The sequence below is a fragment of the Sphingomonas phyllosphaerae genome, from assembly GCA_036946405.1.
Classification (GTDB): domain Bacteria; phylum Pseudomonadota; class Alphaproteobacteria; order Sphingomonadales; family Sphingomonadaceae; genus Sphingomonas; species Sphingomonas phyllosphaerae_D.
Genome location: JAQIJC010000001.1, coordinates 517,047 through 560,000, shown reverse-complemented (window position 1 = coordinate 560,000; position 42,954 = coordinate 517,047). Strand labels below are relative to the sequence as shown.

Sequence of the window (42,954 nt, the reverse complement as noted above, 5' to 3'; positions counted from 1 at the left end):
TGCGGTGAGGTGTGAGCAACCTTTGACCCGCAGATTTCCGAATGGGGAAACCCACCTATCCTGATTATCTGACTTTGGTCAGGTAATTGGGAACATGGTATCTCGTTACTGAATACATAGGTTTCGAGAAGCGAACCCGGGGAACTGAAACATCTCAGTACCTGGAGGAAAAGACATCAACCGAGATTCCGTTAGTAGTGGCGAGCGAACGCGGACCAGGCCAGTGCCATTCATTCAAGTAGCAGAACGATCTGGAAAGTTCGGCCGTAGCGGGTGACAGCCCCGTATGCGAAACTGATGTGAATGGACTCGAGTAGGGCGGGACACGTGTAATCCTGTCTGAACATGGGGGGACCACCCTCCAAGCCTAAATACTCGTATGCGACCGATAGCGAACTAGTACCGTGAGGGAAAGGTGAAAAGCACCCCGATGAGGGGAGTGAAACAGTACCTGAAACGGATTGCCTACAAGCAGTTGGAGGGTCCTTGAGGCCTGACAGCGTACCTCTTGCATAATGGGTCTGTGACTTAATGTTTCAAGCGAGCTTAAGCCGATAGGTGTAGGCGCAGCGAAAGCGAGTCTGAATAGGGCGACATAGTTTGAAGTATTAGACCCGAAACCCGGCGATCTATGCATGACCAGGATGAAGGTGTGGTAACACACACTGGAGGTCCGAACCGATTAACGTTGAAAAGTTACCGGATGAGTTGTGCTTAGGGGTGAAAGGCCAATCAAGCCGGGAAATAGCTGGTTCTCCGCGAAAACTATTGAGGTAGTGCCTCGGATGGACACCTCAGGGGGTAGAGCACTGGATGGATGCGGGGGTCGCGAGATCTACCAACTCTAACCAAACTCCGAATACCTGAGAGTGATATCCGGGAGACAGACGGCGGGTGCTAAGGTCCGTCGTCAAAAGGGAAACAGCCCTGACCTACAGCTAAGGTCCCCAAGTCACGTCTAAGTGGGAAAGCATGTGGGAATCCCAAAACAACCAGGAGGTTGGCTTAGAAGCAGCCATCCTTTAAAGAAAGCGTAACAGCTCACTGGTCTAGCTAAGGGTTCCTGCGGCGAAGATGTAACGGGGCTCAAGACGTGCACCGAAGCTTAGGGTGTGTCGCAAGACACGCGGTAGCGGAGCGTTCCGTAAGCCTGCGAAGCGATCTGGTAATGGGTCGTGGAGGTATCGGAAGTGCGAATGCAGACATGAGTAGCGATAAAGAGGGTGAGATGCCCTCTCGCCGAAAGACCAAGGGTTCCTGCGCAAGGCTAATCCGCGCAGGGTGAGCCGGCCCCTAAGACGAGCCCGAAGGGGGTAGTCGATGGGAATGCGGTTAATATTCCGCAGCCTGGTGGTGTGTGACGGATGGTGTGTGTTGTCTGACCTTAACGGATTGGTCAGGCTTCGAAACTGTCCCGGGAAATAGCCCCACCGTATAGACCGTACCCGAAACCGACACAGGTGGTCTGGTAGAGTATACCAAGGCGCTTGAGAGAAGTGTCCTGAAGGAACTCGGCAAATTGCCTCCGTACCTTCGGAAGAAGGAGGCCCCATGTCAGCGCAAGCTCTCATGGGGGGCACAGGCCAGGGGGTAGCGACTGTTTAGCAAAAACACAGGGCTCTGCTAAGTCGGCTTCAAGACGACGTATAGGGCCTGACGCCTGCCCGGTGCCTGAAGGTTAAGTGGAGGGGCGCAAGCTCTGAAATGAAGCCCAGGTAAACGGCGGCCGTAACTATAACGGTCCTAAGGTAGCGAAATTCCTTGTCGGGTAAGTTCCGACCTGCACGAATGGCGTAACGACTTCCCCACTGTCTCCAGGACATGCTCAGCGAAATTGAATTCTCCGTGAAGATGCGGAGTACCCGCGGTTAGACGGAAAGACCCCGTGCACCTTTACTGCAGCTTCAGAGTGGCAGTGGACAAGAACTGTGTAGCATAGGTGGGAGGCTTTGAAGCATTGGCGCCAGCCGGTGTGGAGCCATAGGTGAAATACCACCCTGTTGTTGTCTATTGTCTAACCTCGATCCATGAAACTGGATCAGGGACCCTCTGTGGCGGGTAGTTTGACTGGGGCGGTCGCCTCCTAAAGAGTAACGGAGGCGCGCGAAGGTGGGCTCAGGCCGGTTGGAAACCGGCTGTTAGAGTGCAATGGCATAAGCCCGCCTGACTGCGAGACTGACAAGTCGAGCAGAGACGAAAGTCGGTCATAGTGATCCGGTGGTCCCTCGTGGAAGGGCCATCGCTCAACGGATAAAAGGTACGCCGGGGATAACAGGCTGATAACCCCCAAGAGCTCATATCGACGGGGTTGTTTGGCACCTCGATGTCGGCTCATCACATCCTGGGGCTGGAGCAGGTCCCAAGGGTTTGGCTGTTCGCCAATTAAAGTGGTACGTGAGCTGGGTTCAGAACGTCGCGAGACAGTTTGGTCCCTATCTGCCGTGGGCGTCGAAATTTGAGAGGAGTTGACCCTAGTACGAGAGGACCGGGTTGAACGTACCTCTGGTGTACCTGTCGTCGTGCCAACGGCGCAGCAGGGTAGCTATGTACGGACGGGATAACCGCTGAAAGCATCTAAGCGGGAAGCCTCCCTCGAGATAAGATTTCTCAGGACGGTCGAAGACCACGACCTTGATAGATCGGATGTGGAAGCGCGGTAACGCGTGAAGCTAACCGATACTAATCGTCCTATTCGCGCTTGAGAGCACACACCCCCAACAACAGCGTTGGAACAGGTGATCGACCCTCAACCAGATAACAGTGCATCGATTTGAACCCGTCTCCCCCGCCTTACCCGGCCGGGGAAGACACATGTGCAGGCTCCATTGCCTGGTGGCCATAGCGTCGGTGAACCACCCGATCCCATCCCGAACTCGGACGTGAAACCCCTCTGCGCCAATGGTACTATCGCTCAAGCGATGGAAGAGTAGGTCGCCGCCAGGCATTGCAGCTTCGCACATCCCATGAACCCATTCACTCACTCACCTCGGCGCGGGGTGGAGCAGCCCGGTAGCTCGTCAGGCTCATAACCTGAAGGTCACAGGTTCAAATCCTGTCCCCGCAACCATCTATACCACGACAGCCCCGTCTCCCATGAGACGGGGCTGTCGTGCGTTGCGGCACCGGCGCACCGCAACAACATTGCCGTAAGCTGAGCTGACTACCGTTTTTGGATCACTCGGCTGGCGGTCATCCAGCATCTGCCAGCAGCGATGGGCCATGTGCCGCCGACCAATTCACCAACGATATCGGGGTCTTGATGCCGATGGCGCTATGCGGTCGCATCTCGTTGTTCTCTGCGCCAAGCCTCGCATTCTCGGACCGCATCGTCGAAGCTCATGAACCAGTGCTGGTCCAGGCACTCCGCCCGGAACTTGCCGTTGAAGGACTCGGGCGAGATGAATTCGCTGCCCCGGTCGACAAGGATCGACGCCGGATAGCCCAGCAATCCTATGCACGAGTCCGACCAGCCCGGCCTTTCTGGTTAGGCCGGGTAGATCCCTCTCCAGCCTGTCGACATAGCGCGGCCCGCCGTCTTCGGGCAAAACGTTGTCTCTGAACACTGAAGTATCTGAGCTGCATGTCGTTGCGTACCACGTTCAAAAGAAGGCGGATCGATGTCGTCGGAACACGCGGCCGCCCATGCCGATGCCGCTGCCTGTTCGCGAGGACCATCCCGGAAGGCTCGCCCCCGGACCAGCCGATCTCGGGACGAGCAGCAGCTTGACTCGGGCTTCAGGGTCATTGTGCGGGCGCGAAGAAAAGCCGGACCGTTTCACCCGCCGCCAATGGTGAACGCTCATCCGGGAAGGCTGAGTGGCCGCGCCCGGGTCGCTCGGCTCCACTGGGAGACGTCCGCGGTCAGCAATTCGGCGGTTCGCCGGATCAACCGTCGCAAGGCATCGAAGTCCGGCACCTCATCCTGCGCGATCCGGCGTAGCGCGGTCAGCTGCGTCGCCAACGCGGCATTGCGTTCGGCGGCACCGGCGAAATCGCCTTGCATACGGATGCCGTAAACCGCCGCACCGATCGCAGGCAGCGAGGCGCTGACGACGGTTACGCCAAGCGGTAGCGCATGTTCGACGCCGGGCTCATGCAGGAGGAAGGTCCAGACCAGTTCGATGCCGAGCACGCACGCGCATACCAGTGCGGTCATCGCGAACAGCAAGCCACCAAACCGGTGCAGGCGATGCTCCAGCAAGTGCATCCGCCCGGCCTCGCGTTCGACATAGCCGATCTGGTCGTCAAGCAGCGCGACGAGGCTCGCATGCGCCTCGACGAGGTAACGCGCGTCGATCCTGCCCGACGGCAAAGCGATCCGGCGCGCGATGTCGCGCCGCAGTCGCCCGGCACCGACGCCTTCATCGGCACGGACGCCGCGCAGGAAGAGATCGCCGAGCGGCGCGGACACCGCGAGGCAGCGCAGCTCTTCTGCCAGCGTACGCTCCTCGAGCCAGCGCCCGTGCCAGCCGGCGCGCGAACCCCAATGCGTGATGATGAGAATCAGCGCGATCGAGGCGAATTCACCCGCCGCAAGCAACGGCTTGATCGCGGTCGGGACGACGAGTCCGAGCAGCGCGAGCGTTACCGAAAAGGCAGCGAGCGCAAAGCTGCTCACGAAGGCGCTACGGAACAGCTGGGCGGCGAGACTCGCCTTGCAGTCGGCGGTGTCGAAGCGTGGCCAGAGCTGCTGATCGATGCGGGTCTGCAACGTTTCGGTCGGATCGGCGGTGATGACGCGGGGCTGCGGGCAAGGGCGGCGCAGATCGGCGAAGCGGATACGCCGCACGCCGGTGACGGCCAGCAAAAGCGGGTAGGCGACCGCCAGCAGCGGCGGCGCGTCTCTGCTCGCTCGCTGGGGCGGAGCGTCGACCGGGGGCGACGAGAGCTGCGCCATCAGGCGTGGCAGGTCGGCGAGCGTCCCGCGCGCGACGGTATCCACGGCCTCCAAGCCCGATTCATGATCATTGAGGCCGCTCCACAGCAGCGATGGTGGGTGCGTGCCGTCCGGGCGGAGGACGATCACCGGAATCGCCTGCGCGACCGCCTCCGCGACGATTTGCGCGGCACCTCCGCGACCACGTGGCGGGCCGCCGTCCCAAATGGCGATCAGCAGGTCGCTTTGTGTCAACATCACGCGACCGGCGCGCTCGTAAGCAGCGGCCTCGGCACCGGGCTCGTCGCGTTTTCCCGGCAATTCGAGGATGTTGAAAGACAGGTTTAGCCGGTGACGGAATTCCGCCGCTGCGGTTTCGTCGAAGTCCATCGCATAGTCGTCGCGCGCGAACGGCAGGATCGTGTCGAGCTGCCATCCTGTCGCCAGCGCAGCGTCGGCGGCGAGCATGTCGGCGCCCTCGGCAAGGCTGCCAACGAGGCGGAAGCTATTGTTCGGCGACGACTTTTCCAGCGCGCGCATCAGCTGTTCGAGCTGTTGGCGCAGCGTTGCGGGGTCGACGTCGACGAGGCGATCGGGCCGGTGACCGGTGATCCCGACCGCGATGGGTGCTATATCGGAGGACATGCCGGCCAAGTCGCTGATATGGCCTGCTTTCAAATCATGATCCGCCGTCCGCGGCGCTGCCGTAGCGCACCGCCGACCACGCCGAAGCCCAGGATCATGGTCATCCATGTCGCCGGTTCGGGAACACCGGATGAGCCGTCGGTGTCGATCAGGCTCGGAATATAGTTGCCGACATAAGTGATCGGGGCATTGGCCGCCGGCGTTTCGATGGTCCGATCGGCGCCCGAGGGCACGAATGCGAAGGGAATGACGCTCGCCTCATAGTCGCGCGTGATCACGGCATGGACACCGCCATCGACCGTCGGGTCGTTGGCGAACAGCGCCCGGTCGGCGAGCCGTGCGCTCGCGTCCGTCCCGCCACCGATGTTGCGTGGATCGCCGAAGACGACCTGCGCCGCATTGCAGTTCAGGATATCGGAGCATTTATTGAAAGACTTCACCGAGTAGCTCGCGGTGTAGTCGACATAGAAGGTGTCGCCGGTGGAAATTGAACCGAGTTCGACGCTAAGCGGCGTCGCGCTCCAATCATAATATTGACCAGCCCCGCCATTGTCGCCGGTGATCGTGTTGGCAAACGGATTGTCGCCATTGTCATCGAAAACGCGCAGCCCGAAGATATCAGAATAGCCGTTGGCGGCGTAAAGCGTGTTCGTCTCACCGCTTTCCTCACCCCGAACGAAGTCGGTGCGGCTGACCGAGAAGTTGAACGATGCCGCGGTATCTTCGTAACTGCCGATGCCGACCAGCGCGAGGTGCCCGGGGGTGATGAGCGAGTCGAAGCGAAGCCCTTCAAGATTGCCGGCGTCGGTGACCTCGATTTCGAACCGGATCGTCGTGCTCGACGTGATCAGGCACTGGCCGACGCAATAATCGTTGTGCAGGAAATAGAAGCTGTCCGTGGTCGCCCTGCCGGTGTAATCCACGCCGAGCTGCGACGACGGGAAGGGGCGCTGGTCCGATTGCAGGATGGTGCCCTGCGTCCCGCCGGTGGTCGATGGCGGTCGTTCGGCGCCGAACGTGTAGGAATATTGATTGAGAACGCTTACGCTCTGAATGGAGATGCCGGGAAAGAGTTCGGCAGCACAGGCCGGCGTCGACGACGATGCGGCGAGCAGGGCAGCGGCTGCGACGGACATGCAGCGAGTCGCGACGGTAAACATGAAAAACCCCCCAGTTTTCCAATCTTTACCCATAATTTTGGTTAATGGGAAGCGTCGCCGGCCAATGGGGCGCGGGTCAGATGCATGTCGGCCGGGTGGTCGTATCGCTTCTCGCTTCGGCATGAATCCGCTTGCGAAGCGCCTGCGCTGAACGACACGCCGCGACGGCCTCCGGCGCCCGGCCGGCAGCGCGAAGGATGCGCGCCCGCAACTCGAGAAGCTCAGCCTGATCTGGATCGTCGGGGCCGTATTCGCGGTCGTAGATCGCCTTGATCCTGACCGTCCGGGCAAGAGCGTCACGGAATTTGCCTGCGGCGGCTTCGGCGTCGGCGGCAAAGAACTCGGTGTCGGCGACGTCCACGCTGTTCGCGCCATAGACTGCGGCATAGAGCGCCCGGGCCTTCTCGAAGCTAGCCGCCGCCTCGTCCAACTTGCCGGCGCGCGCCAGGATGCGCCCCCTGAGCAACAATGCCCGCCCGATGGTCGGATTGCGCGGCTCAAGGACTCGATTGTAGATCGCCAGCGCCTCATCGACCTGTCGTTGCGCGGCATCGAGTTTGCCCCCTTCGAGGGCAGCGAGCGCCTGATTGCGGATCGCATCGGCGGTAAGCACGTGATTGAGACCGAAGCGACCGACATAGGCGCGCGTCGCCCGAGCATAGATCTGCTGCGCCTCCGCCAGCCGACCAAGCCGAAGCAACGATTCCGCCTGGTTCAGTTGCGCGCGTCCGACGTCGGCGCGGTGATCGCCTTCCAGCGCGGCGTAGCGTCGTGCGGCCTCGGCATATAGATCCGCAGCCCGGTCGTAGCGGGCCGCGAGGATCGCCGCGCGCCCCTGACGTTCGGCCACTTCGGCGTCGATGCCGGGCGCATCCGGCGACCGCGCATCGTAGCTCGCCAGCGCGGCGGCGATGGCGCGCTCGCTTGCCGCAAGGTCACTCTGCTTCTGCTTGACCCGCGCCATCATCAACCATGTGCGCGCACGCTCCTCGCCGCGCGGCGGCAGCCGGGCCAGTGCCAGTTTCAGATCGCGCTCCGCCTCTGCCACGACGCCGAGGTTGACGTAGATCTCCCCCGTCGCCCGCAGCAAGCGCGCGCTGACGCCGGGTTCGTCGGCCAGTTCGCTGGCCGCGCGGTGACTGGCGCGATCCAGGATGGTCAGCGCGGTGATCGTGCGAGGGTTTTCGGTCGCCGGGTTGGCGATCTGGAAGGTGCCGATCAGGAAATCGAGGCTCTTGTCGGCGAGTTCGCGCTGGCGAACCGCGACGCGCCGCTGGCCCTCGGCGTAGATGGCGAGGCCGACGGTCACCGCCGCCACGACCAGCGATGCGGCGGTGATCCACATCAGCCGACGCTGTCGGCGCGCGGCGTCGCGGCGGACCAGAGCGTCGAGCGGCACGCCCGCGACGCCGGCGATCAGCTTGAGCGCCGCAAGCCGCCGGCCATCCTTGCCCGGCCGAATATCGGCGGCGATCGGCTCGGCGGGGATGGTCGACAGGTTCTGGTCGGCGCCGAGCTGGAAGCGCAAGGCGGGCGGGAAGCATTCGCGTTCGTCGCCCGCATAGGGTTCGCCCGACACGATCAGCGCGAGCGTGCGATGTTCGCCGTGGAGCCGCTTGAAGCTGAGGATCTCTTCGTTGACCCAGCGCGATTGCGCAGCCCGGGGGCTGCACAGCACGATCTGGAAGCGCGAGGCGGCAAGCGCGGCGCGCAACTCCGTGCCGAGATCGCCGCTCGCCGCCAGTTCGTCCCGGTCGCGAAACGACGGCAGAAGCTTCCTTTGCACCGGTCCGACGCTGCTCGGCGTGCCGACCAGCGCACGCGGCATCCGAAACGTTTCGAGACGACGATGCAGCCAGCGCGCGGCCGCTCCGTCAGCGTGGCTGTAGCTGATGAAGGCGGCGTATCGTTCAGTCATCAGGCCGCACCGCGGGGCGGAGCCCTGACGAGCCATCGCGACTCGTCACCTGCTGATCCCCCCGGTCATCAGTGGCGCGCCAAGAGTGGCACAATGGAAAAAGACGTCAATATCTGCGGGATAGCAGGCGCGCGCATTGGTGGCGTGTCGCGGATGGATGGCATCGCGCCGTCGTCGGCGGCCGCGATGCCTCGAAATTCCGGCGCGATGAAATACGCGCCTCGCCGTCAGCGATAGTGCGCCATCGTCACCTTCAGGACCTGCGGCCGGTCGATCAGGTTGAGGCCATAGTCGGTCTGGTCGCCGTTCCATACCCGGGACGTCACCCAGCGGCCCTTGTCGAAGGCGCCTTCCTCGACCCGCAGCATCATCGCGCCGGGGGCCTTGTCTGCTGCCTCGATCTGGACGCGGACATGGTCGCCGACGATCAGGAACTCGTCGGGAGAGAGTTGTGCCACGGCGACCCCGCCCACCGGCTCGTTCGCCCATGGCGCGGGATCGGCCTTGAGCCACGTCCAGTCGCGCATCCCGAACTGCCATTCGCCCCATGACGCCTTGATCGTCCATGCGCCCATGCGCGTCGACTGCGCGGTGCCGTCGTCGGGCTTGGCGACGCCCCAGGTCGGGCGTTCGTAGGCGATCCGCGCCCAGTCGCGCATGATCGTGCCGAACATCCCATAGGCGAGCGCCAGCGGAGCGAGCGTCTGGTCGCTCAGATCGCGCGCGCCGAGCGGAAAATTGAAATAGCCGCTGTCATCCATGCCGAACGGCGCGTAACCGATCGCGCCCCGCCCCAGCGCAGCATAGACATAGCGGTGGAAGTCGCGCGCATTGCCGACCTCGGGCACCATCAAGGCGTTGTCGGGGCGCGCATATTTGTCCAGATACGCGGTCGCATTGGCGCTTTTGCGATCATAGATGTCGGGCGCGGCGAAATCGACGTGCGGGGCGGCGGCCTTCCAGATGTCGAGCACGTCCTGTTGCGGGCCTCCGCTCGCGACGCCGTCCGGGTCGGGAACGTTCGACGGACCGGCGAGCGCGGCGTTGACGTACATCGGCAGCGGCTTGATCGCCTTGCCCGCTGCGGCGATCGCGTCGACATAGGCGGCGACGTACCAGGTGTTGAAGGCGCGATCGGCCTGCGCGCCGAAGACCTGCGTCCATGTCCCGTTGCGGCCGATCCGCCGGGCAAGCGGCGCGGGAATCGGTTTGGCGAACAAGGCGTTCGCTGCCGGGGCGTAATCGCGCGGGTTGCGATAGCTACCGGTCTCGTTCTCCGGCTGGACCATGATGACGGTGTGCTGAGGATCACGGTCGCGCAGATATTCCATGACTTTGACGAACGCGGCGCGGTCCGCGGCCAGCGTCGCCGCGCCATGCGCGCTCAGCACACCGTGATCGCTACCATCGCGCTTCTTCATTCGCGGGAAGCGGCGGTTGTCGAGCTTGACCCAATCGGGCGTGTAGCTGGGGGAGGTGTTCTTCCACGTCCCGAACCACAGCAGCACGACGCGCTTGTCATGGGCACGCGCCTGATCGAGCAATTGCTGGAGGAAGGACAGGTCGAAGCGGCCTTCCTGCGGCTCGACCTGTTGCCAGGCGATCGGCACCTCCACGGTGTTGGCGTGGATGCGATCAAGTACCGGCCATGTCGTCTTCAACGTCTCCGCGTAATTGCTGGAATTGTTGACCTGCCCGCCGAGGATCGTGAACGGCGCGCCATCGACGATCAGGGCGTGGCGGCCGTTGCGGCTCTCCAGCCGCGGGAGCTGCGCCGTGGCGCTGGTCGCGGTCGCGAGCAGCAGCCCTGCGGTGATGATGGTCCGTCCGATCATGTCCTCTCCCCGTCACCTCGGTCGAGGCTGACTTGTGCGGCGGATCATCCTGCCGCAAAGGAATGGTAGCGCTACGAACGCTGAGCGCAACGGGGAGTGGGTGATGATCGAGCAGGCGGATCGGGTCGGGGTGACGCGCGCATGGCGGGCCGCGCTGTTGGGGGCCGCGACGCTCGCGGCGATCCCGGCGATGGCTGTGCCGCTCGCCACCGTCGATCGCAACGGCGCGCTGGTCGCGGTCGAGCCTTACGCGCCGAACATCGTGCGCGTGACGATCGCGCTGGATCGCGCGCTGGCCGATGCGCCACCGGGCGATGGCCCGAATGCCAGCGCCGACGCCGCAGGCTGGCAGCACCGCAGCGACGTGAGCGGCGACGTGTTCGCCTCCGCCGCGATGACCGTCACCGTCAAGGCGCAGCCGTGGCCGGGCGCACCGTCGCAAATGCAGCGCTATTTTGCGCCGTCGTTGCCGCCGGTGTCGATCGGTTTTGCCGATGGCGGCGGGCGGGCGTTGACCGAGATGAAGGGGTGGGAGCGGGCGCCGCATACCGTGACCGGCGAGCAGACGTTCAAGGTCGGGGCGAGCTTCTCGGTGCAGCCGGACGAGCATTTCTATGGGCTCGGGCAGAATCAGGAAGGTATTCTGGACCTTAAGGGGCGCACGATCGACTGCCGCCACAATTATGATGCGCCGGCGGGCGAGACGGTGTGCGTACCGTTCATGGTGACGAACAAGGGGTACGGGATCGTCTGGGACAATCCCTCGGCGCTTACGGTCTCGGCTGGCCTCAATAATGGCACCCACTTTCAGTCGAACGTGGGCGAAAGAGTCTCGTTTTTCGTCATCTCGGGCGCAACGACAGACGAATTGTACGCCGGTTATGCAAAACTGACCGGCACGACCCCACTGCCCCCCAAGGCGGCGTTCGGGTTGATCCAGTCCAAGGCGCGCTACGAGACGCAGAAGGAGCTGCTCGACATCGCCGACGGCTATCGGCGGCGCGGTTATCCGCTCGACGTGATGGTGCTCGACTGGTTCTACTGGACGCGGATGGGGCAGCTGGACATCGACCGGACCTTCTTCCCCGACCCCAAGGGGATGAACGACGCGCTGAAGGCCAAGGGGATGCGGTCGATCATCAGCGTCTGGCCGCGGTTCGAGAAGGAGTCGCGCTATTACGACATGCTCGCCGCCAAGGGGTGGCTGCTCCACCACAAGGACGGGACGCCGGTCGACGGGCTGGCGGTGCGCTCCGACCGGGCGGGCGCGCTGATCGACTCGACCAACCCGGAGGCGCGGGCGTGGTTCTGGGAGAAGCTACGCGACAATATCGGGTCGCAGGGCTTCGACTGGTTCTGGCTCGACGAGACCGAGCCCGATCTCGTGCCCGATGGCTATCATTATTCGATCGGCACCGGCGACCGCTTCCACAATCTGTTTCCGCTGGTCCACACCGGCGGCGTGGCGCAGGGGATCGCGCGCGACCGGCCGAATTTTCGCAACCTGATCCTGTCGCGGGCGGCCTATCTGGGGGTGCAGCGGACCGGGGCGCTGTTCTGGTCGTCGGACGTGCAGTCGACGTGGGAAGTGCTCAAGCGGCAGGTGCCGGCCGGGCTTGGCTTCACCGCAAGCGGCATGGCCTATTGGAGCAGCGATACCGGCGGGTGGCAGTGGCCGAACGGGCCGGTCGCGCAACGCCCGGTGCTGCTGGACCCGGCCGGGGCGACCGCGATGGGCGCGGGCTATCCCGATTATCCCGAGCTGTTCGCGCGCTGGTTCGCGTACAACAGCTTCACGCCGACGCTGCGTATCCACGGGCAACGTCCGGCGACCGCGATCTGGGAATATGGCGCGGCGGCCGAGCCGGTGCTCGCGAAGTTCCTGAAGCTGCGCTACGCCTTGATGCCGTATCTCTATTCGCTCGGCTACGGCACCTACAAGACCGGCGCGCCGTTCATGCGCGCGCTGTTCATGGACTTTCCCAACGACCCGAACGTGGCGACGATCGGCGATCAATACATGTTCGGGCCGGCCTTCCTCGTCGCCCCCGTGACCGATCAGGGGATCACCGAGCGCAAGGTGTACCTGCCGGCGGGGGCGGACTGGTACGATTACTGGACGAATCGTCGCTATCCGGGCGGGCAGACGATCACCGCCTCCGCGCCGATCGACCAGATCCCGCTGTTCGTGCGCGCCGGATCGATCGTGCCGTTCGGCGCGGCGGTGCCGAGTACCGCGACCAATCAACCGCTGGAGCAGATCCGCGTCTATCCGGGCCGCAGCACCAGCTTCACGCTGTATGACGATGATGGCACGACCAACGATTACCGCACCAAGGGCGGGCGCAGCGCGACGCTGACGTGGGACGATGCCGCGGGGCGGCTGAGTGCGTCGGGCCGGCTGCCGAGCGGGCAAGATGCGGCGCGGTTGGTGCAGGTGGTGAAGTAGGGCGCGCCCGGGGGCTTGCGTCACTTCGCTGGAGAGGAAGAAGCGTCGCCTTGGATCAAGTCCGGGGCGACGGAAAAGAAGATACGTCATTGCTTCGCTGCGCTCGCAATGACGAAGAGCTTAGCGGCGTTGCGCCGCTTCGCTGTCGATCGACCATTCCCACACGCCGGCGCCTGGTGTCGCGACGGTAAGCCGCAGATAGCGTGTGGTGATGGGGTGGCGCAGCGTTACCGGGGAACCCTGATGTTCGCCCAGTGTGAGCAACGGCGTCCACGTTTTTCCGTCGCGCGAGGCGTCGAGGGCGTAGAGGTAGCGGCGGGTCGCAAACTCCGGGCGGAGGCGGCTGCCCGCGACCTGACGGACCGCGCCCAGATCGGCCACGATCGTACCCGCGGCGCTCGCGGGCGCGCGCCAGAGCGTCGCGTAATTGTCGTCGGCGGCCTTGGCAGCCTCGCGATTGCCGACCGGCGTCCACGTCAGGCCGCGATCGCGCGCGGCGACGAAGCCAGCGACCGCGCTGCCGTGCGTCGGACGGACACGCGTCATGGTGCCGTCGGCGGCGATCGTCAGCGGATCGACCGCTACCTGCCGCAGCACCGCGTCGCCCGCTTGCGGCCATGGCAGTGCTTGCCGGTGATAGAGGATATAGCTCCGCCCCTGCGAGCGGAACACGGCATGATGGCCGGGGCTGACGATATCGCGCGCGGCGTCGGTCTGGAGCAGCGGGCTGTTCGGTGCCTCGTGGAACGGGCCGAATGGCGTGGCGCCGATCGCATAGCGGACCTTGTACGTGTCCTTGGTGGTGTTGCCGTCGCTGTAGGTGAGCAGATAGCGGCCGTTCGCCTTTACCATGAACGGGCCCTCGAAGTAATTCTCGGGGTTCACGTCGCGTGGAGCGCCATCGAACGTGACCATGTCGGGCTTGAGCTTCACCACGAAGCAATGGCCGTTGGTCCAGTTGAGCCCCGATCCCCAATAGAGATAGGCCTGACCGTCGTCGTCGACGAATGCCTCCGCGTCGATCATGTGATAGGCCGGTGCGAAATCGCGGGCGATCAGCGGTTTGCCGCCATTGGCGTCGCGCCACGGGCCGGCGGGGGAGGCGGCGCTGCCGACCCACACCTCGCTGCCGACCGACACGTACATGAACCAGCGGCCGTTCTTCGCACGGACGACCGACGGTGCCCAGACCTTCGAATCGCCCGAGGTCGGGCTGGTCGCCGCCGCCTTGGTCGGCCAGTTCGGGGTCGAGAAGCGCCAGTCGCGGCCGTTCTCCGACGTCCACAGCCCGAGCCGATCGTCGCCCCATGGGTCGATCGTCGCGAAGATATACCAGTGATTGCCGTCGCGGACGATCGAGGGATCGGCGAAATAGCCGGGGAGCAGCGGGTTGCCCGCGCCCGGCGCGTCCCAGCGGGTGGGTTCGTCGGCGGCAAGCATCAGCGGGGCGGCGAGTAGCAGCAGCGCGGGTGCCCAGCGGTGCAGGCGGGCGGTCAGGCGGGGCATGGCAGGTCCTTCGCGCCATCGCGGCGGAGAATGAGGGTGACGATCGCGCGCGCAGGAGCGAGCGTTCCGGCGACGCAGGCGGCGCGGTGCGTCGCATCGGTGACGACCATCTGCGTCGTCCAGCCGGCAGGCACCGACAATCGGCGGGGTGTGACGCCCGGATTGACGTGGACCAGCGTCAGCCGCCGTCCGTCCGGCGACAGCGCACCAATCGTGTCGAGGTCGTCGACGGGCACCAGCCGGTCACCCGGGCGTATGTAGCGGCTGAATTGCGCCATCGCCCAATATTTCTGCGTGACGTGGATGGCGTGTGCGGCATTGGCGGGCGCGCGCAGATCGGCCTTGACCAGCCCCCAATTGCTCCCCTTCGCGCCGTCGACGGTGCTGAGCGTCTCGACCGCTTGCCAGAAGACCCAGGCGGCGGGCTCCAGCCGTTTGATGTCGAGCACGATATGCTCGGCCATCGCCAGCGGCGAGGCCATGCCCGCGAAATCCTCGGGGTCCTTGTCGAGTGGTGCGTCATTCTCGCTCATCCACAGCCGGATGCCGGCGGCGCGCGCGGCATCGCGCACGCCGGTCTGGTGGATGTTGCCGTAGCTGTGGACGTTGAGCTGCCCGATCCGGGCGCGGGTCGCGGCGGGATAGGCGGCCCAGTCGGCGAGGAAGAGCACCGAATTGGTCTCGTCGGGGGCGGCGACGACGGTCTTCAGCCCCTGCGCCCTAAGCGCGGCGTCGGTCGCGTCGATCATCGCGGCCTGCCGCGCCGGGCTCCAATGCGCGCCCTCCTGCTTGTTGGCGGCGAACCAGTAATCGGTGTTGGGCTCGTTGACCGGCGACAGCGTGCGGAAGGTGATGCGGTGGCGCTTCTGCAATTCGGCGACGCTGCGCGCGAGATAGGTCGCGAAGTGCTGCTCGAAGCCGGGGCGCAGATTGTCTTCGGTCGCCTTCTCGGCGCCCGACACGCGGCCGGAGACGGTCATGAACCATGGCGGCGAATTGGAGAAGGCCTCGAAGATCGGGGCCTTCACGCGGTCGCGGATCGCGTCGAGCCACCAGCGCTGGCGCTGATCCTGCGACCAGTCCCACATCGCCGGATCGTCGGCGCGCCACCAGTCGCGGCCCTGCGTGCCTTCCGGTTGTCGCCAGAAACCCGGCACGGCGCCACCGGGGCGCAGATAGGGTTTGGTGCCAGCGGCGTTGCCGCCGCCGATATTGTAGCGCGCGATCGTCCAGCCGAGCCCGTCCTTGCCGTAGAAGAGGTCGGCGAGCCGTTCGCGCTCGGCATCGGGCCAACCGCCGGTGACGTCGGCGAACCAGGCGAGCGCGGTGCCCCAGCCTTCGAAGGTGGTCGAGGGGCGGTCGACCGCCGGGCGCAGCGTGACGGTGACCGGCCGTTCCTGCGCGACGGCGGGAACAGCGAGGGCGGCGAGCGACGAGGCTGCCAGAAACAATCGACGAGGAACCGCTCTTCTCCCGCTTTTTGTATGACAATAAGCGTGAGGGCGGCGTGGTCAAGGAAGACCGGTCACCTAGCTCGTTTCGTCATCCCGGACTTGATCCGGGATCCCGCTCTCTACCTCGGTCGCAAGGAAGAAGCGGGGCCCCGGATCAAGTCCGGGGTGACGGTGGAACGGGAGCAAGTCGCTCAACACTAAAATCGGTACTCATAATCCTCGCCGGGGCCGCCCTCGTCCTCGCGCGGCGGCCCGCGATCTTCGGGGTAGCGCTCCACCGGCACACGCTGGCGCGGCTCGGGCGGTTGCGGCAATTCGATCCCCAACTCGCGCAGCCGGTTCATCGCATCCTCGATCGATGGTTGCGCGCCATCGATCACGCGGCCGAACTGGTCGATCGCGTCGCCCATATTGTCGAGCGGCGCGCCCATCTCGTCGGCCTCGGGTGCGACGACGACCGGAATGTGCAGCGCCGACATCATGAACTGCCGCCAGATCTGCGCGGGAATCCCGCCGCCATGCAGGCCGGGGTTGGGCGAGCTGTCGTCCTTGCCGACCCAGACGCCGACCACGAGGTTGCCCGCGAAGCCGATGAACCAGCCGTCGCGGCCGCCCTGGCTGGTGCCGGTCTTACCGAAGGCGTCGACGGGCAGGTTGGCGTCGCGCCCGGTACCGCGGATCGACGAGCCGAGCAGCGAGCGCATCTCGTCGCGTACCTTGCCGGGCATCTCGCTGTCGCGGCCGGCGATCTTTTCATACCAGCTCGCGTTGCGGTTGCCCTCGACGCCGCGCGGCGTCACCGGATAGCGGCCGTTGGCGATCGCGGCATAGGCGCCGGTCAGCTCCAGCAGCGACACCTCGGCGGTGCCGAGCCCGATCGTCGCCTCGTTGGGGATCGGCGTGGTGATGCCGAGATCGCGCGCGGTCTTGATGACGTTGCGGACGCCGACTTCCTGCGTCAACCGCGCGGCGACGACGTTCGAGGAACGCGCGAAGGCGCGGCGCAGCGTGATCGGGCCTAGGTAGCGGCCGTCGTCGTTGCGCGGCTTCCACCCGGCGATCTCGACCGGCGAATCGTCGCGGACGTCGTCGGGGGTCAGCCCGGCGCGCAAGGCGGCGAGGTAGACGAACAGCTTGAAGGTCGAGCCCGGCTGGCGTTTCGCCTGCACCGCACGGTTGAAGGCGCTGGTCTTGTAGTCCTTGCCGCCGACCATCGCGACGACCTCGCCATCGGGGCGCATCGCGACCACCGCCGCCTGCAGCCCGCGCAGGCTTGCCTGCCGGACGACGCGCTCGGCGGTCGATTGCAGCCCGCGGTCCAGCGTGGTCTTCACGGTCGCCTCGGTGCCCGCATCCCCCGCGACCTCGCGCGCGGTGGGGAGCACCCAGTCCGCGAAATAGGTGCCGGTCGGCAAGGTGTCGGCGCGCGCGGCGAGCACGCGCTGCGGCTGGACGGTCGCGGCCTCGCCTTTGGTCAGGAAGCCGGCGTCGACCATCGCGCCGACCACCACCGCCTGCCGCGCGCGCGCGCCCTTCAGGTTCCCGGTGGGGGCGAGCCGCGACGGCGCCTTGACCAGCCCGGCGAGCATCGCCGCCTGTCCGATGTTGAGCTTCTGCGGGGTGCGGCCGAAGTAATGTTTCGACGCGGCGGTGATGCCGTAGACGTTGTCGCCGAAATAGACGTTCGACAGATAGCGCGAGAGGATCTCGTCCTTGCTGAGCCATGCCTCCAGCCAGAAGGCGATCATGACCTCGCGGATCTTGCGTGCGGCGGTGCGGTCCGAGTCGAGGAAGGCGTTCTTGGCCAGCTGCTGCGTGATCGTCGAGCCGCCCTGTCGCACCCCGCCCGAGCCGACGTTCGCCCAGGCGGCGCGCGCGATGCCGCGCGGGTCGATCCCCCAGTGCGAGTAGAAGCGCCGATCCTCGATCGCGAGGAACGCCTCGCGGACATGCGCGGGCAAGGTGCTGGCGTCGACCGGCGTGCCGATGATCGCGCCGCGCCGCGCGATCGGCGTGCCGTCGGCGGCGGTCAGCGTGATCGACGGTGGCGTCGGCGGCTTGAGCGAGCGCGACAGCGGCGCGGTGACGGCAAGCCAGATGACCGCGAGCACGAACAGCACGATCGACGCGGCGAGCCCGCGGACGATCCACTTGCCCCATGCGATCCGGCGACGCGGCGGCGACGGGTCGCCGCCGTCGTCGAAACGCGGCGCGTCGTGGCGCGCGGAATCGCCGTGCCACGCACCGAACGACGGCAATTCATCGGGCGCGCTGCCCGGATTGTCGCCGCGTGCGTGGTTGTAGCGGACGCGGCCGGTGTCGTAGGGGTCGGGGCGCATGGCTGTTGGTGTCTTACGCTGATATAACAGTTGTCGCAAGCCTCGCCCGCGTAAACCAAGGATAGCCAAATGCAGGATGATGCGAAAGGCGCGCGCGCGCCGCTGGTGGTGGGGATTGGCGGGACGATCGGCGGGGTGTCTTCGACCGAGCGCGCGCTGAAGATCGCGCTGGGCGAGGCGGCGGCGCAGGGCTTTCGCACGCAGATGTTCGGCGGCGCGGACATGGCGCGGCTGCCGCTGTACGATCCGCGCGCGACCTCGCGGACGCCGGAGGAGCAGGCGTTCGTCGAGGCGGTGCGACAGGCGTCGGCGGTGATCATCTCCAGCCCCGGCTATCACGGCAGCATTTCGGGCGTGGTGAAGAACGCGCTGGATCTGCTGGAGGAGACCGCGCGCGACTCGCGGCCGTATCTGGCCGACATGCCGGTCGGGCTGATCGCGACCGCTTATGGCTGGCAGGCGACCGGCTCGACGATCGCGGCGTTGCGCTCGATCGTCCATGCGCTGCGCGGCTGGCCGACCCCGTTCGCGGCGGCGATCAACACGCAGGTGACGCGCTTCGACGACGAGGGCGGGGCGAGCGATCCGGCGGTGGTGGAGCAATTGCGACTGATCGGGCGGCAGGTCGCGCGCTTCGCGCCGCTGTCCGAGGGCGGCGCGGCGGCATGAGGGCCGCGATCCGCCCCCGGCGGAGCGCGCTGTTCCTGCCTGCCTCGAACGCGCGCGCGATCGAGAAGGCGCGGACCCTGCCGTGTGACGTGGTGATCCTCGACCTGGAGGATGCGGTCGCGCCGGCGCAGAAGTGCGTGGCGCGCGATGCGGCGAAGGCGGCGATCGATGAGGGCGGGTTCGGGGCGCGCGAGCTGGTGGTGCGGGTGAACGCGCCGGACACGCCGTGGGGCGCGGACGATCTGGCGGCGTTGCGCGGGGCGGCGGTGGACGCGGTGCTGCTGCCCAAGCTGGACGACCCGGCGACCCTGACGGACGTGCGCGCCGCGCTGGGCGACGGGCCGGCGCTCTGGGCGATGATCGAGACATGTGAGGGCGTGCTGCGGCTGCCCGCGATTGTCGATGCTGCGGCGGAACACGGGCTGATGGCGCTGGTCGCGGGGACGAACGACCTGGCGCGCGAGCTGCGGTGTCGGGTCGGTGCCGACCGCGCGCCCTTGCTGCCGGCGCTCGCGCAGATCCTGCTGGCGGCGCGGTCGCGGGGGTTGGTGGCGCTCGACGGCGTCATCAATACGCTCGATGATCAGGCAGCGATCTCCGCGGAATGTGCGCAGGGACGGGCTTACGGCTTCGAGGGGAAGACGTTGATCCATCCGGCGCAGATCGCGGCGGCGAATGAAGCGTTCGGGCCATCGGACGAAGAGGTGGCGGCGGCGCGGATGCTGGCGGCGGCCTTCGACGGGCGCGAGGACGAGGGCGCGATCCGCGTCGCGGGGCGGATGGTCGAGCGGCTGCATCTGGAGGAAGCGCGGCGGACTCTGGCGCTGGCCGAGGCCGTGGCGGCGCGATAACGAGGTCCGGTATCCCGGTGAGGGCGAGACTTCTGAGAAGCTGCGCCCGTCATGCCGGACTTGTTCCGGCATCCAAGGTTACGCAAGCGCATAAGCTCTTGATTCGGTGGAGCGGTGGACCCCGGAACAAGTCCGGGGTGACGAATGGTTGGGGGCTAGTGGCGGACTTTCGCAAAGGTCTTGCGACGGCGGGAATTTGGAGTGTGATCCATCCACGCCGAAGCGTTACCCCGGCGAAGGCCGGGGTCCCGTCGAGGGACGCTGATGATGCGCGTCACGCTTCATTTCATCGGCCTTCCCGACTGGGCCCCGGCCTTCGCCGGGGTACAAGACGGGGACGTTTTGTACAGGTCTCCCCCACGCGCCAGTGACGTGTGGGCGGGCTATTTCCGGCAGTAGCCCTCGCCGGACTTGACGATTAGGCAATCCTTCTTGCCCGCCAGCCACTTGAGCCCGGTCGCGTCGCCGTCGCCGGGCACCGCGGTTTCTGCGACGCCGTTGCGCATGAAGCGCAACCCTTCAGCGGTGACCGAGCCCTCGAACGTGCCGCGATGGTCGAGGTCCCATTGCATGTCGAGCGTCACGCCGCCCGCCTCGCGCCGGGCGACGTCGAGGAACATGCCCTCCACCCCGACCCAGCGGCCAAGATAGCGTTCCTCCAGCGCGGCGATGGCGGCGGGCTCGACCGCATTGTCGCGCATCTGCCCGCCACCGGGTTCGTCCCGCGGGGCTGCGACGGGGCCGACGCGCTCGGACGGAGTCGCGCTCGGCGCGGGATCGGGGGCCGGCTGCGCACAGGCGACGAACGCGAGCGGAACGGCGAGGAGGATCAGGCGCTTCGTCATCATGCGTCAACCCGCGGCGGGCGTGCCGCGTTCCGGGTAGCTTTGACGCGCGCGGATCGCTAGAGCGCGGCCATCCTTTCAGTGAGGGAGTCGATCCTTGCGTATCGCCATCGCCTGCGACCATGCTGCCGTCCCGCTCAAGGACGAGTTGCGCGACTGGATGATCGGCGAGGGACATGAGGTAATCGATCTCGGCACGCACGGCGACGCCAGCGTCGATTACCCCGATTACGGCCGCAAGCTGGCCGATGCGCTCGCCGCCGGCGAAGCGGAGCGCGGGGTCGCGCTGTGCGGATCGGGTATCGGGATCATGATCGCCGCCAACCGCAACCCGGCGGTGCGTTGCGCGCTCGTCAACGAACCGCTGTCCGCCGAGCTGGCACGCAGCCACAACGACGCCAACGCGATCGCGATGGGCGCCCGGCTGATCGGCACCGAGATGGCGCGCGCCTGCGTACGTGCCTTTCTTTCCACGGATTTCCTCGGCGGGCGCCATGCCGCGCGCGTCGACATGCTCAAGGAGCCCGCATGAGCACCAACCCGACCTCGCTTTCCGACATCCAGCCGGATGGTTTCTTCACCCGCGGCCTTGCCGATGCCGATGCGGCGGTGTTCGCCGGCGTCGCGCACGAGCTGACCCGCGAGCAGACGCAGATCGAGCTGATCGCGTCGGAGAATATCGTCAGCCGCGCCGTGTTGGAGGCGCAGGGGTCGGTATTCACGAACAAGTACGCCGAGGGCTATCCCGGCAAGCGTTACTATCAGGGCTGCCACCCGTCCGACGAGGTCGAGCAGCTGGCGATCGATCGCGCCAAGCAGCTGTTCAACTGCGGGTTCGTCAACGTCCAGCCGCATTCGGGCGCGCAGGCGAACGGTGCGGTGATGCTGGCGCTGGTCAAGCCCGGCGACACGATCCTTGGGCTCAGCCTCGACGCGGGCGGGCACCTGACGCACGGCGCGCGCGCGGCGATGAGCGGCAAGTGGTTCAACGCCGTGCAATATGGCGTGACCGCGGATACGCATCTGATCGATTATGACGCGGTCGAACGCCAGGCGGTCGAGACGCAGCCGAAGCTGATCATCGCGGGCGGCTCGGCGTATCCGCGTCACATCGACTTCGCGCGCTTCCGCGCGATCGCCGACAAGGTCGGTGCGTTCTTCATGGTCGACATGGCGCATTTCGCCGGACTGGTCGCGGGCGGTGTTCACCCGACGCCGTTCGGTCATGCGCATGTCGTGACCACCACCACGCACAAGACGCTGCGCGGCCCGCGCGGCGGCATGGTGCTGACCGATGACGAAGCGATCGCGAAGAAGATCAACTCGGCGGTGTTCCCGGGGCTGCAGGGCGGGCCACTGATGCACGTCGTCGCCGCCAAGGCGGTTGCGTTCGGCGAGGCGCTGCGGCCCGAATTCAAGAGCTATGCCGCCGCGGTGGTTGAGAATGCCAAGGTGCTGGCGGCGACGCTGAAGGAGCGCGGTGCAGATCTCGTATCGGGCGGGACCGACACGCATCTCGCGCTGGTCGATCTCACCCCGCTCGGCATCACCGGCCGCGACGCAGACGAGGCGCTGGAGCGCGCCGGGATCACCTGCAACAAGAACGGCATCCCGAACGATCCGCTGCCGCCGGTCAAGACCAGCGGCATCCGCGTCGGCTCGCCCGCGGGCACGACCCGCGGCTTCGGCACCGCCGAGTTCCGCGAGATCGGTAATATGGTCGCCGACGTGCTCGACGGCCTGCGCGAGAACGGCGAGGCCGGCGACGCGACGGTCGAGGCGAACGTGCGGGAACGTGTTCGCGCGTTGTGCGCTCGGTTCCCGATCTACAGCTAAGGAGAACGATCGGTGGCCGATTTCGACAGCAAGGTAAACGAAGTGCGCGGCACGGTGAAGAACACGCCGGGTCTGGGCAAGAGCATGGCGAAGTGGAGCGCGCTGGGTGCGGTCGTCGCGATTCCGCTGCCGGTGGTCGGGCCGATCTTCGGCGCGATCGCGGGCGCGGCCTGGGCCTATCACAAGGGCACCAAGAACAAGTGACCCGCTGAATGCGCTGCCCTTTTTGCGGACATGACGCCAGCCAGGTGAAGGACAGCCGCCCCACGGACGATGGGGCGGCGATCCGGCGGCGGCGGCAATGCGAGGGCTGCGCGGCGCGCTTCACCACCTTCGAGCGCATCCAGTTGCGCGATCTGACAGTGGTGAAGAGCGAGTCGCGGCGGGAGCCGTTCGATCGCGAGAAACTGCTGCGCTCGATCTCGATCGCCGCGCGCAAGCGGCCGGTCGAGCCGGTGCGGCTGGAGAAGCTGGTCAGCGGCATCCAGCGGCAGCTGGAGACGAGCGGCGAGGCTGAAGTGTCGGCCAAACGGATCGGCGAGATGGTGATGGACGGGCTCAAGGGGCTCGATTCGGTCGCCTATATTCGGTTTGCCAGCGTGTATCGCGACTTCAGCGAGGCGCGCGACTTCGAGGAATTCGCGGGCAGCGTGGAGGAAGCCGGGCGGGGGTGAGGCGGGCTGCCGCTCCCACGCCGTTCGGTTCGAGCAGCATCGAGCTTGCCGAGATGCGCCCGTCGAGAACATAGCGTTCCGATGAGCTTCTACGTCTATATCCTGCGCTGCGCCGACGGCAGCTATTATACCGGGCACACCGACGACCTCGAGCACCGGGTCGCCGAGCATCAATCAGGGACGATCCCGGGTTACACGCATGATCGTCGCCCGGTGGAATTGATGTGGGCGCAGGATTTTCCGAGTCGGATCGAGGCGCTGGAGCGCGAGCGGCAGGTAAAGGACTGGTCGCGCGCGAAGAAAGAGGCGCTGTTTGCCGGTGACTGGCGCGCGATCGGCGAGGCGTCGCGTTCTCGACGGCGCGTCTCGGCTGCGCTCGACGCTGGCTCGAACCGAACGGATGGGGGTGAGGGAGTGTGGGTGGCTGATGCTGCTTCAGCCTCGCCCCCAGACGAACGGAGTGAGGGGGGGCAGCAGGGTGCCGGCGTCCGGGTGACGGTGCCTGCCGCTCCTCAGGACGAACGGGCCGGAGGAGAAAAGCTTCCCGCCCCACCCCCCGTCATCGTCCTCGTCCGCCCGCAATTGGGCGAGAATATCGGCAAGGCGGCGCGGGCGATGCTCAATTTCGGTCTGGTCGAGCTGCGGCTGGTCGCGCCGCGCGATGGCTGGCCGAACCCGCAGGCCGGGCCGGCGGCATCGGGGGCGGATATCGTGCTCGAACGCGCGGTGGTGTTCGAAACGGTCGCCGACGCCGTCGCCGATTGCGCGCATGTCTATGCGACGACCGTGCGCAAGCGCGGCGTGACCAAGCCGGTCGTTACCCCGGCCGAGGCGGCGCAGACGATCCACGCCGCGCCGGGGCGGTCGGCGATCCTGTTCGGGCCGGAGCGGTCGGGGCTGGAAACCGACGATGTCGCGGTGGCGCGGACGATCGTCACCGTGCCGATCAATCCCGAATTCGGCAGCCTCAATCTGGCGCAGGCGGTGATCCTCGTCGCCTATGAATGGTCGAAGGGGCAGGCGCTGGCGAGCCCACCGGCGGTCGACACCGAGCCGCCCGCGCCGCAGGTCGAACTGGACGGCATGATCGCGCAGCTCGATGCCTTGCTCGACGACGGTGGCTATTTCTTCCCGCCCGATCGCACCCCCACGACCCGGCGGATGCTGCGGACGTTGCTGACCAAACCGGGCTGGTCGAGCCAGGAGGTGCGCACGGTGCGCGGCATCCTGTCGTCGCTGGTCCCGAAGCGGCCACGCGGCGGCTGAGGTCAGTCGATGCGCGGCGAGGGCGGGCGGCCGTCCGAATAGGACCGTACCGGATCGCGCAACGACAGCCCGGCGGCGACCGCCCGCTGGATGATGAGGCGGATCGACCCGTGCTTGGCGCTGTTGGTATCGCTCGGCCGATCGCACTGGCGAAGATAGTCGGGCGAGACGAGCAATCCGCCGGTGGTGCGACGGTACGGGCCGCGTTCGACGATCAGCGGGGCGACGCGACGGCGGACCGTGGTGTCGGGCGTCGACAGCGCGCGCGCGATCTGCGCGACGCGCACGGCATGACGCGGCAGCAGGACCGCCGGGCCGCCGAAGCCGCCGAGCGCGCGATCGGCCTTGAGCGCCTGATAATTGCTGTGCAGCACGACCGAGAAGATCGCGAGATCGAGCGACTCGGTGCAGAGCGCCCGGTTGACCTCGGCAAGCGCCAGATACAGATCGATCGCCGCGCACACACCGTCGGTCAGCGGCAATCGCGTCGCGGTCGATGCGGGCACCGTCGCGACGGAGAACAAGCCATGCGGCACGCCATCGGCGATCAGGCGGACGAAACAGTCGTGCGCATAGCGTAGCTGCTGCCAATTGTCGTGGCGTGCCCAGAACGCCTGCGAGAGCGTGACGCCGCTGCGCGTCCGTTCGCAGATCCGCGCTTCCAGCAGGGCGCAGATGTGCCGTCGCACGGTTTCGAACGGTCGTCCCAGCGACATGGCGGCGGAATGGACCGAGATGGTGCCGCTGTATTCGGGTTGCGAAAGGCTGGTGCGCAACAACAGGCAGAATACCATGAAGCGGTCTATGTTACCGTCGAAGTAACGAAGTCCGCGCATGCTCATGCTACTGTGGAATTCGGCGAGTAGCGCAGCAAGTATCGGTATGTGACTGAATTGTTGCATTGATGGCCGAACATTCGTTGGATAAACAACGTGTTGCAGTGCGGCCGTGTAATTCGGCACGGTACCCATCCCCTCTCGGGCGCACTGGCGGCGCACCCATGCAGACCTGTCGACGATAGCGTTCCTTGCTCGGCAAGCTATCGCTTCCACCAGAGGCTTTTACAAGCGGGGAGAGGCAGTGCAAACAAAAGAAGATGTGCTTCGTCGCAAGTTCTTCTTACTCGCCGATGCTTCAACCAACCTCTTGGTTCCATCGTCGAAATCGGCGGTATGTCATCGCATACCGCCACGCGGCCAGGAAAGATCAAACTAGCCTTTCGATGATCTACAAAGCTAACTATCAGAAAAATAGTGGAAAGTATACGACAGATTGATTCACGTGCGTTGGTTAACCACCGGCGGCCGGTCGGGGCCGCCGGTGATCCGCGCGCTTATTCCGCCGGATGCGGCGCGGTCGTCAGCGCGAGGGGGCGCCCGGCGAGCGCGGCGTCGAGCGCCGGCTGGTCGAGCTTGCCCTCCCAGCGTGCGACCACGATCGCGGCGACCGCATTGCCGACGAAGTTGGTCAGGCTGCGGCATTCGCTCATGAAGCGATCGACGCCGAGGATCAGCGCCATCCCCGCGACCGGCACGGTGGGGACGATCGACAGCGTGGCGGCCAGCGTGATGAAGCCGGCCCCGGTGACGCCTGCCGCGCCCTTCGACGAGAGCATCGCGACGCCGAGCAGCAGCAGTTGCTGGCCGATCGTCAGGTCGACGTTGCACGCCTGCGCGATGAACAGCGCCGCGAGCGTCATGTAGATGTTGGTGCCGTCGAGATTGAACGAATAGCCGGTCGGGACAACCAGCCCGACCACACCGCGGTCGCAGCCGGCGGCCTCGAGTTTGGTGAGCAGGCCGGGCAGCGCCGGCTCCGACGAGGACGTGCCGAGCACCAGCAGCAACTCGGCCTTCAGGTAGCCGATCAGCCGCAGGATCGAGAAACCGTGCAGCCGCGCGACGATGCCGAGGATGCCGAACACGAACAGCGCCGAGGTCAGATAGAAGGTCGCGACCAGTCCGCCGAGGTTGACGAGGCTGCCGACGCCGTACTTGCCGACGGTGAACGCGATCGCGCCGAACGCTCCGAGCGGTGCGACGCGCATCAGGATCGCGACGACGCGGAACACGACGATGTTGAGCCGCTCGATCATGTCGAGGATCGGTGCGGCGGGCTTGCCGACCAGGCTGATCGCGACGCCGAACAGGATCGCGACCAGCAACACCTGCAGGATGTTGCCCTGCGTCAGGGCGGAGATCAGCGTGTCGGGGATGACGTTGAGCAAGAAGCCGGTGAGTGTCGTATCGTGCGCCTTGGCGGCATAATCGGCGACCGCGCCGGTATCGAGCGTGGCGGGATTGATGTTCATCCCCGCGCCCGGCTGCACGACGTTGGCGACGACCAATCCGACGATCAGCGCAAGTGTGGAGAAGAAGAGGAAGTATCCGAATGCCTTGCCGGCGACGCGTCCGACCGCGCGCAGCTCGCTCAGCCCGGCGATCCCGCTGACCAGCGTCAGGAAGATGACCGGGGCGATCACCATCTTGACCAGCTTGATGAACCCGTCGCCGAGCGGCTTCAGCGCCGCCCCGAGGTCCGGATAGAAATGCCCGACGATCGCGCCGACCACGATCGCGATCAGCACCTGAACGTAAAGATGGTGGTGAAGGCGGCGCGGACCTTCGGCTTCGGGCGGAATGATGGTGCTGTGCATAACCTCTCCTCGCGTCCGCATCGAAGGACGTCTTGGCAGAGAGGCTATCGCGGATCGCTGCCGCGGCGAAGTGTTCGGCGCGTGTCGGTTATCTATCTGTAATAACGCCATTATTTTCAAGGAGGCCGGGGGCGTTGCCCGGAAGCGTGCGGATACCCGCCCGTCACCGTGCCCGTGCGTGCCGATATTCGCACGTCATGGTCGGCCGGCGCGCTCCCACGCCGCGATGTCGGCCACGCCTTGCGCCACGGTGATGCGCGGGCAGTAACCGGTCGCGCGCATCCGATCGATCGCGTAGCGCACCGGCGTGCGAAACCGGGCGACCTCGTCGGCCGACGGCGTCCGCGCGACGAAGCGGTCGAGCAGGTCGAGCGACAAACCGGCGCGACCGGCGGCCGCTCCGATCACCCGGGCGAGCTTGCGCGCCGTGAGCGTCGCCGGACCGGGCAGCGATCCGGTGCCCGGCGCCGCCTGTATCGCGTCGCGCAACGCCTCGATATAGTCGTGCCACGTCGGAATATCGGTGCCGTTGACGTTGAAGGTCCCCGCGACCGGGGTCGCGATCGTGACCAGATGGGCGATGAAGCCGGCAAGGTCGTCGACATGGATGAGGTTGGCGTCGCCGCGTCCCGCTGCGCCGAGCACCGGCCAGCCATCGTGGAGCCGGTCGAGATAGGCGGTGGTCCACGCCGTGCCGCGCGGGCCGTAGACCAAGGTGGGACGAAGGATGGCGACCGACAGCGCATCGCGCGCCTGATCGCAGGCCGCCTCCGCCACGAGCTTCGCCGCCCCGTACGCGCCGTGCGGACGATCGGTCGGTGCCTCCTCGTCGATCGTGCCGGTCGCCCGGCCGTAGACCGCGACCGAGCTGAGCTGGACGAAGCGCTTCACCCCCGCGGCACGCGCCGCCGCCAGCGTGTTGCGGGTGCCGTCGACGATGACGCGCGTGTCGCGCGGGCCGCCGACTGCGGTATGGACCACCGTCTCGACACCGCGCATCGCCACCGCGAGCGCCTTGGGGTCGAGGACGTTGAGCGCGGTGCCGCCGGGGGGCGGGCGGCGATAGCCTGCAACGACGGGAACGCCGGACGCCCCCAGCGCGGCGACGACGCGTCGCCCGACGAAGCCGCCCGCGCCGGTCACCAGCACCGGCCCCTTCATGCGCGCTGCCCCCCGAGATGATCGGCGAGCCGCAGCGCGAGGGCGACGGTCGTCAGCGTGGGATTGGCCTGGCTGGAGGTCGGCGTGACCGAAGCGCTGGCCACATAGAGATTGGCGACGCCATGTACCCGGCAGTCGCGATCGACGACGCCATCGCGGGGGTTGGCCGACATCCGCGTCGTGCCGCTGTGATGCCCGCCATAGGCGGCCGCATCGAGCAGCGCTTCCTCCAAGGCCGCCTCGTCATAGTCGAGCGACCCGGTGCCGGTACGCGCCAATTCGTCGCGGATCAGCCGATAGGTGGCGCGCGCCGAGTCGAAGTCGGCGGGGGCGACGCGCCAGTCGACGTGGAGGCGGCGCATCCCCAGCGCATCACGCTCGGCGGACAAGGCGATGCGGCTGTCCCAATTGGGCGATTGCTCGCTGACGAACTCCAATGGGTAACGATTGTCGTGCGACGGCAGCGCGATCGACGGAATCCGCCGCGTCGCCAGATAGCGCTTCATCCCCCATGTGCGCGCGAAGTCGAACAATCGCACCGGGTGACGCGCGATATTGCCGACATGGCGCAGACAGCGGCCGAGCGAGCGGTCCGCCTCGCGCGCGCCACGGCTGTATTCATATTTCACCGCGAAGGCGGCCAGGAACATCAGCGACAGCACGGGATCGCCGTGCGCGGGATCGTTGGCGTCGCGGATGTGGAGGCGCACGCTACTGTTGAGCAAGTGCCGCGCGCGCTGTGCCGCGGGCGTGGGGGCGAGCCGGCGGCGGATGTAGATCCCCTCCGCATCACGCTCGTAATCGAAGCCGATCGTCCCGGGGTCGCCGATGAAATGCGCCATGCCGAAGGTTGCGGCGAGGTGGCACATATAGCCGCGCCCCAGCCAGCCGCCCGCGTTGCCGGGGCCGGCGGGCAGCACGTCGTCGGCGGCGAGCAGCAACCGCGTGCTCTCCAGCCCGCCCGCCGCCAGCACGTAAGCGTTCGCGCGAACCTGCCAGTCTGCGCCGGCCGGCGTGCGCACGGCGAGATGGTCGACGCTGTTGCCGTCCGCTGCGAGCCGGATCGCGGTGACGGGCGCGTGCGTAACGACGCGGACGTTGGCGGCGGCGGTCAGTTGCCGGCCGTAGCGCGTCCAGAAGTTGGTGGGGCGGCTGAAGCGCTCGATCGTGGTGTGCAGCCACGCGCCATCGAGCCCCGGGACGATCGGCGCGGAGGGCGTGTGGTCGAACGCGCCCGCCTCCGCCGCCGCCATCGCGGCAGGATAGTAACGCGCGACCTCCTGATAGCCGATCGGCCAGCCCGAGTGGGCGACCCACGGGCGGGGTTCGAAATCGATCGGATCGAACGGGATTGCGCGCCCGCCCCACAAGGCGGTGGTGCCACCCAGCGCGCGGACGCGATAGGTGTCGAGCGGCCAGTGGACGCGCGGATCGGCGACGTGCCCGGCATAGGCATCCTGCACCGCGGGTTCGGCTTTCGCTCCGCCGGCCTCGAGCACCAGCACCGCCATCCCCAGCGCAGCGCATCGTGCGGCGAGCGTCAGCCCGGCAGCGCCCGACCCGACGATGCACACGTCGGCCGGCGCAGGCGGGGCGGTCAGGTCGCTGGCATCGGCGCGCACGCTGTCTCCTCAACGCTGGGCGGCAAGGCGTAGCATGCCGCGGCGTCGGAGCAAGCGTAACGGCCCCGCCGCCACCGCGGCGGGGCCGGATCGGCCGTGCCTCAGAGGATCGCGCGCGCGATCGCCGCAGCCTCCACGTCATAGGCCCAGGCGGTTTCATGGAGGCTGTCGGCGAAGGCGCCGCTCGCCAGCGCTGCGGCGCGGCCGCCGAGCAGCGCCTCCTCATCGATGAACAGACAGCCGTTCTCGAACGCGAAGATACGCAATGCCGCGCGCCACAGGCTGCGGTTCGCGTCGTTGCCCGCCGCCGGGCTGACCCCGCCAACCGCCGGCCACGTCAGGATAACGCTGCCGCTCGAGCGCACCTGCTGGACGATCGTGCGGATGTTCGCGAGCCACGTCGCCATCGGCAGGCCCTGCGCGCTGTCGTTGGTACCCAGATTGACGATCGTGAGATGCGGCGCGTAGGTCGCAAGCGCCGCCGCCGGCGAGTAGGCGAAGGTCGTGTCCGTGTAGAAGCCGGTCACCGCCCCGAAGACGCCGAGATTGGCGATCTCGATGCCCGGCCGCGAACTGTCCCACGCCACCATACCGACGAGCTGAAGGTTGCCGGTGGTGCCGCCGCGCGCGACCACGATCGGGGCGGCATCGCGGGTCGTGAAGCTCACCTCCAGCCTCGCGAACCCGCCGCTCGCGCCGCTGGGAGTCAGCGTGATGCTTTCATTGCCCTTGGTCACCGTGAACGCCGGCCGGTCGCTGCCGTTGCGGATGAAGACCGAGCAGCGATCGACGACGCCGGAGGGCTGAAATTGCGCCGGGTTGGTGTTGCCGGTGCTCATCGTCGCGCCGCCCAGCGAATTGTTGCCGCCGTTCCAGTTCAGGAAGCCGCTGCGACGCGGATCGTAGGCGAGCAGGTCGGCGATGTTGCCCATCCCCGCGCAGCCGAAGAACGTGTCGGTACGTACCGGCAGTCCGGCGGTGGCCAGCAACGCCGCGACCCGCGCGGGCCTCGACCGCGCGAACGCGCCAGCGGTGAAGTTGGTGCCGCTTCCCGCGCCGGCGCCCATCGTCTTGCTGTCGCCGACGAAGGCGATCCGCGCGACATCGGCCAACCCGCTGCGCAGCCGGCCCCGCGCCGCCGCCCATCCGAGGAGCGCGGTGGCCGAGGCGGCCTCCACCGCCGGTACGGGCGCGCCGACGCGTGCGAGAGCGGCCGCGGTGACCGCGCCGCCGATCGATCCCGAAGTGCGCGTCATGTCAGGCCTCCGCGATCAGGTTGGTGGCCGTGGTGCCGGTCGCACGGACGTACAGCGCGCGCACCGCGACGTAGCTGGCATCGGGAAGGTTGCGGTAGGTGACGTCCTCGGTCCCCTCGACCCCGCGCAGCACGATCGTGCCGCCGCCCCCGACATAGATGCCGCGCGGGACGTTGGGGAGCGGCGCGAGGTCGTCAGGCTGGATGGCGTAGGGCGCGGTCGAAGGGGCGGCGGCGCTGTCGGTGCTGTTCTGGAACTTGTCGGGCATGTCATCGTCCTCCATCGTCGAGAACGTTCCCTTTATGTTCGAGTCGGGCATGTAGGACAGCCCCCATTGCGGGCCATTACCAGCATGGGTCGCGGTTGGCGGCGGGAGCGCGACGCTCTAGCGATGCGGCGATGACGGATCGCCGGAGCGTCGCTCTGCCGCTACGTCATGACCGGGGGACGCATGCTCTTATGGCCCTAGCCCTGACGCTCGACACCGGTCCGGTGAACGGAAGCGACGTGCGCACGCCCGCTCCCGCGGCGCCCGCATCGTTCGACGACAAGGTGGTGCAGGCGGTCTTCGCGATCGGGCTGGTCTGCACCATCGTCCTCCAGAAGATCGCCTGGCCGCTCCGCGGCGGCGGGTTCGTGCCGCTGGCGCTGCCGCTGTTCGTCGCGGCGATCGCGCTGGCGCCGATCCTGATCCGGCCGCGGTTCGATCCGGTGCGGCTCGCCGGATTCCTGCTCGCCTTCCTCGTCGCGGCCTTCTCGACCTTCTTCCTCGCGCCACGCTACAGCGCGTCGAGCCTGCTGCTGTTCGCCGCGCTCTATGCGCCGTTGACGGTCCACTATGAAACGAGCGCCGCGCAATATCGGCGCTGCATGAACCTGTTCATCTCGCTGATGCTCGGGTGCGTCGGGGTGCTGCTGGCGCAGCACCTGATCCAGCTCCTGCTGTCGTGGCGATCGTGGCCGAACCTCGACCGGCTGGTGCCGACGGCGTGGCTGATCCCGGATTACAATTACATCCAGCCGATCATCTATGGCTCCGCCTTCATGAAGCCCAATGCGGTGGTCTTCCTCGAAGTGTCGGTGCTGTCGCAATTCATCGCGGTGGCCGTGGCGGCGGAGCTGGTATTGTATCGACGGCCGGTCCGCCTGATCGTTTTGGCGAGCGGGTTGTTGCTGACGCTGGCCGGGACGGGGGCGCTGCTGCTCGCGCTGACGCTGCCGGTGCTGCTCGGCCGGATGCGGATCCGCGACGCGGTGATGATGATCGCGATCCTGCTGGTGGTCTGCTTCGTCGCGTTCCGGCTGGGCTGGTTCGATATCGTCAGCTCGCGGATGGACGAATACAAGCGCAACGGGACCAGCGCGAACATGCGCTTCATCCTGCCGCTCGACCGGATGATGGCCTTCCTGCACGATCCGCGCGGCGTGATCGCCGGGATCGGCGCGGGGCAGATCGAGAAAGGCCGCAACTTCATCTGGTGGCCCTTCACCAAGGTGGCGATCGAATATGGATTGCTGTCCGCGATCGTCTTCTATGCGTGGGTCGGCTATTGCCTGTTCCGGCGCGCGCCGGAGCGGGCGTTCGCGTTCGTGCTATTGGTGTGGTATTCGTTCGAGGGTACGTTGCTGACCGCGCACAACGTGCTGTCGCTGGTGCTGTTCGGGACGCTGCTGCGCGTTTCGCCCGACGAACCGCCGCCCCGTCGACCCGAGCAGCCCGACATCCCCGCCTCGCCCGGGCATATGCCGTGGCCAGAGCCGCTCGCCGTCGGCGATCTGACCGGCGCGGCGCTGCTGCGGGTGCTCGGCACGCCCGACACCAACGGACGGTTGATCTACGCGATCGGCGACCTGCACGGGCGCGTCGATCTGCTCGACAAGCTCATCGGCGGCATCCGCGACGATATCGCCGCGCATCCGGGCGGTTATCGGGACAGGCCGATGGTGGTGCTGCTCGGCGATTACGTCGACCGTGGGCCGCACGCCGCGCAGACGATCGATCGCATCCTCACGCTGCGCGAGGACGAGACGATCGAATGGCGTGCAGTGCTCGGCAATCATGAGGATGCGATGATCGCGTTCCTCGACGCGCGCAGCAGCGGCCAGAGCTGGGGCCGGCACGGTGGCGCGGCGACGCTTGCCTCCTATGGCGTCGCGATGCCGGACACCGTCGAAGGGTGGGAGGCGACGCGCGAGCACCTGCGCGCGGCGGTGCCCGCAGCGCACGATGCGTGGTTGCGCGGGCTCGAACATTATATCGTTCAGGGCGGGCTGATCTTCGTCCATGCCGGCCTGCGCGCGGGCGTGCCGCTGGAAAGGCAGCGGATGAAGGACATCCTGTATATCCGCGAGGATTTCCTCGGCGCGCCGGTCGATAGCGAACTGCTGATCGTTCATGGCCATACGCCGCACGAGGAAGCTTATGGCGCACCGGGGCGGATCTGCCTCGACAGCGGTGCCTACGCCACGGGCGTGCTGACCGCGGCGCGGTTCGACGGCGGTCCCGTTACGCTGCTCACCGCGCGCTAGACGGACGCGGCGTCAGCGCCGCCGCACCGGACGCATCGGTCGCAGCCGCACCGCGAGGCAGATCACGGTCGGCCAGAACAGCGTGTTGATGACGTCGGGGATCGTGTCCCACCACCGCCAGCTGTGATAATGGAGCCGATCGAGCACCTCGTTCGCCAGCTCGGCCAAGATCACCACCGACAGCGGGATGAACGTGCCGAGCGAGCGGCGCGTGACGATTCGAGCGATCATCAGCACCGCCATGCCGGCGTGGATGTGCAGGACCGTGTCCGTGGTCCCGGTGCCGTCGCCGATCCAGTTGATGAAGCGGGCGTACAGCCCCGGGACGTCGATCACCGGGTTACTTCTGGCAGGCGACGATCGCAGTCACGACGCTGATGGTTTCCTGCGGATCGCGGACGCGGACGCAGTCGACTCCGGCTTCGTGCGCGGGATAATCGTTGCCGCCCGGGAAGATCGCATCGCCGATGAACAGCATCTCCGACAGGTCGAACCCGCTCTCCGCGGCGAGCTTGCGCAGGCCATAACCCTTGTCGACGCCCTCACGGGTGATGTCGATCGAGGTCGCGCCGCCCATGTTGATCGCCAGCCCCGGCAGGCGCTGGCGCAGATCGGCCTGGATCACCTTGCGCTTGGCGAAGTCGGGATCCCAATGTTCCTTGGCCTCGATCGGCGCTTCCTGCCCGAGCGCGGAGAAGGTGATCTGGCTGCCGCGATCCTCGATCCGCTCGCCCCAGGTCCGTTCTGGGACGAATCCGGTCGCCTCGAGCGATTCACCGAAAGCGGTGATGATCTTCTGCTTCTCGGCATCGTCGAACAGCTCGGCATAGACCGTCCGCCACGCGCCGTCCTTGTGGACATACAGCTTGGTGCCGGTGGTCGGCATCAGCCACAGCCGCGACCGGTCGGCGCGCGCCGGCAAGCGGCTGGCGACCTGCTTCTCGAACTGCGGCCAGTCGCCGCCCGAGATCACCGCGACATCGGCGACCGTCAGCAGATCGGCCAGCGTCTCGCCCATATCGTCCTTCAGCGGTTGCTTGCTGAGCGCGAGCGTGCCGTCGAGGTCGAAGGCGACGAGCTTCTTCATTCGGTATCTCCGGTGCGCAGGATAATCGTGTCGATGGCGTGCGCTACGCCATCTTCGTCGTTGGCGCGAGTGGTGGTGTGCGCCTTGGCCTTTACCGCATTGGGCGCGTTGCCCATCGCGATCGACAGGCCGGCGCGCGCCAGCATCGGCAGATCGTTGGCCTGATCGCCGATCGCGGCGGTATCGGCGAGATCGACGTCCAGCGCACGGGCGAGTGCGGCGATGCCGTCGCCCTTGTTCGCGGACAGCGCGGTGACGTCGAGATAATAGGTCTGCGACTGCGCGACGGTCGCGTCCTTGCCGTAGCGGGCGTGGACGCGTTCGTAGAGCGCGTGGAGCGCGGCTTCGTCGTCGCTGACGAAGGTGATCTTGTCGGCACGGTCGAGCAGGTCGTCGAAGGCGGCGACCACCACCGGCTCCTGTGCGCTGCTGCGGCGTTCGCTCTGCGTGTGCGGGCCGTCACCGTTGCTGGCATACCATCGATCGTCCGCGAAGACCCAGGTGTCGACGCCATCGGCCATCGCCATGACGCCGCGCGCTATTTCAGCGGGGATCGTGACGTGGCTGACGATCGTGCCGTCGTGGCGGAAGACGATCCCGCCGTTGAACGCCGCGACATCGCCGTCGAGACCAAGCGGTTCGAGCAGCGGGCGAATCCCCGACATCGGGCGCGCGCTGATGACCGTGAACCCGACCCCGGCCGCGCGCAGCCGCTCGACCGCGGCGATCGTGGCGGGGGTGAGGTTCTTGTCTTTGTCGACCAACGTGCCGTCGAGATCCGACACCAACAGGCGGATCGGCATTATTGCGGCATCTCGACATGGCCGCCGAAGCCGAAGCGCATCGCCGACAACACCTTCTCGCCAAAGGTATGTTCGACGCGGCTGCGATAGCGTGCGAAGAGCGCAGTGGTGAGGACGTTGGCAGGCACCGCCTCCTCCATCGCCGCCTCGATCGTCCACTGTCCCTCGCCCGAATCGGCGACGTTGCCGCTGAACTTCTCCAGCTTGCCGTCGGCGGTCAGCGCGTCGGCGGTGAGGTCGAGCAGCCACGACGAGATCACGCTGCCGCGTCGCCACACCTCCGCAACATCGGCGAGGTCGATGTCATAGCGCTGATCTTCGGGCAGTTTTTCGGACGCCTTGCCCTTCAGGATGTCGAAGCCCTCGGCATAGGCCTGCATTAGTCCGTACTCGATCCCGTTGTGGACCATCTTCACGAAATGGCCCGCACCGGCCGGGCCGGCGTGAATATAGCCGTTCTCCGCACGGGGATCGGTGCCGTCCTTGCGGCCGACGGTGCGCGGAATGTTACCCATTCCGGGGGCGAGGGCAGCGAAAATCGGGTCAAGATCTTTGACGACGTCCTTCGGTCCGCCGATCATCATACAATAGCCGCGTTCCAGCCCCCAGACGCCGCCCGAGGTGCCGACGTCGACATAGTGGATGCCCTTGTCGGCAAGCGCCTTTGCGCGGCGAATATCGTCCTTGTAGAAGCTGTTGCCGCCATCGATCACCACGTCGCCCGCGCCGCCGCCGGCCGCGATCTGGTCGACCATGCCGTCGGTGATCTCGCCATGCGGGAGCATCACCCACCAGATCGCTGGGCTGCCCGCCCTGGCACGCGCATCGTCGACCGACGTGGCGGCGATAGCGCCATGTTCGACAAGCTTCTCAACGGCTTGTGCGTCGCGATCGAAGGCGACGACCTCGTGCCCGGCCTTCATCAGGCGGCGTGCCATGTTGCCGCCCATCCGGCCGAGGCCGATCATCACCAGTCGCATTGCAAACTCCCTCGCTGGCCGCTTAATCACCCGACCATGCGTCAGGTTCCGCTGGCGCAACAACCCCTGGGAGCGTTCGCGCGTTGCATCGGCCCCGCCTGCTCATCGTCTTCGGGACCCGCCCGGAAGCGATAAAGATGGCCCCGGTGATCGAAGCGATGCGAAAATACCCCCGTATCGACACGCGGGTGCTGGTCACGGGACAGCATCGCGAGTTGCTGGATCAGGCGCTGGGCGCATTCGGGATCAGCGCCGACGTAAACCTGTCGCCGATGCATGCGGGCGCGACCCTCGACGCGAGATTGGCGGCGATGCTGGCCGCGATCGGCAAGGTGCTCGAGCGCGAACGCCCGACGCGGGTGGTGGTGCATGGCGACACGCTGACGACGCTCGCGACCACGCTGTCGGCGCACCTGCGCGGGATTCCGATTGCGCATGTCGAGGCGGGGTTGCGCAGCGGCGACCTGTCCGCGCCATGGCCCGAGGAAGGCAGCCGGCGGGTGGCGGGGGTGTTGGCGGACCTGCATTTCGCGCCGACCGCCGCGGCGGTGGCGGCGTTGCGCGCGGAGAACGTCCCGGCGGCGGCGATCCACCTGACCGGTAACACGGTCACGGATGCGTTGTGCGCGATCCGCGCGCGGATCGCGGCGGCGCCGACGTTGACCGCCGCGGTCGACCCGGTGCTGGCGCGCTTTGCCGGCAAGCGTATCGTGACCGTCACGGTGCATCGGCGTGAGAACCTTGGCGCGCCGCTGGCGGGAATAGCAGAAGCCATCGCGCGGCTGGCGAAGCGGGACGACATCGGCATCGTCGTGCCGCTGCATCCCAACCCGGCGGTCGCAGAGCCGTTGTCGGCGCAGCTGTTCGGCTGTGAGCGGGTCGTGCTGGTCCCGGCGTTGGACTATCCCGCCTTCGTGCGGTTGATGGCAGCAAGCACGCTGATCCTGACCGACTCGGGCGGCGTGCAGGAAGAAGCGCCTGCGCTGGGCGTGCCGGTGCTGGTGCTGCGCGACGTCACCGAGCGGCGCGAGGGCGTCGTGGCGGGTGCGGCGCACATCGTCGGCATCGACCCGGCCCGGATCGTTGCCGCGGTGCGCGGCTTGCTCGACGATCCGGCGGCGCTCGGCGCGACAGCCGTGGTGCGGCATTGTTATGGTGATGGTCGGGCGGCGGCGCGGATCGCGGCGATTCTCGCGGCGGCGCTGGGGCATGATCCGGCATCGTAGAAATGTGCCTGATGCGCGTCGCGCTTCCTCGCGCTGGCTTTCCCAACTGGGCCCCGGCCTTCGCCGGGGTGACGACTCAACAGGGGTGATGGCGGGATCGGCTTGGTCGCCCCAAGCTTTTCTGCGCTTGCCGCATCGGGCGGCGCGTCGCAGGTAACGGCGATGAACGGGGGCAAACCGCTTTGGACCTATTGAGCACGCTGGCCGGATTTCTGGTCGGTACGATCGTCGGGCTGACCGGCGTCGGCGGCGGATCCCTGATGTCGCCGCTGCTGATCCTGCTGTTCGGGGTCGCGCCGACGACCGCGGTCGGGACCGATCTGTGGTTCGCGGCGATCACCAAGATCGTCGGCGGGACGATGCACCACCGTCAGAACAACGCCGACTGGGCGATCGTGCGGCGGCTGTGCTGGGGGAGCCTGCCGGCGGTGGCGATCACGCTCTGGTGGCTGTCGAGCCATGGCCATAAGGCCGAGAGCAACGGGCTGATCGTGCGCGTGCTGGGGGTGACGCTGGTGATCTCCGCGCTGCTGACGCCGTTCCGCGCGACACTGGCGCGGCGGTTCGCGCGGGCCGAGGGCGCGCGGACCGAGGCGCTGCTGCGCTGGCAGCCGTTGCTGACCGCGGCGGCGGGGGCGTTGCTGGGGACGCTGATCACGCTGACGTCGGTGGGGGCGGGGGCGTTGGGGGCGACGCTGTTGCTGATGCTCTATCCGTTCCGGTTGAACGCCAAGCGGCTGGTGGGGACGGATATTCTGCACGCGGTGCCGGTCGCGCTGATCGGCGGGATCGGTCATGCGGTGATCGGGAACATCAACCTGCCGTTGCTGGGGTCGTTGTTGCTGGGGTCGGTGCCGGGGGTGATCCTTGGCGCGCGGCTGACCGACCGGCTGCCTGAGCGCGTGGTGACGCCGGCATTGGCGGTGGTGCTGCTGATCGTCGGTGTGCGGTTGTTGATGTAGGGTGGAGCCTCGCCACTGACCCGTCACTGCCCCCATTTCAACGCCCCGGCGGAGGCCGGGGCCCAGGTGGGGAACGCTGATGATGCAAGTCGCGCTTCGTGTCGTCGGCCTTCCCAACTGGGCCCCGGCGTTCGCCGGGGTGGTGGCTTCGGCGAGAAGCGGGATCCCGGATCAAGTCCGGGATGACGGCAGAAGGCGTCAGCCCAGCGCCGCCTTCACGCGGTCGGCGAGGCGGAGGATGGCGGCGTCGTGGATGCCGGCGGTGCTGACGAGTACGCCATAGGCGCGCGGGTCGGGCTTGTTGAAGACCAGCGGCGCGCCGACCGCGTCGCTGACCGAGGCGCCGGCCGCGCTCGCCACCAGCACCGCGGCGGCGATGTCCCATTCGTTGCCCCAGCGCAGCGTCGCGACCAGATCGGCATGGTCGGCGGCGACCATCGCGACGCGCAAGGCGATCGAGTTCGGTTTCTCGACCGCGGTCAGGTCGCGGTCGACCTTGGGGAGCGCGTCGACGGGGACGCGCGCGCCCGGCAGGGTCAGCCGTCCGCCGGCGGTGACGCGCGCGCCGTTGCGGGTCGCGCCGCCGGGGGCGGTGGCGCACCACACTTCCTCGCGCGCGGGAGCGTCGAGCACGCCGATCACCGGGCGACCGTCCTCGACCAGCGCGATCGACACGCACCAGCCGGTGCGCCCGCGGATATAGTCGCGGGTGCCGTCGATCGGATCGACCACCCAGACGCGGCGGCACGCGAGCCGATCGGCATTGTCGGCGGTTTCCTCCGACAGCCAACCGGCGTCGGGGAGCAGCGCGCCGAGCCGCGCGCGGAGCATCCGGTCGACGTCGAGGTCGACCTCGCACACCGGGCTGCCTTCCGACTTTTCCCAGCGCGCGAAATCGGTGCGCCAGCGCGCAAGCGCCATCTGCCCGGCGTCGCGCGCGACCGCGGCGACCGCTGCGACCAGACCGGGGTCGGGAGCGAGAGCAGGAGCGGCGGGGTCAGCCACCGGCGACCGTCATCCCGTCGATCCGCAGCGTCGGCACGTTGACGCCCTGCCGGAACACGAGGTCGTTGGCGGGGGTGAGCGCACGGTACATGGCGAGCAGATTGCCCGCGATCGTGAAGCCGGCGACCGGCGCGACGATCTCGCCGCCGCGGATCGCGAAGCCGGCCGCACCGCGGCTATAGTCGCCGGTGACGGGGTTGACGCCCTGACCGATCAGCTCGGTGACGTAGATGCCGTCCTCGATATCCTCGATCAGCGTCGCGACCGGCATTTTGCCCGGTTCCATATAGAGGTTGCTGGTCGACACGCCCGGCGCGCCAGCGATGCCACGCGCGGCATGGCCGGTCGGCTCCAGCCCCAATTGCCGCGCCGAGGCGCTGTCGAGCAGCCAGCTTTCGAGCACGCCGTTCTCGACGATCGCGAGCGGCGAGACCGGCAGCCCCTCGCCATCGAACGGACGCGAGCGCAAGCCGTGCGGGCGGTGCGGATCGTCGCGGATCGTCACGCCGGGCGCGAAGACCTCGGTGCCGAGCGAGTCGAGCAGGAAGCTGGTGCGGCGGGTGATCGCGCCGCCGGTGATCGCGCCGCTGAGATGCCCGAGCAGGCTGGAACCGACGCGCGGATCGAAGACGATCGGCATCGTGCCGCTGCGCGCCACGCCCGGATCGAGCCGCGCGACCGCGCGCTCGCCGGCGAGCTGTCCGATCGCCTCGGGGGTGTCGAGGTGCGCGAGGTGGCGCGCCGAGTGGAAGGCATAGTCGCGCTGCATCGCGCTGCCCTCGCCCGCGATCACGCTCGCCGAGAGGCTGAAGCCGGTGGTGGCGTAGCTGCCCACGAAGCCGTGGCTGGTGGCGAGTGCCCAGACGCTCTGCGATGCCGATGCGCCGCCGCCCTCGCTGTTGGTGACGCCTTCGACGGCGCGCGCGGCGTCCTCGGCGCGTTGCGCGGCGGTGCGGAGCTGTTCGGGGGTGCAGGCGTGGCGGTCGGCGAGGTCGAGCGCGGGCGGTGCGCCGTGGAGCAGCCGCTCCTGCGGGGCGAGCCCGGCCCAGCGGTCTTCGGGGGCTTCGCGGGCCATCGCCACGGCGCGTTCGACCAAAGCGTCCATCGCGGCGGTCGAGAGGTCGGAGGTCGAGACGCTCGCCGAGCGCTGCCCGACGAAGACGCGCAGGCCGAGGTCCTCGCCCTCCGAGCGGCCGACATCCTCGAGCTTGCCGAGCCGCACCGATACCTCGGTCGAGGCGTTGGCGGCGAAGACCGCGTCGGCCGCATCGGCCCCGGCGGCGGTGGCGCGGCGGACGATGTCGTGGGCGCGGTCCTGCGCTTGGGAGGGCGTGAGCATCGGACCGACTTAGGGGCGAAAGGTTGCGGATGCCATATCGCGGAGAACGTCGCGGCGGCGTTATTGGATGCGCGTGCCGACGACGACGCAGGCGAGGAACATTAGCAGCCCGGCGGTGCGGTTGCTGCGGAAGCGGTCCAGCGCGGCGTTGCCGTCGTCGTCGCGCAACGTCGCGACCTGCCAGAACAGGTGGAGCGCGAGCGGGGCGAGCGCGGCGAGGATCAGCGGGTCGGCGCGGACCTGCCACAAGGCCGCCGCCCAGAGCGCGAGCGCGAGCGCGTAGCAGGCGGTGACCCCGGCGCGGACGTGGCGACCGAGCGCGAGCGCCGAGGAGCGGATGCCGACGAGTGCGTCGTCCTCGCGGTCTTGCAACGCATAGATCGTGTCGTAGCCGACCACCCAGAAGATCGTGCCCGCATAGAGCGTCACGCCGGGCAGGGTGAGCGCGCCCCATGTCTCGGTCCAGCCGACCAGCGCCGCCCATGAAAAGACCAGCCCCAGCCATGCCTGCGGCCACCAGGTGATGCGCTTCATGAACGGATAGGCGGCGACCGGCGCGATCGCGGCGAGCGAGACGAGCGCGGCGGGCAGATGCAGCTGGACCAGCACGACCAGCCCGATCAGGCAGAGCGCGAGCAGGAACGCCCATGCCGCCTTCGCCGACACCGCGCCGCTGGCGAGCGGGCGCGTGCGGGTGCGCGCGACGCTGGCGTCGAGATCGCGGTCGACGATGTCGTTGTACACGCACCCCGCGCCGCGCATCGCGATGCTGCCGAGCAGCAGCCACAGGAGCAGCGGCCAGCGCTCGCTGACGCCGCCCGCGAGCGCGACACCCCACGCGCCGGGCCAGAACAGCAGCCACCAGCCGATCGGCCGGTCGAAGCGCGCCAGCGACGCGAACAGCCGCGCGCGCGGCGGCAGGAGCGACAGCAGGCCGCGGTGCTGGGTGTCGGGAACGATGTCGGTCACGTCGCACCGAATAGCGGGGGATGGGGCGGGCGTCAGCGGCTATCGTGCTGCGGACGGCGAGTCCTTTTCACTTCCGCCCCTCCCGTCCGTCGCCCCGGACCTGATCCGGGGCCCCGCTTCTTCTTGTTCTTGGCGAACGGCGTAAAGAAAAAGCGGGATCCCGGATCAGGTCCGGGATGACGGGTGGGGGCGGGGGCAGTGGCTTGCCCGCCTTGAACGTCGCCGGGCGGCGTGACGGAAGTATGTGGGTGACCGGTTCACGCCACCGTCAACCGGGCCTACATATGACGCGACCGGTTTCGTAAGGATCGTGCGTATGTTGACCCTTCTCGCCCTGCTCGCCGCCACCGCCGCCGATCCGCTGGCGGGAACGTGGCGCAATGCCGGGGATAGCGTTCGAATCCGCGTCGCGCCGTGTCGCGGCGAGCCGGGGATGTGCGGCACCGTGGTGTCGGCGAGCGACAAGGCCAAGGACGATGCCGCGGCGGGCGGGACCGAGCGGCTGGTCGGCACGTCGCTGTTCCGCGGGTTCGAGCAGAATGGCGACGGGACATGGGCGGGGACGGTGTTCGTCCCCGATATCGGGCGCGAGGTCGACGGCACGTTGCAGCTCGACGGGCGCAACACGCTCATCGCGCAGGGATGTCTGTTCGCGGGCTTCGGGTGCAAGGAGCAGCGCTGGACGCGCGTTTCGGCGAAGTGATCCATCTGTCGGTCGCGATCGGCCGGTTTTTCGAGGCGCTGTTCTATGCCATCCTGCGCGTCGCCGGGGTGGTGACGGGCGTGGTGCTGGTCGTCGCGCTGGCGGGGGCGCTGATGTTCCTGATCGCGCGCCTGTTGATCGGACGGGGAAGGAAGAAATGATGGGGGCGGTGCCCGCCTGGCCGCCGCGCTCGACGCCGCGGTTGTTCGTCGAGACGGCGCTCGCGCCCGGGCCGTTGTCGCTGTCGGGGCCGCAGGCGCATTATCTGGTGTCGGTGATGCGCACCAAGCCGGGCGATCCGGTCAAATTGTTCGACGATGCCAGCGGCGAGTG

At 67.3% G+C, this 42,954-nt stretch carries 36 protein-coding genes, 1 tRNA gene, 2 rRNA genes and 1 pseudogene (2 of these 40 running past the window's edge); 18 read left to right on the top strand and 22 right to left on the bottom strand.

Annotated features, from left to right (window positions below):
• The 3 genes from PGN12_02480 to PGN12_02470 all read left to right on the top strand — a co-directional run.
• Positions 1 to 2,703 (top strand): 23S ribosomal RNA (locus PGN12_02480); it begins 76 nt to the left of the window's first position.
• A 125-nt stretch (positions 2,704 to 2,828) separates the two neighbouring features.
• Positions 2,829 to 2,943, top strand: a 5S ribosomal RNA gene (rrf, locus tag PGN12_02475).
• Between the two features lie 47 nt (positions 2,944 to 2,990).
• A tRNA-Met gene (locus PGN12_02470) sits at positions 2,991 to 3,067 on the top strand.
• A gap of 122 nt (positions 3,068 to 3,189) precedes the next feature.
• Here the strand turns inward: PGN12_02470 and PGN12_02465 are convergent.
• The 4 genes and pseudogenes from PGN12_02465 to PGN12_02450 form a co-directional block, all read right to left on the bottom strand.
• A pseudogene (locus PGN12_02465) lies at positions 3,190 to 3,442 on the bottom strand (transposase).
• 357 nt (positions 3,443 to 3,799) lie between these two features.
• Positions 3,800 to 5,521: a hypothetical protein gene (locus PGN12_02460; GenBank protein MEH3102751.1), complete on the bottom strand. Its 1,722-nt coding sequence runs from the start codon at positions 5,519 to 5,521 to the stop codon at positions 3,800 to 3,802.
• A 29-nt stretch (positions 5,522 to 5,550) separates the two neighbouring features.
• The gene (locus tag PGN12_02455) at positions 5,551 to 6,681 is read right to left on the bottom strand and encodes a PEPxxWA-CTERM sorting domain-containing protein (protein MEH3102750.1); all 1,131 of its coding nucleotides are present in this window, start codon (positions 6,679 to 6,681) and stop codon (positions 5,551 to 5,553) included.
• 76 nt (positions 6,682 to 6,757) lie between these two features.
• A complete protein-coding gene (locus tag PGN12_02450) occupies positions 6,758 to 8,599 on the bottom strand; it encodes a toll/interleukin-1 receptor domain-containing protein (GenBank protein MEH3102749.1) in 1,842 nt (613 codons plus the stop codon).
• A 93-nt stretch (positions 8,600 to 8,692) separates the two neighbouring features.
• On the opposite strand from PGN12_02450, the gene PGN12_02445 reads away from it, so the two are divergent.
• Positions 8,693 to 8,836 carry a hypothetical protein gene (locus PGN12_02445; protein MEH3102748.1) on the top strand — a complete coding sequence of 48 codons (144 nt, stop codon included), beginning with the start codon at positions 8,693 to 8,695 and terminating at the stop codon, positions 8,834 to 8,836.
• Here PGN12_02445 and PGN12_02440 read toward each other — a convergent pair.
• Positions 8,827 to 10,434 carry a DUF5597 domain-containing protein gene (locus PGN12_02440; protein MEH3102747.1) on the bottom strand — a complete coding sequence of 536 codons (1,608 nt, stop codon included), beginning with the start codon at positions 10,432 to 10,434 and terminating at the stop codon, positions 8,827 to 8,829. The genes PGN12_02445 and PGN12_02440 overlap by 10 nt on opposite strands.
• Before the next feature lie 103 nt (positions 10,435 to 10,537).
• Between PGN12_02440 and PGN12_02435 the strand changes: the two genes are divergently transcribed.
• Positions 10,538 to 12,883 (top strand): glycoside hydrolase family 31 protein, encoded by a 2,346-nt coding sequence (locus PGN12_02435; GenBank protein ID MEH3102746.1) that lies wholly within the window; start codon positions 10,538 to 10,540, stop codon positions 12,881 to 12,883.
• A 120-nt stretch (positions 12,884 to 13,003) separates the two neighbouring features.
• Here the strand turns inward: PGN12_02435 and PGN12_02430 are convergent, their stop codons facing one another.
• From PGN12_02430 to PGN12_02420, 3 genes are all read right to left on the bottom strand, one after another.
• Entirely contained in the window at positions 13,004 to 14,389 is a 1,386-nt protein-coding gene (locus PGN12_02430) for a family 43 glycosylhydrolase (GenBank protein MEH3102745.1), read from the bottom strand.
• On the bottom strand, positions 14,377 to 15,840 hold the full coding sequence (locus tag PGN12_02425) for a glycosyl hydrolase (GenBank protein MEH3102744.1): 1,464 nt from the start codon (positions 15,838 to 15,840) through the stop codon (positions 14,377 to 14,379). The genes PGN12_02430 and PGN12_02425 overlap by 13 nt, the downstream gene beginning before the upstream one ends.
• A gap of 200 nt (positions 15,841 to 16,040) precedes the next feature.
• Positions 16,041 to 18,182, bottom strand: a complete 2,142-nt coding sequence (locus PGN12_02420) for a transglycosylase domain-containing protein (protein MEH3102743.1) — start codon at positions 18,180 to 18,182, stop codon at positions 16,041 to 16,043.
• Positions 18,183 to 18,251: 69 nt separating this feature from the next.
• Between PGN12_02420 and PGN12_02415 the strand changes: the two genes are divergently transcribed.
• Positions 18,252 to 18,851 carry an NAD(P)H-dependent oxidoreductase gene (locus PGN12_02415; protein MEH3102742.1) on the top strand — a complete coding sequence of 200 codons (600 nt, stop codon included), beginning with the start codon at positions 18,252 to 18,254 and terminating at the stop codon, positions 18,849 to 18,851.
• Positions 18,848 to 19,702, top strand: a complete 855-nt coding sequence (locus tag PGN12_02410; GenBank protein MEH3102741.1) for a CoA ester lyase — start codon at positions 18,848 to 18,850, stop codon at positions 19,700 to 19,702. The genes PGN12_02415 and PGN12_02410 overlap by 4 nt, the downstream gene beginning before the upstream one ends.
• 383 nt (positions 19,703 to 20,085) lie before the next feature.
• Here the strand turns inward: PGN12_02410 and PGN12_02405 are convergent, their stop codons facing one another.
• Positions 20,086 to 20,550, bottom strand: a complete 465-nt coding sequence (locus tag PGN12_02405; GenBank protein ID MEH3102740.1) for a hypothetical protein — start codon at positions 20,548 to 20,550, stop codon at positions 20,086 to 20,088.
• Positions 20,551 to 20,644: 94 nt separating this feature from the next.
• Here PGN12_02405 and rpiB point away from each other — a divergent pair, with 94 nt between their 5' ends.
• From rpiB to PGN12_02380, 5 genes are all read left to right on the top strand, one after another.
• Complete coding sequence (rpiB, locus tag PGN12_02400; GenBank protein ID MEH3102739.1) at positions 20,645 to 21,079, top strand: ribose 5-phosphate isomerase B; 435 nt, start codon at positions 20,645 to 20,647, stop codon at positions 21,077 to 21,079.
• Entirely contained in the window at positions 21,076 to 22,383 is a 1,308-nt protein-coding gene (locus PGN12_02395; protein ID MEH3102738.1) for a serine hydroxymethyltransferase, read from the top strand. The genes rpiB and PGN12_02395 overlap by 4 nt, the downstream gene beginning before the upstream one ends.
• Positions 22,384 to 22,395: 12 nt before the next feature.
• Positions 22,396 to 22,587, top strand: a complete 192-nt coding sequence (locus PGN12_02390; GenBank protein MEH3102737.1) for a hypothetical protein — start codon at positions 22,396 to 22,398, stop codon at positions 22,585 to 22,587.
• Between the two features lie 8 nt (positions 22,588 to 22,595).
• Entirely contained in the window at positions 22,596 to 23,057 is a 462-nt protein-coding gene (gene nrdR / locus PGN12_02385) for a transcriptional regulator NrdR (protein MEH3102736.1), read from the top strand.
• Between the two features lie 81 nt (positions 23,058 to 23,138).
• On the top strand, positions 23,139 to 24,323 hold the full coding sequence (locus tag PGN12_02380) for a GIY-YIG nuclease family protein (protein ID MEH3102735.1): 1,185 nt from the start codon (positions 23,139 to 23,141) through the stop codon (positions 24,321 to 24,323).
• 2 nt (positions 24,324 to 24,325) lie between these two features.
• Here PGN12_02380 and PGN12_02375 read toward each other — a convergent pair whose 3' ends face one another.
• The 6 genes from PGN12_02375 to PGN12_02350 form a co-directional block, all read right to left on the bottom strand.
• Positions 24,326 to 25,117, bottom strand: coding sequence for a hypothetical protein (locus PGN12_02375; protein ID MEH3102734.1), 792 nt, complete (start codon positions 25,115 to 25,117; stop codon positions 24,326 to 24,328).
• 539 nt (positions 25,118 to 25,656) lie between these two features.
• A complete protein-coding gene (locus PGN12_02370; GenBank protein MEH3102733.1) occupies positions 25,657 to 26,979 on the bottom strand; it encodes a dicarboxylate/amino acid:cation symporter in 1,323 nt (440 codons plus the stop codon).
• Positions 26,980 to 27,174: 195 nt separating this feature from the next.
• Entirely contained in the window at positions 27,175 to 28,140 is a 966-nt protein-coding gene (locus PGN12_02365; protein ID MEH3102732.1) for an NAD(P)-dependent oxidoreductase, read from the bottom strand.
• Positions 28,137 to 29,762, bottom strand: coding sequence for a GMC family oxidoreductase (locus PGN12_02360; GenBank protein MEH3102731.1), 1,626 nt, complete (start codon positions 29,760 to 29,762; stop codon positions 28,137 to 28,139). The genes PGN12_02365 and PGN12_02360 overlap by 4 nt, the downstream gene beginning before the upstream one ends.
• Positions 29,763 to 29,863: 101 nt before the next feature.
• Entirely contained in the window at positions 29,864 to 31,018 is a 1,155-nt protein-coding gene (locus PGN12_02355; GenBank protein MEH3102730.1) for a GDSL-type esterase/lipase family protein, read from the bottom strand.
• 1 nt (position 31,019) lies between these two features.
• A complete protein-coding gene (locus tag PGN12_02350; GenBank protein ID MEH3102729.1) occupies positions 31,020 to 31,286 on the bottom strand; it encodes a hypothetical protein in 267 nt (88 codons plus the stop codon).
• Positions 31,287 to 31,477: 191 nt separating this feature from the next.
• On the opposite strand from PGN12_02350, the gene PGN12_02345 reads away from it, so the two are divergent.
• The gene (locus tag PGN12_02345; protein MEH3102728.1) at positions 31,478 to 33,547 is read left to right on the top strand and encodes a metallophosphoesterase; all 2,070 of its coding nucleotides are present in this window, start codon (positions 31,478 to 31,480) and stop codon (positions 33,545 to 33,547) included.
• Between the two features lie 12 nt (positions 33,548 to 33,559).
• Here the strand turns inward: PGN12_02345 and PGN12_02340 are convergent, their stop codons facing one another.
• From PGN12_02340 to gnd, 4 genes are read right to left on the bottom strand one after another with little or no spacing between them, the layout of a single operon-like run.
• Positions 33,560 to 33,883, bottom strand: coding sequence for a hypothetical protein (locus tag PGN12_02340; GenBank protein ID MEH3102727.1), 324 nt, complete (start codon positions 33,881 to 33,883; stop codon positions 33,560 to 33,562).
• Positions 33,884 to 33,887: 4 nt separating this feature from the next.
• Positions 33,888 to 34,634 (bottom strand): HAD-IIB family hydrolase, encoded by a 747-nt coding sequence (locus PGN12_02335; GenBank protein ID MEH3102726.1) that lies wholly within the window; start codon positions 34,632 to 34,634, stop codon positions 33,888 to 33,890.
• Entirely contained in the window at positions 34,631 to 35,437 is an 807-nt protein-coding gene (locus PGN12_02330; GenBank protein ID MEH3102725.1) for a Cof-type HAD-IIB family hydrolase, read from the bottom strand. The genes PGN12_02335 and PGN12_02330 overlap by 4 nt, the downstream gene beginning before the upstream one ends.
• Positions 35,437 to 36,417, bottom strand: coding sequence for a decarboxylating 6-phosphogluconate dehydrogenase (gene gnd / locus PGN12_02325; protein MEH3102724.1), 981 nt, complete (start codon positions 36,415 to 36,417; stop codon positions 35,437 to 35,439). The genes PGN12_02330 and gnd overlap by 1 nt, the downstream gene beginning before the upstream one ends.
• An 83-nt stretch (positions 36,418 to 36,500) precedes the next feature.
• On the opposite strand from gnd, the gene wecB reads away from it, so the two are divergent.
• Positions 36,501 to 37,643 carry a UDP-N-acetylglucosamine 2-epimerase (non-hydrolyzing) gene (gene wecB, locus PGN12_02320; protein MEH3102723.1) on the top strand — a complete coding sequence of 381 codons (1,143 nt, stop codon included), beginning with the start codon at positions 36,501 to 36,503 and terminating at the stop codon, positions 37,641 to 37,643.
• Between the two features lie 182 nt (positions 37,644 to 37,825).
• Complete coding sequence (locus PGN12_02315; GenBank protein ID MEH3102722.1) at positions 37,826 to 38,605, top strand: sulfite exporter TauE/SafE family protein; 780 nt, start codon at positions 37,826 to 37,828, stop codon at positions 38,603 to 38,605.
• A 198-nt stretch (positions 38,606 to 38,803) separates the two neighbouring features.
• Here the strand turns inward: PGN12_02315 and PGN12_02310 are convergent, their stop codons facing one another.
• Genes PGN12_02310 through ubiA form a run of 3 tightly spaced genes read right to left on the bottom strand, consistent with a single transcriptional unit; the run spans position 38,804 to position 41,930 of the window.
• Positions 38,804 to 39,610 carry a 3'(2'),5'-bisphosphate nucleotidase CysQ gene (locus PGN12_02310; GenBank protein ID MEH3102721.1) on the bottom strand — a complete coding sequence of 269 codons (807 nt, stop codon included), beginning with the start codon at positions 39,608 to 39,610 and terminating at the stop codon, positions 38,804 to 38,806.
• Positions 39,603 to 40,949, bottom strand: a complete 1,347-nt coding sequence (locus tag PGN12_02305; GenBank protein ID MEH3102720.1) for a TldD/PmbA family protein — start codon at positions 40,947 to 40,949, stop codon at positions 39,603 to 39,605. Before PGN12_02305 ends, PGN12_02310 begins: the two co-directional genes overlap by 8 nt.
• A 60-nt stretch (positions 40,950 to 41,009) precedes the next feature.
• The gene (gene ubiA / locus PGN12_02300) at positions 41,010 to 41,930 is read right to left on the bottom strand and encodes a 4-hydroxybenzoate octaprenyltransferase (protein MEH3102719.1); all 921 of its coding nucleotides are present in this window, start codon (positions 41,928 to 41,930) and stop codon (positions 41,010 to 41,012) included.
• Between the two features lie 304 nt (positions 41,931 to 42,234).
• Here ubiA and PGN12_02295 point away from each other — a divergent pair, with 304 nt between their 5' ends.
• The 3 genes in view from PGN12_02295 to PGN12_02285 are tightly spaced (each overlapping or abutting the next) and all read left to right on the top strand, a layout consistent with a single transcriptional unit that may run on beyond the window.
• A complete protein-coding gene (locus tag PGN12_02295; protein MEH3102718.1) occupies positions 42,235 to 42,621 on the top strand; it encodes a DUF2147 domain-containing protein in 387 nt (128 codons plus the stop codon).
• The gene (locus PGN12_02290) at positions 42,618 to 42,782 is read left to right on the top strand and encodes a hypothetical protein (GenBank protein MEH3102717.1); all 165 of its coding nucleotides are present in this window, start codon (positions 42,618 to 42,620) and stop codon (positions 42,780 to 42,782) included. Before PGN12_02295 ends, PGN12_02290 begins: the two co-directional genes overlap by 4 nt.
• Positions 42,782 to 42,954: the start of a 16S rRNA (uracil(1498)-N(3))-methyltransferase gene (locus tag PGN12_02285; GenBank protein ID MEH3102716.1), read on the top strand. Its footprint extends 568 nt past the window's final position; 173 of the gene's 741 nt are visible here — the first part of the coding sequence; it begins with the start codon at positions 42,782 to 42,784; the stop codon falls past the right edge of the window. The genes PGN12_02290 and PGN12_02285 overlap by 1 nt, the downstream gene beginning before the upstream one ends.

Coding starts and splice junctions, on each gene's coding strand:
- PGN12_02350 (MEH3102729.1), bottom strand. CDS start 31,286: ATGCCCGACAAGTTCCAGAACAGCACCGACAGCGCCGCCGCCCCTTCG.
- PGN12_02430 (MEH3102745.1), bottom strand. CDS start 14,389: ATGCCCCGCCTGACCGCCCGCCTGCACCGCTGGGCACCCGCGCTGCTG.
- PGN12_02375 (MEH3102734.1), bottom strand. CDS start 25,117: ATGGTATTCTGCCTGTTGTTGCGCACCAGCCTTTCGCAACCCGAATAC.
- PGN12_02455 (MEH3102750.1), bottom strand. CDS start 6,681: ATGTTTACCGTCGCGACTCGCTGCATGTCCGTCGCAGCCGCTGCCCTG.
- nrdR (MEH3102736.1), top strand. CDS start 22,596: ATGCGCTGCCCTTTTTGCGGACATGACGCCAGCCAGGTGAAGGACAGC.
- PGN12_02435 (MEH3102746.1), top strand. CDS start 10,538: ATGATCGAGCAGGCGGATCGGGTCGGGGTGACGCGCGCATGGCGGGCC.
- PGN12_02410 (MEH3102741.1), top strand. CDS start 18,848: ATGAGGGCCGCGATCCGCCCCCGGCGGAGCGCGCTGTTCCTGCCTGCC.
- PGN12_02335 (MEH3102726.1), bottom strand. CDS start 34,634: ATGAAGAAGCTCGTCGCCTTCGACCTCGACGGCACGCTCGCGCTCAGC.
- PGN12_02330 (MEH3102725.1), bottom strand. CDS start 35,437: ATGCCGATCCGCCTGTTGGTGTCGGATCTCGACGGCACGTTGGTCGAC.
- PGN12_02355 (MEH3102730.1), bottom strand. CDS start 31,018: ATGACGCGCACTTCGGGATCGATCGGCGGCGCGGTCACCGCGGCCGCT.
- PGN12_02370 (MEH3102733.1), bottom strand. CDS start 26,979: ATGCACAGCACCATCATTCCGCCCGAAGCCGAAGGTCCGCGCCGCCTT.
- PGN12_02295 (MEH3102718.1), top strand. CDS start 42,235: ATGTTGACCCTTCTCGCCCTGCTCGCCGCCACCGCCGCCGATCCGCTG.
- PGN12_02440 (MEH3102747.1), bottom strand. CDS start 10,434: ATGATCGGACGGACCATCATCACCGCAGGGCTGCTGCTCGCGACCGCG.
- PGN12_02460 (MEH3102751.1), bottom strand. CDS start 5,521: ATGTCCTCCGATATAGCACCCATCGCGGTCGGGATCACCGGTCACCGG.
- PGN12_02345 (MEH3102728.1), top strand. CDS start 31,478: ATGGCCCTAGCCCTGACGCTCGACACCGGTCCGGTGAACGGAAGCGAC.
- PGN12_02445 (MEH3102748.1), top strand. CDS start 8,693: ATGGAAAAAGACGTCAATATCTGCGGGATAGCAGGCGCGCGCATTGGT.
- PGN12_02305 (MEH3102720.1), bottom strand. CDS start 40,949: ATGCTCACGCCCTCCCAAGCGCAGGACCGCGCCCACGACATCGTCCGC.
- PGN12_02415 (MEH3102742.1), top strand. CDS start 18,252: ATGCAGGATGATGCGAAAGGCGCGCGCGCGCCGCTGGTGGTGGGGATT.
- PGN12_02365 (MEH3102732.1), bottom strand. CDS start 28,140: ATGAAGGGGCCGGTGCTGGTGACCGGCGCGGGCGGCTTCGTCGGGCGA.
- PGN12_02450 (MEH3102749.1), bottom strand. CDS start 8,599: ATGACTGAACGATACGCCGCCTTCATCAGCTACAGCCACGCTGACGGA.
- PGN12_02405 (MEH3102740.1), bottom strand. CDS start 20,550: ATGATGACGAAGCGCCTGATCCTCCTCGCCGTTCCGCTCGCGTTCGTC.
- gnd (MEH3102724.1), bottom strand. CDS start 36,417: ATGCGACTGGTGATGATCGGCCTCGGCCGGATGGGCGGCAACATGGCA.
- PGN12_02395 (MEH3102738.1), top strand. CDS start 21,076: ATGAGCACCAACCCGACCTCGCTTTCCGACATCCAGCCGGATGGTTTC.
- PGN12_02420 (MEH3102743.1), bottom strand. CDS start 18,182: ATGCGCCCCGACCCCTACGACACCGGCCGCGTCCGCTACAACCACGCA.
- PGN12_02380 (MEH3102735.1), top strand. CDS start 23,139: ATGAGCTTCTACGTCTATATCCTGCGCTGCGCCGACGGCAGCTATTAT.